Annotated in this window: 52 protein-coding genes and 6 pseudogenes (1 of these 58 running past the window's edge); 18 read left to right on the forward strand and 40 right to left on the reverse strand. The window is 52.7% G+C overall.

What is annotated here, in order from left to right:
* Window positions 1-334: transposase (locus DSM25558_RS20675; RefSeq protein WP_077106629.1), on the reverse strand; the 334-nt coding region annotated here is incomplete at its 3' end.
* 38 nt (window positions 335-372) lie between these two features.
* Between DSM25558_RS20675 and DSM25558_RS20680 the strand changes: the two genes are divergently transcribed.
* Window positions 373-651, forward strand: a complete 279-nt coding sequence (locus DSM25558_RS20680) for a hypothetical protein (protein ID WP_077106579.1) — start codon at window positions 373-375, stop codon at window positions 649-651.
* Window positions 652-832: 181 nt separating this feature from the next.
* On the opposite strand, the pseudogene DSM25558_RS20690 reads toward DSM25558_RS20680, so the two are convergent.
* A pseudogene (locus DSM25558_RS20690) lies at window positions 833-1,048 on the reverse strand (transposase domain-containing protein); the annotation flags it as partial.
* 76 nt (window positions 1,049-1,124) lie between these two features.
* Here DSM25558_RS20690 and DSM25558_RS20695 point away from each other — a divergent pair.
* Complete coding sequence (locus DSM25558_RS20695) at window positions 1,125-2,246, forward strand: IS110 family RNA-guided transposase (protein WP_077106580.1); 1,122 nt, start codon at window positions 1,125-1,127, stop codon at window positions 2,244-2,246.
* 285 nt (window positions 2,247-2,531) lie between these two features.
* On the opposite strand, the pseudogene DSM25558_RS20700 reads toward DSM25558_RS20695, so the two are convergent.
* From DSM25558_RS20700 to DSM25558_RS20710, 3 genes and pseudogenes are all read right to left on the reverse strand, one after another.
* Window positions 2,532-3,893: pseudogene (locus DSM25558_RS20700) on the reverse strand (IS66 family transposase); the annotation flags it as partial.
* Between the two features lie 73 nt (window positions 3,894-3,966).
* Window positions 3,967-4,314: an IS66 family insertion sequence element accessory protein TnpB gene (gene tnpB / locus DSM25558_RS20705; protein ID WP_077106581.1), complete on the reverse strand. Its 348-nt coding sequence runs from the start codon at window positions 4,312-4,314 to the stop codon at window positions 3,967-3,969.
* A complete protein-coding gene (locus tag DSM25558_RS20710; RefSeq protein WP_065699204.1) occupies window positions 4,311-4,673 on the reverse strand; it encodes an IS66-like element accessory protein TnpA in 363 nt (120 codons plus the stop codon). Before DSM25558_RS20710 ends, tnpB begins: the two co-directional genes overlap by 4 nt.
* A gap of 167 nt (window positions 4,674-4,840) precedes the next feature.
* On the opposite strand from DSM25558_RS20710, the pseudogene DSM25558_RS20715 reads away from it, so the two are divergent.
* Window positions 4,841-5,128: pseudogene (locus tag DSM25558_RS20715) on the forward strand (integrase core domain-containing protein); the annotation flags it as partial.
* Between the two features lie 137 nt (window positions 5,129-5,265).
* Here DSM25558_RS20715 and DSM25558_RS20720 read toward each other — a convergent pair.
* The 4 genes from DSM25558_RS20720 to DSM25558_RS20735 are packed head-to-tail and all read right to left on the reverse strand — an operon-like array spanning window position 5,266 to window position 12,145.
* A complete protein-coding gene (locus DSM25558_RS20720) occupies window positions 5,266-7,242 on the reverse strand; it encodes a hypothetical protein (RefSeq protein WP_143240189.1) in 1,977 nt (658 codons plus the stop codon).
* 35 nt (window positions 7,243-7,277) lie between these two features.
* Complete coding sequence (locus DSM25558_RS20725; protein WP_077106583.1) at window positions 7,278-10,625, reverse strand: hypothetical protein; 3,348 nt, start codon at window positions 10,623-10,625, stop codon at window positions 7,278-7,280.
* Window positions 10,626-10,639: 14 nt separating this feature from the next.
* Window positions 10,640-11,386, reverse strand: coding sequence for a cytidylyltransferase domain-containing protein (locus tag DSM25558_RS20730; RefSeq protein ID WP_077106584.1), 747 nt, complete (start codon window positions 11,384-11,386; stop codon window positions 10,640-10,642).
* A gap of 27 nt (window positions 11,387-11,413) precedes the next feature.
* Window positions 11,414-12,145, reverse strand: a complete 732-nt coding sequence (locus DSM25558_RS20735; RefSeq protein WP_083716592.1) for a CatB-related O-acetyltransferase — start codon at window positions 12,143-12,145, stop codon at window positions 11,414-11,416.
* A 164-nt stretch (window positions 12,146-12,309) separates the two neighbouring features.
* On the opposite strand from DSM25558_RS20735, the gene DSM25558_RS20740 reads away from it, so the two are divergent.
* Window positions 12,310-13,521 carry a glycosyltransferase family protein gene (locus DSM25558_RS20740; RefSeq protein ID WP_077106585.1) on the forward strand — a complete coding sequence of 404 codons (1,212 nt, stop codon included), beginning with the start codon at window positions 12,310-12,312 and terminating at the stop codon, window positions 13,519-13,521.
* A 22-nt stretch (window positions 13,522-13,543) separates the two neighbouring features.
* On the opposite strand, the gene DSM25558_RS20745 is transcribed toward DSM25558_RS20740, so the two are convergent.
* The 15 genes from DSM25558_RS20745 to DSM25558_RS20815 form a co-directional block, all read right to left on the reverse strand.
* Window positions 13,544-14,767 carry a capsular polysaccharide export protein, LipB/KpsS family gene (locus tag DSM25558_RS20745; RefSeq protein WP_077106631.1) on the reverse strand — a complete coding sequence of 408 codons (1,224 nt, stop codon included), beginning with the start codon at window positions 14,765-14,767 and terminating at the stop codon, window positions 13,544-13,546.
* Between the two features lie 90 nt (window positions 14,768-14,857).
* Window positions 14,858-16,138 carry a KpsE/RkpR family capsule polysaccharide export protein gene (locus DSM25558_RS20750; RefSeq protein ID WP_077106586.1) on the reverse strand — a complete coding sequence of 427 codons (1,281 nt, stop codon included), beginning with the start codon at window positions 16,136-16,138 and terminating at the stop codon, window positions 14,858-14,860.
* A complete protein-coding gene (locus DSM25558_RS20755; RefSeq protein ID WP_077106587.1) occupies window positions 16,135-16,800 on the reverse strand; it encodes an ABC transporter ATP-binding protein in 666 nt (221 codons plus the stop codon). Before DSM25558_RS20755 ends, DSM25558_RS20750 begins: the two co-directional genes overlap by 4 nt.
* Window positions 16,797-17,567, reverse strand: coding sequence for an ABC transporter permease (locus DSM25558_RS20760; protein WP_077106632.1), 771 nt, complete (start codon window positions 17,565-17,567; stop codon window positions 16,797-16,799). Before DSM25558_RS20760 ends, DSM25558_RS20755 begins: the two co-directional genes overlap by 4 nt.
* 109 nt (window positions 17,568-17,676) lie before the next feature.
* On the reverse strand, window positions 17,677-18,714 hold the full coding sequence (locus tag DSM25558_RS20765) for a polysaccharide biosynthesis/export family protein (RefSeq protein ID WP_371480317.1): 1,038 nt from the start codon (window positions 18,712-18,714) through the stop codon (window positions 17,677-17,679).
* 323 nt (window positions 18,715-19,037) lie between these two features.
* A complete protein-coding gene (locus DSM25558_RS20770; RefSeq protein ID WP_077106588.1) occupies window positions 19,038-20,345 on the reverse strand; it encodes a capsule biosynthesis protein in 1,308 nt (435 codons plus the stop codon).
* Window positions 20,342-21,937, reverse strand: coding sequence for an LTA synthase family protein (locus tag DSM25558_RS20775; protein WP_077106589.1), 1,596 nt, complete (start codon window positions 21,935-21,937; stop codon window positions 20,342-20,344). The genes DSM25558_RS20770 and DSM25558_RS20775 overlap by 4 nt, the downstream gene beginning before the upstream one ends.
* Window positions 21,938-22,045: 108 nt before the next feature.
* On the reverse strand, window positions 22,046-22,801 hold the full coding sequence (locus DSM25558_RS20780) for an SDR family NAD(P)-dependent oxidoreductase (RefSeq protein WP_077106590.1): 756 nt from the start codon (window positions 22,799-22,801) through the stop codon (window positions 22,046-22,048).
* An 8-nt stretch (window positions 22,802-22,809) separates the two neighbouring features.
* Window positions 22,810-24,213: an aminotransferase class I/II-fold pyridoxal phosphate-dependent enzyme gene (locus tag DSM25558_RS20785; RefSeq protein WP_077106591.1), complete on the reverse strand. Its 1,404-nt coding sequence runs from the start codon at window positions 24,211-24,213 to the stop codon at window positions 22,810-22,812.
* Window positions 24,210-31,640 carry a type I polyketide synthase gene (locus DSM25558_RS20790; RefSeq protein WP_077106592.1) on the reverse strand — a complete coding sequence of 2,477 codons (7,431 nt, stop codon included), beginning with the start codon at window positions 31,638-31,640 and terminating at the stop codon, window positions 24,210-24,212. The genes DSM25558_RS20785 and DSM25558_RS20790 overlap by 4 nt, the downstream gene beginning before the upstream one ends.
* 231 nt (window positions 31,641-31,871) lie before the next feature.
* Window positions 31,872-32,414: a YcxB family protein gene (locus DSM25558_RS20795; RefSeq protein WP_077106593.1), complete on the reverse strand. Its 543-nt coding sequence runs from the start codon at window positions 32,412-32,414 to the stop codon at window positions 31,872-31,874.
* 151 nt (window positions 32,415-32,565) lie between these two features.
* Window positions 32,566-33,141, reverse strand: coding sequence for a GNAT family N-acetyltransferase (locus DSM25558_RS20800; protein WP_077106594.1), 576 nt, complete (start codon window positions 33,139-33,141; stop codon window positions 32,566-32,568).
* Between the two features lie 140 nt (window positions 33,142-33,281).
* Entirely contained in the window at window positions 33,282-33,533 is a 252-nt protein-coding gene (locus DSM25558_RS20805) for a hypothetical protein (RefSeq protein ID WP_077106595.1), read from the reverse strand.
* Between the two features lie 57 nt (window positions 33,534-33,590).
* Entirely contained in the window at window positions 33,591-34,175 is a 585-nt protein-coding gene (locus tag DSM25558_RS20810) for a class I SAM-dependent methyltransferase (RefSeq protein ID WP_077106596.1), read from the reverse strand.
* A gap of 98 nt (window positions 34,176-34,273) precedes the next feature.
* Window positions 34,274-34,750, reverse strand: a complete 477-nt coding sequence (locus tag DSM25558_RS20815) for an ankyrin repeat domain-containing protein (protein ID WP_244554268.1) — start codon at window positions 34,748-34,750, stop codon at window positions 34,274-34,276.
* Between the two features lie 158 nt (window positions 34,751-34,908).
* On the opposite strand from DSM25558_RS20815, the gene DSM25558_RS20820 reads away from it, so the two are divergent.
* Entirely contained in the window at window positions 34,909-35,619 is a 711-nt protein-coding gene (locus DSM25558_RS20820) for a suppressor of fused domain protein (protein WP_083716595.1), read from the forward strand.
* 249 nt (window positions 35,620-35,868) lie between these two features.
* On the opposite strand, the gene DSM25558_RS20825 is transcribed toward DSM25558_RS20820, so the two are convergent.
* Window positions 35,869-36,276: a DUF2000 family protein gene (locus DSM25558_RS20825; protein WP_062588850.1), complete on the reverse strand. Its 408-nt coding sequence runs from the start codon at window positions 36,274-36,276 to the stop codon at window positions 35,869-35,871.
* Here DSM25558_RS20825 and DSM25558_RS20830 point away from each other — a divergent pair.
* Window positions 36,275-37,171 carry an AraC family transcriptional regulator gene (locus DSM25558_RS20830; protein ID WP_077106599.1) on the forward strand — a complete coding sequence of 299 codons (897 nt, stop codon included), beginning with the start codon at window positions 36,275-36,277 and terminating at the stop codon, window positions 37,169-37,171. The genes DSM25558_RS20825 and DSM25558_RS20830 overlap by 2 nt on opposite strands.
* An 85-nt stretch (window positions 37,172-37,256) precedes the next feature.
* Here DSM25558_RS20830 and DSM25558_RS20835 read toward each other — a convergent pair whose 3' ends face one another.
* Window positions 37,257-38,324, reverse strand: coding sequence for an alkene reductase (locus DSM25558_RS20835; RefSeq protein ID WP_077106600.1), 1,068 nt, complete (start codon window positions 38,322-38,324; stop codon window positions 37,257-37,259).
* A gap of 90 nt (window positions 38,325-38,414) precedes the next feature.
* The gene (locus DSM25558_RS20840) at window positions 38,415-39,284 is read right to left on the reverse strand and encodes an SDR family oxidoreductase (RefSeq protein ID WP_077106601.1); all 870 of its coding nucleotides are present in this window, start codon (window positions 39,282-39,284) and stop codon (window positions 38,415-38,417) included.
* A 114-nt stretch (window positions 39,285-39,398) separates the two neighbouring features.
* Here DSM25558_RS20840 and DSM25558_RS20845 point away from each other — a divergent pair, with 114 nt between their 5' ends.
* The gene (locus DSM25558_RS20845; protein WP_077106602.1) at window positions 39,399-40,289 is read left to right on the forward strand and encodes a LysR family transcriptional regulator; all 891 of its coding nucleotides are present in this window, start codon (window positions 39,399-39,401) and stop codon (window positions 40,287-40,289) included.
* 45 nt (window positions 40,290-40,334) lie between these two features.
* Here DSM25558_RS20845 and DSM25558_RS20850 read toward each other — a convergent pair whose 3' ends face one another.
* Together DSM25558_RS20850 and DSM25558_RS20855 are read right to left on the reverse strand one after the other, a co-directional pair.
* Window positions 40,335-40,691 (reverse strand): cupin domain-containing protein, encoded by a 357-nt coding sequence (locus tag DSM25558_RS20850; RefSeq protein ID WP_077106603.1) that lies wholly within the window; start codon window positions 40,689-40,691, stop codon window positions 40,335-40,337.
* A gap of 158 nt (window positions 40,692-40,849) precedes the next feature.
* Window positions 40,850-41,866: an NADP-dependent oxidoreductase gene (locus tag DSM25558_RS20855; protein WP_077106604.1), complete on the reverse strand. Its 1,017-nt coding sequence runs from the start codon at window positions 41,864-41,866 to the stop codon at window positions 40,850-40,852.
* Between the two features lie 91 nt (window positions 41,867-41,957).
* Between DSM25558_RS20855 and DSM25558_RS20860 the strand changes: the two genes are divergently transcribed.
* The 3 genes from DSM25558_RS20860 (at window position 41,958) to DSM25558_RS20875 (ending at window position 44,942) form a co-directional block, all read left to right on the forward strand.
* The gene (locus DSM25558_RS20860; protein ID WP_077106605.1) at window positions 41,958-42,875 is read left to right on the forward strand and encodes a LysR family transcriptional regulator; all 918 of its coding nucleotides are present in this window, start codon (window positions 41,958-41,960) and stop codon (window positions 42,873-42,875) included.
* A 373-nt stretch (window positions 42,876-43,248) separates the two neighbouring features.
* Window positions 43,249-43,779, forward strand: a complete 531-nt coding sequence (locus DSM25558_RS29850) for a hypothetical protein (protein ID WP_371480324.1) — start codon at window positions 43,249-43,251, stop codon at window positions 43,777-43,779.
* A gap of 266 nt (window positions 43,780-44,045) precedes the next feature.
* Window positions 44,046-44,942 (forward strand): hypothetical protein, encoded by an 897-nt coding sequence (locus tag DSM25558_RS20875; RefSeq protein ID WP_077106606.1) that lies wholly within the window; start codon window positions 44,046-44,048, stop codon window positions 44,940-44,942.
* Window positions 44,943-45,041: 99 nt separating this feature from the next.
* Here the strand turns inward: DSM25558_RS20875 and DSM25558_RS28520 are convergent.
* From DSM25558_RS28520 to DSM25558_RS20895, 4 genes and pseudogenes are all read right to left on the reverse strand, one after another.
* A pseudogene (locus DSM25558_RS28520) lies at window positions 45,042-45,209 on the reverse strand (DUF1349 domain-containing protein); the annotation flags it as partial.
* A gap of 76 nt (window positions 45,210-45,285) precedes the next feature.
* A complete protein-coding gene (locus tag DSM25558_RS20885) occupies window positions 45,286-46,032 on the reverse strand; it encodes an SDR family oxidoreductase (protein ID WP_103660388.1) in 747 nt (248 codons plus the stop codon).
* Window positions 46,033-46,086: 54 nt separating this feature from the next.
* Window positions 46,087-46,521, reverse strand: a complete 435-nt coding sequence (locus DSM25558_RS20890; RefSeq protein WP_077106608.1) for a MarR family winged helix-turn-helix transcriptional regulator — start codon at window positions 46,519-46,521, stop codon at window positions 46,087-46,089.
* Window positions 46,522-46,646: 125 nt separating this feature from the next.
* Window positions 46,647-47,216 carry a peroxiredoxin gene (locus DSM25558_RS20895; RefSeq protein WP_065700780.1) on the reverse strand — a complete coding sequence of 190 codons (570 nt, stop codon included), beginning with the start codon at window positions 47,214-47,216 and terminating at the stop codon, window positions 46,647-46,649.
* Between the two features lie 100 nt (window positions 47,217-47,316).
* On the opposite strand from DSM25558_RS20895, the gene DSM25558_RS28865 reads away from it, so the two are divergent.
* Both DSM25558_RS28865 and DSM25558_RS20905 read left to right on the forward strand, forming a co-directional pair.
* Window positions 47,317-47,580, forward strand: coding sequence for a hypothetical protein (locus DSM25558_RS28865; protein ID WP_159442512.1), 264 nt, complete (start codon window positions 47,317-47,319; stop codon window positions 47,578-47,580).
* A gap of 162 nt (window positions 47,581-47,742) precedes the next feature.
* Window positions 47,743-48,390, forward strand: coding sequence for an HAD family hydrolase (locus DSM25558_RS20905; protein WP_065700781.1), 648 nt, complete (start codon window positions 47,743-47,745; stop codon window positions 48,388-48,390).
* Between the two features lie 100 nt (window positions 48,391-48,490).
* On the opposite strand, the gene DSM25558_RS20910 is transcribed toward DSM25558_RS20905, so the two are convergent.
* Both DSM25558_RS20910 and DSM25558_RS20915 read right to left on the reverse strand, forming a co-directional pair.
* On the reverse strand, window positions 48,491-48,916 hold the full coding sequence (locus DSM25558_RS20910; protein ID WP_244554269.1) for a GNAT family N-acetyltransferase: 426 nt from the start codon (window positions 48,914-48,916) through the stop codon (window positions 48,491-48,493).
* Between the two features lie 138 nt (window positions 48,917-49,054).
* On the reverse strand, window positions 49,055-49,720 hold the full coding sequence (locus tag DSM25558_RS20915) for a GAD-like domain-containing protein (RefSeq protein ID WP_077106610.1): 666 nt from the start codon (window positions 49,718-49,720) through the stop codon (window positions 49,055-49,057).
* A 248-nt stretch (window positions 49,721-49,968) separates the two neighbouring features.
* On the opposite strand from DSM25558_RS20915, the gene DSM25558_RS20920 reads away from it, so the two are divergent.
* From DSM25558_RS20920 to DSM25558_RS20950, 6 genes are all read left to right on the forward strand, one after another.
* Window positions 49,969-50,217 (forward strand): sunset domain-containing protein, encoded by a 249-nt coding sequence (locus tag DSM25558_RS20920; protein ID WP_371480328.1) that lies wholly within the window; start codon window positions 49,969-49,971, stop codon window positions 50,215-50,217.
* A gap of 600 nt (window positions 50,218-50,817) precedes the next feature.
* Window positions 50,818-51,699, forward strand: a complete 882-nt coding sequence (locus DSM25558_RS20930; protein ID WP_371480330.1) for an alpha/beta fold hydrolase — start codon at window positions 50,818-50,820, stop codon at window positions 51,697-51,699.
* A 115-nt stretch (window positions 51,700-51,814) separates the two neighbouring features.
* Window positions 51,815-52,342 carry a GNAT family N-acetyltransferase gene (locus DSM25558_RS20935; protein ID WP_077106613.1) on the forward strand — a complete coding sequence of 176 codons (528 nt, stop codon included), beginning with the start codon at window positions 51,815-51,817 and terminating at the stop codon, window positions 52,340-52,342.
* Between the two features lie 418 nt (window positions 52,343-52,760).
* On the forward strand, window positions 52,761-53,165 hold the full coding sequence (locus tag DSM25558_RS28525; protein ID WP_143240190.1) for a hypothetical protein: 405 nt from the start codon (window positions 52,761-52,763) through the stop codon (window positions 53,163-53,165).
* A 175-nt stretch (window positions 53,166-53,340) separates the two neighbouring features.
* Window positions 53,341-53,688, forward strand: coding sequence for a hypothetical protein (locus tag DSM25558_RS20945; RefSeq protein WP_077106615.1), 348 nt, complete (start codon window positions 53,341-53,343; stop codon window positions 53,686-53,688).
* 169 nt (window positions 53,689-53,857) lie between these two features.
* On the forward strand, window positions 53,858-54,340 hold the full coding sequence (locus DSM25558_RS20950; RefSeq protein ID WP_083716598.1) for a DUF695 domain-containing protein: 483 nt from the start codon (window positions 53,858-53,860) through the stop codon (window positions 54,338-54,340).
* Between the two features lie 144 nt (window positions 54,341-54,484).
* Here DSM25558_RS20950 and DSM25558_RS29450 read toward each other — a convergent pair.
* The 5 genes and pseudogenes from DSM25558_RS29450 to DSM25558_RS20975 all read right to left on the reverse strand — a co-directional run.
* A pseudogene (locus DSM25558_RS29450) lies at window positions 54,485-54,631 on the reverse strand (IS5/IS1182 family transposase); the annotation flags it as partial.
* 150 nt (window positions 54,632-54,781) lie between these two features.
* Window positions 54,782-55,084 (reverse strand): annotated as a pseudogene (locus DSM25558_RS20960) (VOC family protein); the annotation flags it as partial.
* On the reverse strand, window positions 55,062-55,280 hold the full coding sequence (locus DSM25558_RS20965; protein WP_077106616.1) for a hypothetical protein: 219 nt from the start codon (window positions 55,278-55,280) through the stop codon (window positions 55,062-55,064). The pseudogene DSM25558_RS20960 and the gene DSM25558_RS20965, both read right to left, overlap by 23 nt.
* 192 nt (window positions 55,281-55,472) lie before the next feature.
* Window positions 55,473-57,038, reverse strand: a complete 1,566-nt coding sequence (locus DSM25558_RS20970) for a DUF1963 domain-containing protein (RefSeq protein WP_077106617.1) — start codon at window positions 57,036-57,038, stop codon at window positions 55,473-55,475.
* 149 nt (window positions 57,039-57,187) lie between these two features.
* Window positions 57,188-57,344: the 3' end of a DUF1963 domain-containing protein gene (locus tag DSM25558_RS20975; RefSeq protein ID WP_083716600.1), read on the reverse strand. Its footprint extends 1,406 nt past the window's final position; only the last 157 of its 1,563 coding nucleotides appear in the window; the start codon falls outside the window, past its right edge; its stop codon occupies window positions 57,188-57,190.

Below are 57,344 nucleotides of genomic sequence, written 5' to 3' on the forward strand. Positions count from 1 at the left end.
CCGCTTTGGAAAGGGCGTCGCGGAGGATTTCGACCTCCATTGTCTTACGGCCGAGCATGCGCTCCAGCTCGCGGACGCGATCTTCCAGTTTCTTCACTTCCGAATTGCCGACCACCGGCTCGTCAGAATCCACGGCTGCAGCACCTCCCTCGCTCAAAAGCCTGCGCCACCGATAAAGCAAATTGGGCGCAACGCCATGGCGGCGAGCGGTGGACGATACCGTCTCGCCTGGTTCAAAACTCTGCTCAATCATTGTCAGCTTCTGCTCGGTTGTCCACCGCCTGCGGCGCACATCTCCCATCAGCAGTTCAACGTGTCGATACTCGTTAGACATAAGCCTATACCCAAGCCTGTGCTTGAGCCTTTCTGCTTATGCCGACTGTCCGGTCGAAATGGGGGGCAGTTCAACCGCTTACGGAGCTTCTTCAGGCAATCGTCTCCAACGATGACAATCTAAGCTACGGCAGCATCATCTCCGTGTACACAGGAGACGATGAATCCGTCACCGCACTGACAGACGACGGCATGAAAGAATTAGACCAGATGCTCAAAGACGCCCGCCGCTCACCCCAGGAATGGAAAGACTTCCTCGACAGCTTTGTCGATGAAGAAGAACTCGTCGCCCGCATCAAAGCGAAATCTACGCGGTAGCAATCGGGTGGTTACCCTCGAACGGCGGCGAGCGCCACTTTCGCTTTGAAAGCCGGGCTATGGTTCCGGCGCGGTCGTCTCGTAATGGTATCTCCTGTTCACGGCATTAAGCCGAAGTCACGTTAGCGTCCGGTGAGCGGGCTTTCTGTCAGCATCACTCAATCCTGTCTTACGCGGCCCATCAGGCCGCCTCGTTCAATTTTTTTAGCGGTGACCACCGCCAAGGCAAAAGCTCGTCGAGGCGATCCGCGGGGTGATCCTGAATGCGTGATAGGACATCGGTCAAATACGCCTCCGGATTGTGGCCGTGGAGCTTTGCTGTTTCGATGATGCTCAGGATATTTGCGATGCGCTCACCACCCTTGTCTGAGCCTGCAAACAACCAGATGCTATGACCATTTCTCCTTGCGACGTCGTCTTTTGAGCGCACGATAGCTTGGTGCCATTTCGGCCGATAGGAGGATATATTCGTCATGACTGACTACGATGCATATATTGGGTTGGACGTCCACAAAGACTCGATTTCCGTTGCTATTGCTGACGCGGGACGTTCTGGTGAGGTCCGTTTATTCGGGACAATTCCCAACGAGCCAGATGCGATCTCCAAACTTGTAAAGAAACTTTCGAGCAGGCACCCACGGATAGAGTTCGTTTACGAGGCAGGGCCGTGCGGATACAATGTCTTTCGGCAAATTGAGGCACTGGGATTTGTATGCCGGGTCGTCGCACCAAGTCACACCCCTGTCCGACCGGGCAATCGGCAAAAGAACGACACTCGCGACGCGTTGATGCTTGCACGTCTGTTACGTGCTGGAGAGTTGACCTTCGTTTGGGTTCCTGACGTGGTCCACGAGGCCATGCGTGACTTGGTGCGCGCCCGATCTGTTGCGTCTCATGATGCTCGGAAAGCACGAACATTAATCCAACTATTTTTGTTAAAACACGATCTGCGGTATTCTTCCAAGTCTTGGACTTCAAGGCATCGAACATGGCTACGCAACCGACATTTCCAACATCATGCGCAGCAAATCGCATTCCAGAGCTATTTAAATCGGTTGGAACAAGCCGAGGCTCGCAAGAAGGAGTTGGAGGAGCAGATCGCCGTCATTTCGCAAACATGGTCTCTGGCACAAACAGTTATCAACCTTCAGGCCTTTAAAGGCGTGGGCTTGGTGATTGCCGCAACGCTGGTCGCCGAGGTCGGTATATTCTCGCGCTTCGACAGTCCGCGGAAGCTTATGGCATATCTCGGATTGGTCCCTGGAGAGCACTCGAGCGGCGGTTCTGTTCGACCACGGGGGATAACGAAGACAGGCAACTCAGCCCTTCGCGCCTTGATCTTCGAAGCCGCTTGGTCTTACCGCGTTCAGGCAAAGGTTGGCAACTGGATGCATAAGCGTCGCCCGGACATCCCACAGGCCATCGTTGACATCGCCTGGAAAGCCCAGGTACGGCTGAGCTCTCGATACCGCAAATTGGTTGGAGCAGGTAAAAAAAGCAACGTCGCCATTACTGCAGTCGCGCGCGAGCTCGTTGGGTTCTTATGGGATGTTGCGCGCATATCTGAACGCGAAACGACGTCACCTGCTGCTTGAAAGCTGACCTATAATCAACGATCGGGAATGGTCAGAGCGTCGGGAGCGGAGAAGGAATCCTCGGGCAAAAATTTGGACGGGTTCATCCTATGTCCGCAGCCAGATCGAGGCAGCCTTCCGACGCATCGTCACCATTGGGTAGCCAATCCCAGGACAAGAGTTTGAGCAACCGTCGAGTATCCCCGGCGCTCTGACCCATCCCGACTCGTGATGCAATGCCATACGCTGCCTACTCGGTAGGCGGCGTTTTAAAGTGTGCCTCAAAACTTGATAATGGTCATAAGAGTTTTTGCGGCCAATTCCCAGTGGCCTCATGGCACGCTCAGCTATGTTGTTGTCGATTTCGACCCGGCCATCATCGAGATAGACGCTCAATGCTGACCATCGTGACAGGGCATACCGCATCGCTTCTGCAAGCTTCTGTTTCTGTGGCAGGGTCTTCTGGGCATCCTCGATCCACTTTTTCAGCTCGGCCAGTATGGGCTTGGCATGCTGCTGGCGCAAATCCCGCCTCTCGTCAGGCAACATGCCACGGATACGATCCTCGATATCGTAGAGAGCACCAATGCGCGACAGCGCTTCCTGCGCGATCGGTGATGGCTTGAGTTTGATCACGTCATGGAATTTGCGGCGTACATGCGCCATGCAGGCAGCCTCTATGATCTGATTGCCGTACAGCTTGTTGTAGCCAGCATAGCCGTCCGCGTGCATCACGCCACTGAAGTTGGAAAGATGTTCAGCCGGGTGCACCCCCTTGCGGTCAGGGCTGTAACAATAAGCGATCGCTCCGGGCCGGGGATCTTGATAGCCACGCCCATCGAAGACGTAGACCCAGACCCTCCCGGTCTTGGTCTTTCCTCGTCCAGGGTCGAGAACATCGACCGGAGTGTCGTCGGTATGGATCCGATCGACGGCCGCGATATGCGCTCTGATCAGCAAAATCAGGGGGCCGAGCAAAGCCGATGCACGCCCCATCCAGTCGGCCATCACGGAACGGGAGATATCTATCCCAAGCCGATCGTACATCTCCGACAGTCGGTAAAGTGGGATGTGATCGTCGAATTTGGCGACCATGATATGGGCAAGCAATCCGGGACCGGGTTTGCCGCGCTCGATCGGTAGGGTCGGCATCTTGCCAGACACCGATGTGTCGCAGTCCTTGCAAACGAAGCGCTTTTCGACATGGCGAACAATCTTCACGGATGCCGGCACATGCTCCATGACCTGGACCACCTTATCAGGTGCTTTCAGGAACGATGTCCCGCCGCAGGTCGGGCAATTGCACCGCGCTGGATAGATCCGCTCTTCTGTCGGCAGCCCATCCGGCAAAGGTCTGCGTTTTGGCTTTTCGCAGGCATCTTCCAGCTCCGGCAGAGGTGTCCTTCCAGAGCGAACCTCAGCCTCGGCGCGGGACGCTTCAATCTCCTCGAGCATCAGTTCGAATTGTTCGATCTTGCGGTCTATTTTCTCGGACGAGGCCCCATGCTGTCGATGTCGCAGCAACTCCAACTGCGCGCGCAAAATGTCGATTATGGTATCGCGCTTGGTAACTTCCGCGTCTTGTCGCTCGAGTTTCGCCGCCTGTTCAGCAACCAATGCACGCAGTGCAGATAGCTCGTCCTGACCCTGTGGCGGCGTTGTTTCCATACCCAAAAATGTAACTGATTTGGCCCTCTAGCGCCAGTATTTTACCCCTGACACCCCCTGCAAAATAACACCTTCAGCCCGTGCGAAGAGGCGCTGACGTCCATGTCGGTCGTCGCCAGTCGATCCCCTCGACGAGCATCGACAACTGAGCCTGCGTCAGATGCACAACGCCATCTTTGGCCCCCGGCCATGGGAAGTATCCGCGTTCCAGAACCTTGTAAAACAGGCAAAACCCCTGGCCGTCCCACCACAAAAGCTTGATGCGGTCAGCGCGCCTGCCGCGGAATCCGAAGATCGCGCCAGAACCAGGCGCTTGCCTGATAACCCCCTCGACCAGTGCAGACAAACCGTCGATACCGCGACGCATGTCAGTCACTCCGCAAGCCAGGTAAACCTGTACATTCCCTGACGGCCCGATCATGCCGCTTCAACACAAGCGATCAACGATGCCAAAGTCTCTCGCTCGATGTTTGCCGGCACCTTCAGGCTGCGACCGTTGCGCAGCGAGATTCGTACAAACGTTTCCGGGGACACAGTGGATGGCACCTGCTGGGAAGGATCGTTGTCAACAAGACGGACCGGCAAGAACGACGGCGAGTCATCTCGACCGCAGAGAGTTCTGCGCCAGACGCGAATTTGCGATGGATGAACGTCATGCCGACGTGCCACATCGCAGACGCGCGCGCCTGGCTGAAACGCTTCCGCCAGAATGGTCAGCTTCACCTCTACCGGCCAGCGCCGCCTGCGTTCAATGCCTGAAATAATCTCCATGCGAGCCATGCCAACCTCTAAGATCCCGATCTAATCCCAGCATTAATGCTGGTACTAACGCCAGATCATCACCTGGATGGCTCAGTTCGCGAAATGACTTGGCCGGACGCACACCACGAAGTCAGGCAGAAATTCAACTTATCCCCGCTGAGCAATTTTCCCGAACCAGCTCTCACCTCCCGGAGAATGGTTCGGCATACACAGCGCGGGACACGAGGATATTTGCCCAAGCACTCAATCTGATACCTTGCTTCACGCCGGTCGCCAGCCCGCAGTCGAACGGCATGTCGGAAGCTTTCGTCAAAACATTGAAGCGCGACTATATCCGCCTATCCCAAGTTCCGGACGCCCAAACAGCGCTCCGGCTCATCGACCGATGGATCGAGGACTACAACGAAATCCATCCCCATTCCGCGCTCAAGATGGCTTCACCTCGGCAGTTCATCAGAGCTAAATCAACCTAGCCGAACTGTCCGGTGAAATGGCGTTCACTCCACTTACAGTCTTTGCTGCCCGATCACCGTCAATGCTTTGCCTGAACCGCCTCTAAAATTTTTCACGATGGTCTGTAGAACCACGCTGGGACTTGGGATTCTTGATTTCAGGAAATGAGCCTGAGTTTACACAGATTGTAAAGTGCACCTAACAAGTCACGTTTTTTATTTATAGCTAAGTAACCTGACTTCCAATGGGAACTTTTAAGGTCAGTTCCGATAATTCTGAAGGTATTTCCCACGGCAGAATTTCCGAACTGAATATCAGAGAAGATTTTCGCGTCCTTCTTTGACGGATTTCTCATGAAACAGTCAAGATTGTAGAAATATGATTGCGGCGTTGCAACCATGTATTCAATATCCTTGCCAAATACATCAACAGCGGACTTTACGAAGTCCAGTGCCCCTTTTTGAATCTGCTTCACAATTTGTGTCGAATTAGTGGAACTCTGGTTATCTTCGAAAAGTGGTTCGGCACTATCCGGTCCATGCCTAATATCCCGCATAGAGCCTACACCGATTTCGCTAAGCATTAATTCCATTAGCGCGGTGGGAAATACGCTATCGCTCAATCGATTGTTAACAGGCGCACCTAAAAAATTAAGATGAGCTAGCCCTTCTTCCTCGAGGTATACAGTCTCATGGAATGACGAAATGTAATAACCGAATATATCTGCGGGTAGAAACGATCGTAATATCCGCTGTGCCCGGAGATTATACCCGACATCAAAAAGCCCAATGCTGCTGAAATCACCGAGTTCCGATAAGTAAAAACTAGAGAACTGCTGCCGTTTCCGTTGTAGAGAAAAATTAACTATCGCAGAAGAAGAAAGTATTTCGAATAACTGTGTTCCAAGACCTATTTTATCATGAATGTCGATGCCATTTATTTCTAGTGTCGGATTGAGCTCAGCAATCTCCTCCAACGTTAGGAAAAAACGTCGACTGAGAAAGTCCTTGACAGAAATCTCAGACGAGATAGCTAGCAGAGAGCGGTTGAAAGTTATCGTTGCAGCAGATTTTAGTTCAAAAGCGAGACAGACGTTACGAGATATTCGTAAATACTTAGACTGCGGCGCGTCAGGATATATTGATCTGAGGATTTCATAAGTCAAATGAAGCAAATGGCCGTCACGCGCGCAAAACGCAACTACGTCATGCCTACGTTGCACAACGTTTTTGATTACCCACCTCGCAAGGCCTAAAATAAATGGCCCTAATGCAAGATGCCCTAAAACATACGGGTCTCCCAAAAATGTTGACTCTTCATCTTCTAAATTTTTTTGATCAAAAACGTCCATTGAGGCAACATTGCTATAAAGCCTGATCGGAAACTCAATTTTTTTGAATGCATTTTTTCTACGCCATGGCGTAAAAGGCCCTTTAGAACCACGAAAATTGGCTGGACCTGAAGGAAAATAAAACTTATTTTTGATGATCTTACACTGCTTCAACAGCTCCGATTGCTCTCCTACAACATGCATAATTTCGTCTAAGGAGCTGGCAAAATCCGTTGCTATACTACGAAAAATTTCTGTAGACCCTGAGCTAAAATCTGCCGAAGTGTAAGAGCGCATTATAGCATCTGATTCACTACCTAACTCGCGATTCAACGCTGCCCTGAGCTCGCAACCAGTCAATGCACACTGATCAAACGTAATAATCGGTTTACCAACGACAGATAACCTTTGCAAAATGTCTGTTTTTCTTGCGCGGAGTACGTTTATAGTGAGCTCCCCCTCCACGCGGCAAGCCCACCGAGCTTCTCCCAGAGAGAGCAGGTTCCTTGCATGCAATGTATCATAGATCTCCCGCAGGCTTCTAGCCGTGCCTTCTCTGACAACGCTCGGATCGTCTAACGACAGCCGCATCGCCAGGAAAGGAAAAACGGGATCACGAAACTTCCTCCGGAACTTCCTTTCCAGCAGAGCATATAGGTCCTCTAGGCGAGAGTATGGAGAGTTAAGTAACACTCCAACAGCACTCAGGCTAATTATTTTAACTTCGGGTTTACGAGCAAAGGCTTCAATCTGACACAGTCTTGACTGGTCAAGTCTCTTCGTCGAAACATTAATTGGATACAATCTCATAGTTCCGATCTAACATATTCGCGATCAAATCAAGTTCGAAAAAAAAGCTTGAGCTGGCGAATAACTGGGTTCTTAACGTCCGAAAAGAACCTCTTAGGCGACCTTTTAAACTTTTGATACTTCGACGCACTACCAAATATAAAGTATAAAAGATATTCTGACTTTTTTGGTTCTAATTGTTTTTTAATCGAGACGGCCTGCGCTCTGCCAGTAGCCTTTACAATCCCACTCGGCGCACTTAGTGGGAACTCTCCAGGAAGCCATAAGGGATTAGAGAACTTAAGCTTTTCAAGCACTTCGCGCTCGCTAGAAAAGCTCGAAAGAGCCTCGAGCGGCGCGGTGTATACGTCTCGACCGGCATCATTTATATTGAGAGCGTGTTTTCCAAATAGCTCAACGTGCTGGCTGCAAAAATACTTAGCACCTCTTTGAGCCTCGATTTGAACAAACTGAGTGTGCGAGAACTCTTGTCTCCGAACTTCCGGCACAATGACGTCTCCCCTTCGTCCGTACCGATCAACCGAACGCTCGTAAGGATTACCTAAGAACACCTCACAAAGACCAGCATTAACTGACGCAATTTTCGGATTCGAACCCATCGCACGATCGCGCATGTATGAAAACACGCGCGTAGAGTCCATCATCTTGTACTTAACCTGCCGTATCAAGAAGGTATCAAAACGCTTACCAAACGCGTGAGACAACAATTTCTGTGTTGTGGCTCTTGTGCCGACATCAAAAAATGCAATCCGATTTGGCTGACCAACACCAATACACTGCTTCGCATAGCTAACGATGTCGGGCCCAGTAAACCGAGAGGCGAGCCATTCTGCGTTATCCACTAGGAATAACAGAAAGTCCGATTTTCTTTTATGAACACTATCTGAAATCGTCAGCTTATTGTCTGCAAGCCGCTCTATGACAATAGGGTCCGATGCTTCCAACTGGAAAAAGTTTTCAAGGTAATAGCCAACGGTAGCGGTTGGGTGCGCGCGATAAACCTCGAATAAGGACGGCATCATCGCAGGCGTTAAATATAAGGGTACAGAAGCTTTTCGGGATGCGTAAAAGTACACGCTTTCTGGCAACTTCATATTATATAGAGCGACATTGAGTAGATCGAAAATTTCTTTAATCAAATAACCGTCTCTTGAAAAGAAAAACACCTTATCGTACCCGCCTTTGCCAACGTGTTCCGCTAGCCAAATCGAAGTACTCAAGCCCAGCGGACCAAAAATTGCGTAGCCCAGAAGGAATGGTGCCCGGTTAAAAAGCGTGTTGACGTCCACCTGAATAAATGGATCATCAAATATTGCATTGGCTATTTGACCGAGATGAAATCCGTAGTGCGCTCCTTTTATGTAATAAGGTAGAACATTCTCAGCCAATTTAGTCTTTGCGAATATCTCCACTGCTTTCGGATAATGGAAGGCATTAATGCCAATGTTGCGCGCAGGGTTGACATCAACGTCCAGCGTATCTCCGATAAAAACCATTTCCTCAGCGTTCACTTTTTCGCTGGACAAAACGACTTTGAATAATTCTCCTGAACGTTTAAAACAGTTGTGTTCATTCGATACATATAGTTTGGGAGTGTCAGTGTATCCGTTATCTGCCAACAATTGCTTGAGAACGCCAGAACTGAGATACATATCGGAGATCACGATAGTTTCTTTTTTGTAAGCTTTCGCGAGATCATATAGCGCGATGATGGAAAGTCTCGGCCGAAGGATCTTCCGCTCTGTCTGAAGCTCCATTTCCATAATCGAGAGCAGCTTTGCATCGTCGATCTTAGTGATACTCTGAAACGCGGAGTAAATTTCAGTTAGATTAACATCAAGCATTCCTAGAGAGCGATTTCGCTCTCGAGCCATCGCCTCCGCGGCAATTCGTGTGGCCTTGAAGTCGAAAAGATCATGTCCCATGAGATTAGAAACTTCTACCGACATGAGTTCAAATACGTCGGTGGGCTTCAAGAGTGGTCTACACAGCATAGTGTCAAATATATCAAAACCGACAACTTTAACTGACGGATCCATTATCGCAGACCGTATATAGAACTGCTGCAATCCAAATGGCGATGCTGGAGAATTTAGATGGCCAACGTGTTTGAGTTGGCTCTGCTCAAGTTCAAATTCCGCCCCTCGCACCGAATTGAAAATGGGCAACCAGTGATCAATTTCAGCTTTGCTTTTCACGGCATCGGAAATCAATCGGAAATACTTTGATGCGACACCAGGTGTTTGAAAGAATTTTACTGGCACCTTCCTCGTCAGCAGAAAGTGAACAATTTTCGTTCTTAAGGCGTCGCCACTACAGGAGTATTGATCGGGGGCCATCACCCATTGCTTTAGGTTCTCGATCGTCCGACCGGAGCAATATTCCGCGATCCAAGTTCCACCAAGGTCAAAAACTGGTTTTTCAAGAACGAAAGCTGGAAAAGCTATATTGGATGAGATGTTTATCACTGCATCGACATGGTCCAAGACGTTAATGGTAACATTCGGATAATGAGGCTGTAGTGTCCCCAGATCGATAACCCGATCGTCTATTATTAGCCCATCTCGAGCATTCATGGAAAGAGGGTGTGGCGAGTAAACAATTGCAACTTCTGTGGGTAGTTCTCGGAGCAGCAGTTCTATCAAACTTCTTTCAGACGGTACATGAGAGTACATTGATCGTCTAAACGTCTCAAGGTGGCCCGGTAGAAGTATGAGCTTTTTAAATCTACCATCCGGATCGAGAAATTTGCGATCTAAATGATTTTCATATGAAAATATCCGCTTAAATGTCTTTTTGTAAGATTCTAGTTGCTGCAAGACTTCCTCTGAAAGTACCGTCTGCTCCAATCCCGATCTCAATCCAGTGTAAAAATTTTCTCCATTGTGGGACGGTCTGAACAGAACGTCCCGCTGGTTCGTTATTCGGTGAAACCCGCTGTGATGTGCTTCAAGAACAATTGCTTGGGGAAATAGCTCTGAAAGGAGTTTAGGGGCATGCTCCCAGCAAATAACGAAGTCGGGTGCCCAATCTCCTAGTTTGCGCGCGAGAGCTACCTTGAAAATCTGCGCGAAATATGACGAACGTGGTGATCCCGAGACCACTTGCTCGGCGGTAACACTTGCAGCTGCAAGCATCGCCTGGATTTCTCTTTTTTCAAACAGTACCGTCTCTACAGAAGCGTTCCGCAGATCTTTCTTAAATTTCTCGTCAATCACGAGATTTTCTGGGGTGACAAATCTAACATCGATATCTACCCCCAAAGCTCGTTCAGAAGCGAGATATGTTGGGTTGAGATTGAACTGGGCGTTAAATGCGGCCGATCTGACGTTGCCATCCCCATACACGCAGGGGTCCATAAAAAATAGAAAATTCACAGTCGTCCTCGCGATTAATTCGCAAAATTTGCGCCGGCTTGCATCAACGCATCAATTGACTTGTCATACTCGATCGATCGCTTATTGCGCTCAATTAGCGCTTCAGCTATTTGGAAATCAATCTCATCATCGATGTCGTGGCATTCAATGCCGTCCATTGGCATAAAGTTCAGCGGTGCCTCATACAGGCAGAATCCTTTTTCTTCATAGTTTTTAATCAGTCTCTGCGAGTCAATCACAAAGATTATAAAATTTATGTACTCAAAGGGTTTCAGCTCTTGCGTCCGCGGACTTAGCGTATTTATTGGAAAATTAACCGGTTGGCCACCGTAAATGAGATGCTTTCGCTGGAGCGTCGTTGTGAATATTGTTTCCCTATTTCGTTCAAGATGTAAATTCACGGCACGCTCTATCGTCGTTTCAGACAAAAAAGGAGCGGTCGGATTGACAACTGCGACAGATCGGCTCGGTACATTCTTTGCAAAATCATATAGTATTTCATCTGTCTTCGTGGAGGATGTGGCTAATTCAGCCGGTCGGATATAAATGTCGCACAGTCCCTGGGCGGAAGAAGCAATCTCGCTACTCTCTGTATTAACATATGCTCTGTCTAGGTTTTTCACGTTTTTTAGTGTATTGAGGACATAATGAAGCAAAGGCCTGTCGCCCAATACTCTTAGATTTTTTACCGCAACCCTCACGCTCCCCCTCCTCGCAGGAACATATGCAACGACGTCGAGCTTTGGGCCCTCGAAATTCATGTCTCACTCCATTGTAAGATTTTCAACTTAGATTATTTCCTCGACGCAGAAGCGTCGAGGTACGAATGCCTCAAGCTGTTGCGCCCTTGCGAATTCAATAAATTGCTGCGGGTTTGTGAGCGGCGCCGTGCTGAAGTCCGTGAACTTATATTGCCACCATTTAATCTCGATCATGTCTTCGATTATTTCGTCACTGAATCTATACTTGATAATATTCGCAGGCGATCCACCTACTATTGCATACGGTGGCACGTCCCTTGTTACAACCGAACCAGCAGCTATGATGCTTCCATCTGAAATTTGAACCCCTGGTAAAATTTTAGCATGAGCGCCAATCCATACATCATTTCCGATCGTCGACGCCTTCTTCTGCTCAGCAGGTTCGAAATTATCGTAGATCCGGCCCTCGTCTAATAACATTTGCTGGATAATGCTTTGGCCGTTACTGTACATAAATGTCGACGTGCTCACCCTGTCGTAGGGATGGTGTGTGAAATCAAAGTCGACACTTCTTGCTATCGAGCAGTAACGTCCTATCTCGATATCAACATGTAATGGCGACCAGGAATAAGAAAACGCACCCATCATCTTTGGAATCGTCAACCCTGAGTAGATGCCTGTATAAGGCTCCAGCGCAGACGTTCTCAGTGCATTGAGCTTGTTGGCCGGCGTTAACCGGAGCTCTTCGCGCCGTGTTTCGAAAAACACTCTCCGCTCACGGAGATATGCAATTTTCTGACTCGTTAGATCAATTAACATAAAGCCTACCCTAAAGCGCAAGGATTATCGAATAGCACCTTTCGCTTGAGATTCAATGAATAATTCGATACGTGGGGTTTTGATCACAGCCATACCCGCTTGCATTTCTCGCGGCGCGCGCAATAGGGCAGTTCATAACTAACTAGAAATTTGGGCGGAAGCACATGTTAAAATTTTTCGGATCTCGATCGCGTAAAGCTGTGTTAGCCGATGAGATTCCGATCCCGGATTGGTTTATACCTCGTCCGCCGCTTCGTAAGCCCAATATCTCCCTACCATACTTCTTATACCAGTCTTGGATACCGGAACATACTGATAAACTTATTTCTTTGTTACAGAATGAAGGCGTTAGTTTCCAAAACTTGTCGATGTTTTCTGAGACCGTCAGAAAATCCAATCGTGTTGATATACTTAGATTTGCCGAGCAGAACGACGAGCTCTACCGGCGAATGTGCCTCCATAGTCTCGCTCCTCACCGAGAGAGTGCTATTGGCTTGGTGGTGACACTCGACTGGATCCCAGCAATGCGCACTCTGGTAGAGTGCGCATCTCTCTTGGGACTAAAAACGTTTCTGGTACCTCACGAATCGGTATTCGCAAAGAGCAGCATGTACTACACTCATCCAAAACTTGGAATAAACTGCCCTGCCACGGACGTGATATTTGCGTGGGGGAATTTGCAAAGGGACATCTTCGTCGAACGTGGATATCCACGGGCAGACATAGAAATAACGGGAACGCCAAAGTTTGACTATCTGTTCGCCCCAAAACGGCATCAGCAAAAGAAACTAATCAGTGGACTCGGATTAGATCCGAATAAATTTTTGGTCGTTGCAATCGCGCAGCCGCTCGATAGTCAATTTAATCAAACAGAAGCGCAGCGAGCACAGGAGCTAGCTTTTTCTGCGGTTTCTGATTGGGTCTCCGCTTCTCAAGATCGGCAACTTTTGATCCGAATGCCACCAGCTAGGGGGCAGATTTTTTCCTCCGCCTTCGTTAATAAGATAAAGAGCCAAACTAACGCGTCAATCGACGACTCTTCTCTTTTTCTTCTTACACCTGAGCAAACCGTTCTAGCATCGGATGTTATCGTATCTGTCAATAGCACGATGCTTCTAGAAGCAGCGCTAAACGGGAAGGCAGCAATCTCAGCGAAGTTTTTAGAATTTGAACAAATCTGGGACAACGTCCATATCGCGGTCGCGAAAAGTCAAGAAAAGCTAGTGGAATTGTTAAACACGGCTATGGCTGATCCCGGTCAAATAACCAAGAACTATAATTTTAGTTGGGCAGAGAAGGCTTTGTCGAATGGAAAGTTCGATGGGCGGGCCGCAATGCGTGTTGCGGCCCGTCTTAAATCTTATGCACGTATCTGAGGGGATTGTTAATCCCCTCGTTTTACGATTGAATGTTCCAAGGATAAAGCAATCGACCCAGCCGTCGATACAAAGGGCGACTTTGCTCGCGCAGGAAGCCTGCCGGGTTGATTCGAAATTGAGCAGCATCACGTTCATTTCCCACGATCGCAACTATTTTCGCGATTAAGGGCGTAAGCAAATGACGCCACCCTAGCACTCCATACGTACCATAAAGCTTCCACTGCAAAGGTTCGCTTGAGAGGATGCGCGGCCCAGGGTGTGGAGATTCGAGGTAGCTGACTGTCTTTCCAAAAGTAGATGGTTCCCCCGTGCGCGGCTCGAAATAAAGTGGATAGACCACGTAGGCACCGGCAAACAGGGCTTCAAGGCTGAGCCCACGGCCACGCCTTCCTGTCGACTGCCTGTCATCCGTGAGCCCCCAGCCAGCATAGAAGGGAGCGCCTATGACAGTTACCTTTTTTCCACGCATGAGTGCTTCGAAGCCTGCGAGAGAAGTTATAGTATAGACATGGTCTGCCGCATCCAGCGCGTCTGGCAGGGAGACCTTTCCCCGCAGGACTGTGCAGAGATTAGCGACATCATCCGGGTTTGAGATTTCCCGCCGCATCCGGCTGAGGACATCCGGGTGAGGCTTATAGACGATTTCGGCTTCCGGATTTTCTACTGCTGCGAGCCGAATGAGGTCATTGTTGGTGAAAGGTTGATTACAGCCATAGAGGATGGACGCATCTTCTTCCACCTGGCCGATGACAAGCACTTTCTTTTTGCTCGAAGAGCTTTTCGCGGCGGGAGTTTGCGGACTGCTCAGGTGGCCGTTATATTTCGTGAGCCTTTGCCGGAGGACGGCATTCATGCCTTCGCGAGCGCGCTGCATCAGCGCCGGATCATTTTCGAAATCATAACTGGCAAGCAGTTCCTCAAGATCGCTCTGACCGCGGGCATCAAAATAGGGTCGTTTGCTATCCAGCGAGAGGGAAAGCGGCACGGAGTAACCGGCATGCGCGTCCAGCGAGCGGATGAAGCCATCTTCCATAAAGAAGACGTCCAAGCCGAGGCGGGCAATATCCTTCGCGGCGAAATCCGGAAGGTTATTGCTCCAGACGAAGACGACAGGCTTTTGCGGTGCCTGGAGCAGCGGCAGCACCTTGCGCTGGAACAAGCGCTCTGTGAGCTGGAACGGGACGAAGTGAAAGTGTTTCTGCGGGAAGAACTGTTGCAGAAAGGGGTGCTTCCACGCCTTCATGTGAAAGGCGACGACCGGCCCCTTGCTGCCGAGTGTTTCTGCGCGGTGGGCAAGCACGGTCTCGCCTATCGTTTCAAGGGTCGCCATCAATCAGTTGCGGTCGCGGATATTGTAATATGCCATGGTGGCAATGCCCCATGCGAAGAGGCAAGCGAGGAACACCAGAGCCACATTCATCGCGCGAGTGGGATATTGCGCCAGTTGCGACAGGGTGGGCTGGATGAAGGTTGCGAGGTATCGCTGCTGGTTGTTGGCATCGATGCGGGCCTTTTCCAGGCCGCCCAATGCATTTGTGTAGGCTTTTTCCGCGAACTCACGCTCGGTTTCCAGGGACTCGTAAGTGAGGATGCGGGTGGCGACATCATTGGACTGATTGTTGCCCGAGGTGCCGCTGCCGAAGCGCTGCTTTTCCTGCTCCAGTTGCTTCTCGAGGCTATTAATCTGCGTGGTGATGACCCGGATACGTGGGGAGTTGGTCGCCATGCGGGTTTGTGCGGAGATCAGCTCTGTTTTTAACTGGGTGAGCTGTTGCTCCAGCGAGCCCACGAGCTGGGCGGCAAGCTTTGCCGCTTCGACCGGATCTGCCTCCTGCGTGACATCGCGGAAATTTCTGACCGACACACGGGCGGCGGAGAGGCGTGCTTCGGCAAGCGCCACTTCCTCCTGCGATGCTTTCAGTACGCCGTTACGGGATTCCAGGGACAGGTCGTTGATGAGGCGTTCGCTCTCGACAATGATGGCATCGGCGATGGCCTGTGCCGTCTGCGGCTCGAACGCCTTGACCGAGAGGTTGAGAATGGAGGAGGTATGGTCGAAGTTAACTTTGACCACGTTCTTCCAGTATTCGAGCCGATCTTCGATGGGTTGGCCGGGGGCCATGGCGTAAAAAAAATCAGCGCCACGACGGGCAAAGGCCTGCTCCAGATCGACGGTTTTGGAGACGGCCTCGATCATGCGTTCGCTGAGGATATAATCCAGCAGCATGTAGGAATCAGAACCGGTGGAACTACCGCCCGCCCCCTGGGTGAACATGCCAAGGATATCGCCGCTGACCTTGCCATCGATGCTGCGTACCGAGAAGGCAGCCGAGCTATGATACTGATCCGCAGCGACGAATGCCATGTAAGCGCCGGTGAGCGCCGTGGGCACCGCGACACACAGCGCAAAGCCGGCAGCGATAACAACGTGGCGTAGCTTGATCCCCCTAAGCCACTTGCGCCTCAACGGCTGCGCCGTGGTATGGCGCGAGCCATCCCGCTCGGGCTTGATATCAAGCTTCAGGAGATTATCGAAAACCGTTAGGTTGGCGCGCTTTGCCGGAAGCTGTATGTCATCCGCCTTCTTGCCCGGACCTTGGCTGTCGACGCTCATCTCTCGCTCCCCTTCATATTGCGGTCATGGACGCGGATCGCATCCTCGACGTCTTCGAAATATGTCAGCTTTCCATTTTCCAGAACCACACCGGTTTCGCAATAATCTCGAATCGTACCCGTGCTGTGGGATACCATTATCACGTCTGAATCCTGCAAGCGATGCTTGAAAACTTCATGGCACTTCTTCTTGAAATTGGCGTCGCCGACCGCAGTTATCTCATCCACCAGGTAATAGTCGAACTTCACACCCATGCTGACACCAAAGGCGAGCCGGGCCTTCATGCCCGACGAATAGGTCCCGACCGGGGCTTGGTAGAACGCCCCGAGTTCAGCGAAGTCGTCGACATAGGCAATCAACTCGTCCGTATCGACGCCATAGATGCGGGCGACAAAGCGGACATTTTGCTCGCCCGACATACTCGGCTGGAAACTGCCTTGAAAACCGAGCGGCCACGAAATCTTGCCGCCGCGCACAATACGCCCGCGATCCAGTTGCAGCGAGCCCGCAATCAACTGCAGCAACGTCGACTTTCCAGCTCCGTTCCGCCCTAGAAGCCCAACACTGCGGCCGCGGTTGATGACCAGTGATGCGTTCTCGATTATTGGCTTCTTGATGCCCTTCGTGCGGACATATTTGGTCGCCTGCTCCAGCCTGATCATCGGCTCCTCAACACGGACACGGAGCTGGTGAACAGCGCAAGACCGATGAACATAACGGTGAACGTGAAGGAATAGAGATAAAACAAGTCCATCTCATCGGCACGGTATTCCGGATAAAAACCTTTTCGAAACAGCATCACGACGTGGACCAGTGGGTTCAGGAGGACGATGTCGCGGATCGGGCCGGGAAGTGCATCCGGCAGAAAGAACACGCCTGAGATCAGAAACAATGGACGGTTGACGATGTTGAATATCTGCTCATAGAGCGGAAACCGTAGCGATGCCACGTTGTTGAAGATACCCACACCAAGACCCAGCAACGTAGCCGCAAAAATCGCTTCAAGAATTGAGGGCCAGTTGAGATACACCGGCTGGTCGACCGTCATGAGAATGAGGGTGAGAACGCAGAAAGAAACGAGACATGTGGTTCCGGCCTGCAGGATGTAACGGGAAACGATCGTATCGATTGGCGCAACGTTGGGATAGCTTAGTAGGGTCCGATTAGCCTTGACTGCTCCGTTGATATATCCCGCCATCGCAGCATAAAACTGAAATGCTAGATATCCCGTAGCGAAAAACAGCGGGAAACTCTTGCCCAATGCCGGCGTGTGGGTAATCGCCATAAAAATCAGCGAGAGAAATGCGATGTGTCCCGCCGGATCGATGATTGCCCACAGGTAACCACCAGGCTTGCTGCCAAAACGGGTCGACATTTCTCTGACAAGCAGAGCGGCAACGACGCGAATATGGGTGATGAAATAGTACAATCCCCGGCTCCGAATGATCATCAAGCGAATGCGAACCGGCCTATAGGACCGAACATCTCCTAGTCATACCAGCAATGCACCAATCCGCCAACGAACGAATTTCGTAAAATCAATCCGCTAAATTTTTGACCTGATAAGCCGTACCGATAGGACGGCCGATCAACTGCAGGAAGCGATCAATATCGACTGCAGGATGGCGCGAAACATAGACGACATCGCGGCTCTTGATTGGGAAGGTTTGACCAACGATCAAACTATCCGGCCGTGTCATGTCAAGCCGATAAACGATTGGAAAACGACCGTCCCTGTCAGGCGTCATACCCTTGTCGCGCAATTGTCTAAAGCGCTCTCCGCCGAGCAGATCAGCAACAATCTCAGGCTCTTCATATCTGAACACAAAATAACCGGCGGCATTGGAGCGATCGGATGCGCCTCCACCAGCCATCGCGACCGCTTCCAGAATATTCAGATCGTTAGCCCCGAACTCTATGCGGCTGTTCTTCAAGACCTCACCAAGAACCGTAAATGTTCGGGGATCCTTGGTAACAAAAATCTGGTCACCCGGCTCGATGTGAATGTTTTCGGATGGGTTTTCAATAATGGTCTTGAGAAGTGCCGTGCCGGTCTGTTTACCGCGAACAAGGGTAACATAGGATTCGTAAGGCTGAGCACTTGGCCCGCCCGCTTTAGCCACAACCTCAGCAATCGTTTCGCCTACGAGGCTCAATGGGACCATGGAAGGGCGACCGACCGCGCCGGAAACGGTCACATTTCGGGACGCGGTACTTGTGCTGGTGACAAGAACATCTGGCTCGACGGCTTTACCCTTGAGACCGCCGAGAATCTGCTGCCGCGCCTGCTCCAAAGTTCTGCCTGCGAATTTGACAGTGCCGACATAAGGAATTGCCGCCGTGCCATCAGGTTGTACGACGACGTCAAGCGTCGTTTGCTTGCTTTCCGACGTCGAAAACAAACCGTCGGCACCCGCTTCGAAAACCGTAACTTTGAGCTGATCACCTACACCAATAACAACCCGCTTGGCTGCACCACCGATACCAAACCGGCGATGAAGCGTCGTGGTTGAAAAATTTGCGACCATCTGAGCAGAGCGGTGACTCACATCGACCACATCAAATACCGTGGACACGGAATCGCCGGCCACAACCGCGGGTTTCCCGGCCTGTGCGTTGATTTGCATCGCGCTCGGACCTGCGCTTGGCAGCGCTTCACAACCGGCAACACCCGCGCAGGCGAAAACCACAACACCGCGGAAAGTTTTTGGACTCAACAACCGACGCAAATTCTATTCCCCAAAAACCCTAAATTCAGCTGCCTGCGCGTAAACAATGGAGCTATATTCCCCGTATTAGAGGAATGCACGTTTTACTCTCAACACCCTATTAATGAAGACCAAAAAATATGCCCAGCCGTGCACAAGATATTTCTTTGTGACTAACTGTGCTAAACTTATCACGCAGTGGTTTCATTGATGCAACTTCTTTTCTTAGGCCTGGTACGGGGTGGAAATCCACAATCCGCATCAGGCATATTTATGTCATTCGCTACCAACTTCTGAGCGATATCCTTCGCCGCCGCATTTGTTCCTGCTCTGGAGTAAAAGTTGCCTCTCACATGAACAGCGTGCGCTAAGAGTTTAATAAAACTGGCAGTCAGAGCGGAATCGGGCTTTTGAGGTGTTGACCAGAAGTTTTGGAGATCTGACTGATGGGTCATGCCCGGCAGATCGTAGATCGCGCAACCAAGTACCTTCACGGGCACACCCAACCGCAAGCCGTTGAGAACCGCAGTAGAATTAACAGTTACCATGCCAGAGCACTGGTGCGACAGCATGTTCAGATCACCACCGTCAATGAAATGAACGCGTTCTTTGACACCCATGGAGCCTGCAAGAATTTCGATTTTGTCCCGCCAATCAATCAACCCGTTATCCAGCGGATGAAGCTTGATGACCAATTCGACCTCTGGAGACGAGTGGCGTGCAAATGAGTTTAGAACCTCCTCAATCGCTTCAGCCTGACGATGATAGGGCGAATGGGCACGAAGTTGGTAATCTGTTTCAAGTTGAAGTGGATACACAAAAAATGGCTGACCCGACCTTTGAATCGCCCCGATAGCCGCATCCGCCTTCTTCCGGCAGCGGTTTGCTTTCGACAAGCGAATTATCCATCCTGCGTACTCAGCGAGAGGATGGAAAAGAGCGTGCCGCCGGTAGTGCGGAAACAACAGCCCAAGAAAGACATTGGGAAGGTTGTAGGAAAGATCGAGCAATGCCTCCATGAGGAAGCTTTGCTTATACATCGGCTCCATAGAAGGCATTACCAAGGACGCAGCAGCAACGCGTATCCGTTCAGGATCGTTCGGAAATCGAGAATTGGACGACATGCCGTCCCTCTCAACGGTTATCCAGTCGGGGCGCAAATATCCCATTTCAATGACGGTGACCGCGATATCTTTCGACTTTGCCAAGTCTACGGCAATGCGATGGTAGGGGCGCTCCTCACCCAAGAGAACGAGGTCGGTAACATAGCGCGACGCCAATAACTTCTCGATGTAGGCTGGCCAATCCGAAAAACGACCACGATAATTCAAGCCGCCACGGCGACGCCAGAAAAGCCAGTCGCCAACATTCAGATTGACCCGCAAACAGGTGTGGCCAGCATCTTCCAGTTGGTCTGCGATCTTGTAAAACAGTGACGAAGAGGGACCTTGCAGAAAAAGAAAAACCCTATGCGCCTCCGCTGCGGCAACGGGGTTCATGCAAAGCGCTCCTTATAGAGTTTGGCATGCAGCAGGATCGTCTCGAAGAGGTTCCAGGGGGCTTCTTCCCTAGCATGAACATGCGGCCGCGCGGCCGGCTTAGCGGTGCCAAGCGGGACGACGAAGTAGTCGGTACGGGGGTCTGGAAACGGATCCGCATAAGTCTTCAACAAGGGTGCGTGGTCACCATAAAATGCCAACCATACAGGCCGCCCTGACTTGTCGAGTGCGTCGACCAAAGTTGCGAGCGCCGCATCAGCTTTTTGCAATAGCTCTCGGTAAATCTCGACCGGCTCTGTCAAGCCTTCACAACGACCGGCTTCCCAAGGCCCGTGATTTGCCATGGAGGCGACGAACACGAATGACGGCTTGTTTCCCCCCACTCCTTCGATGATGCCAAGGACCTTTTCAGTTAAATCGGCGTCGGAAACATATGGATTGGCTACCGTCGGCTGATGTTCGAATTCGTCAAGCATCGTCATATGTTCGAAACCGAGCAATGGAAGAGCCTTATGGCGCATGAAAAAAGTGCGGTCGTAGGGATGAATGAAGTGCGTGTGCCATCCATTCCGTAGCAATTTGTTAGGCCAGACAATCTCCGAGTAGTTTCCGGCGCGCAGATACGGATAGGAAGCATCGATATGAACTTCATCCGGTTGTAGACCGCTAAGCACCGCAAACTCAGTGCGCAGAGTATATCCGCCTTCGAACACATTTGTGAGCCGTCCCCATTGAACGGCGTCCTGCTTCAGCCGGTCAATGGTCGGCAAGTGCAGAGCGTTGTCGCCCATGTGACGGAGGTCGTAAAAGGATTCCGACTGCCAGACGATGATCAACGGCGCATCGTTGTCCTCTCCATCAATCAGATCCTGTATCGCACGGTGCAGACCATGGGTAATTTCACTCACAACATGGTCACGGTTTTTACCAAGCCACACCAAAAAATGGAGCGTGACGGAGGTGAAAGTTCCGAACCTGATGGTGTTCGGCCTGACTTTTAACGTCTTCAGCAGACGCTCGGACAATCGTGCGACAAACTGGTTTATGGGTTTCACGAAAATGAGTGCAATAGGCGATAGGAAAAGCAAGAGACCGAGCAAAATCCACAGCGGCGGCGCGTTTTTTGGGAGGATGTGTGGTTCGACAACCATGTAAAGCGCCGATACTCCAAAAACGTATGACAACGATACGATCCAGAACAGAATGTTAAATTTAGACGCGTAGAAAATCGTCTTATATTTGAACACATCAACCACGAGGGCTATGTCGGAAAACAGCAACGGTTCGCGGATGAATATGAATTTTACCCGCGATATCGCAGTAAATATGATGAAAAAGCTAGCCGTTGCCTGAGCCGCATATATAGGCCGCCACGAAATCACGAAAAAAAAGAGAAAGACGAACGCTATCACGGGAATGCGCGCACTGTATTCCACCAGCGCTCGCGCCATAGATCGCGGTTGAACGTATTTTTTTTGGGCCTCTTTTGGCAGGGCGAACATATCGGTCGCATACACAAATACTGTCGCTGACAAGAAACACAGAAGTGTCAACTCGATAGGATAGTCGTGAAAAGCAATAGGATTTGGCATCCCGTTTTATTAACCAGCGCTCCAATCTGTGCAACTACGGAAAGTAATCAGCACTTTCTTTTGGGGCTCGGCTGAGACAACCGAAGACAATAATTCTGTTTTAGAACCTTACCCTATCCGATTGTAAATAAAAGGCTTTATGAAAGGACCCAACCAAGAGAGAGCGTTCAACTGCCAGCCAAAGTGCACTTCTTTTTTTCGACGACGTATTCCCGAGAACACACCTTTAGCAACTTTTTCCACAGGCCAGGCTGTGTGGGAACCCAAAAGGGCATGTGCTGCAACCGGTCGTTTTAGGATTTCGCTAGCATATTGAGGCGTCAGTGTATCGGGAGGAAAACTGATACCGATGTGAATGCGTCGCCCGACTTCACTGCGAAGACTTTCCGCAAAAGAGGCCAGAGCGGCCTTTGAAGCGCAGTATGCGGTATAACCCGGAATACCAATTAACGCGGCACCGGATGCGATCATCATGATGCTGCCATGACCTCGGCGTTCCATATCAGGGTAGACAGCCCGGATTGCATTGACGGTGCCGAAGAAGTTCGTCTCAAGTTGCTCGTTAAATTGCGTTGTTGTAAGTTCGCTAAAAAAAGCTGGCTCCACGGTGCCGGCGGACGTAATCAGAACATCGCAATCTCCAAATCTTTCTGAGCACGTTTTGATTGCCTGCGCGATCGCATCCGCATCTTTTACATCTGCTACGAGGGCTTGGACGTTTTCTCCGTACTGAAGTGTGTCAAGAGCGTCTTTGAGGCGATCAGGATTTCGAGCAATGATTGAGACCCTATGGCCCTCGGCCAGCGCCAATTGGGCCACCACTAGACCAATTCCGCTCGACCCTCCCGTAATGATAAAGTGCATGGCAGCCATCAACTGGAAGCGATGGCGCGTTGTAGCGCGTCGAGATCTAGCGACGCTGCTCCAACTTTTTCGTCAACCAAATCGTCAAGTATGGCCGCTGTTGTATCCACAGCGGCATCGATTTGTCCATCCGTATGACCATACGTCAGGAAGAAGCGAATGCGTGCAAGCCGTTCAGGTACCGCCGGATGAATGATCGGCAAGGCATTGATACCTTTGGCAAAAAGCCGATTGCTGAGTTCGACCGCACGAAGGGAATCTCCGACGATCACTGGCACCACGGAATGGCCTTCGCTCGTGCCCGTATCAAGCCCCTTAGCCCGCGCTTTTTCAAGGAAGAGACGTCCGTTATAGTTTAGCTTCGCAACACGATCAGCACTTCGACGCAGAACGGAAAGGCTTGCCAACGCAGCGGCCGCAAGCGGGGGAGCAAGGCCAACGCTGTAGACGAAGCCACCTGCGTTTGCTTTGAGGATTTCAACCAACGCCGCGGAACCCGCGATGTAACCACCACAACTTGACGAGGTCTTCGAGAGTGTTCCCATCCAGATATCAATATCACGCGGATCGATATCGAAATGTTCGAATGTTCCCCTGCCCTTCTCGCCGAGAACGCCAAGCGCGTGAGCTTCATCCACCATCAACCAAAAGGCGTGGTTTTTCCGTAGGTCTAGAATGGCACGCAGATCGGCCACATCACCGTCCATGGAATAGATTCCTTCGACGACGATGAGGATATTTCGAAAGGCACCTTTGGCATTTGTAAGCACACGCTCAAGGTCACGCGCGTCATTGTGTCTGAAACTCAGTCGTTTCGCACCCGACAGCTGCGCGCCCGCAAGCGCACTATTGTGAACGAACTCATCGTGGATGACGAGGTCCTGAGGCCCCATGAGGCAGCTGATAACCGTGAGATTGGTCAGATAACCGCTGACGAAACAGACCGCTGCATCAACACCATAGTTTTCGGCAATGGCGTTTTCCAAATCCAGATGTAACGGCCTCTCGCCGGCAACCAACCTGCTGGCAGATGCGGAAATACCGTAACGGTCTATGGCCGCCTTCGCCGCGGCTTGGACGTCTGGATCGGTGTTTGTACCCAGATAGTCGTAGGACGCAAAATTGCTGAGTTTGCGCCCATCTATCACTGTCTCGGCACCTGCTGCCGATTCATGGGCACGGAAGAACGGGTTTTCGACACCGGCGAAGCCTGCGATGGTTTTTTGGAGTTGCAGCGTTTTGTAGGATGGCAAATCTTCAAATCGGGAGGGTTCGACCCTATGAACAGGATCAACGGCACTTTCGCTTCTTTTTGTCATGAGCTGACCGCGCTGCTGCTTCAGTTTATCCATCATGCCCGATGAGAGAAGCTGTCCTGCTAACTTGTCACCCGGTCGATCTCCTTCGCTCATGCGACATCCGCCAGTGTGGTTGAACCGATATGTTTCATCGTTAGGCCAGACAACAATTCGTCGACGTTACCCTGCGCACCATCCAGAGATTGCCGATTGTGGAGCTTTTCTCTCAATTTGACAACGACATCTCCGACCGTCGTGCCATCGGAAATCGCATTAAGCGGCAGCTCGATACCCGTCTTCTGCTCGAAACTCGTACCAAGCTCCATTGCCATCAGACTATCGAGACCGATATCCCTTAGGACTTTCTCGCGCGAGATATTGGTCTCAGCCATCTGCAGGATCGATGACAGTTCTGCAGCGATCAGGCTGTGTAGAATCTCATCCGTCTCCTCGACCGACTTGCCATCAATCATCGCATAAAGGTCCATCTGTTCACCGGACGCTCCCTGCTGAACCAGCGGATTTGAGCCGATTTTTGAAAAGAGCGGTTTTTTGACAATCGGCAGTCCGGCGGCAGCAGACCAGTCGATATCCGCAATCACCACTGCCCCGCCGTTTATCACGGAAGAGACGCTCGAAAGATATTCTTCGACAAAACGAAGAGCATCCCGTGCCTTCATCGCGGTTTTGCCGATGCGCCTAGAGAGCAGTTCGTTGACATCGGCATTGCGGGCCAGAAAACCGGTGTCGGCGATGGCACCGAAAGCAACCGCAAGAGCAGGCTTTCCGCGTTGACGACGTGCGCAAGCCAGACCTTCAAGATACCCGTTCGCCGCAACGTAATTGGATTGGCCGGGATTGCCGATCATCGTGGTGGCGGACGAGAAGAGAAGGAAGAGATCGAGATCGTCACCATCCGTAAGTTTATCGAGAAGTGCTGCCCCCTCGACCTTGGTGTGTATCACAGGACGATTGCGCTCGGGTGTTAGATTGGTAATCAAGGCGTCGTCCAGCACCATTGCGGCATGAAGGATGCCTTTCATCGGTCCGATCTGGCGCAAATCCTCAAGTAGGCTCGCCAGTTGATGCTCGTTGGTCACATCGCATGCATGGACGGAGGTGCTGACACCGATGCGCTGCCATTGTTCAATCGCATTTTGGGTTTCGACGTCCATCACGCCGCTGCGGGTTGCGAGCGCAATGTGAGACGCACCGTTTTCCGCAAGCCAGTTGGCCGCCTCCAACCCGAAGCCACCGATGCCGCCGACGACGAGATAAACACCTGAGGAGAACTTCAATGCGCTTCTGCTCAACGTCAGGACCCCATCCTTCCCCTTTTTAGGGGGAGTAACGATGATCTTACCGATATGCCCAGAGCTTTGCATCAAACGGAATGCACTGGAAATCTCATCATATGCAAATGTGCGATATGGTAGCGGTTTCAGTTGGTTATCGGCAAAAATTCGAGCAATCTCATCGAATATCCGTTTCGTAGTGTCGGGTGCTGCGACCAGAAGCTGGTCAGCATCGACGCCAAAATATGAAATATTCTTGCGGAACGGACGAAGGCCTATCTTGCTGTCAGCGTAGTAGTCTCGTTTTCCCAACTCCAGAAACCGGCCGAACGGTTTCACCAGTTCGATGCTACGTTCCATCGCTTCCTGAAACAGTGAATTGATGACGACATCGACGCCCGCACCATCGGTCACATTCACGACGTCGTTGAAGAACTCAAGCGAGCGGGAATCGAAGACGTGATCGGCACCGAGTGTGGTTAAAAGATTACGTTTCTCATCCGTGCCGGCAGTCGCGATGACGGTCGCGCCTGTCAGCTTGGCAATTTGCAGCGCTGCCAGGCCGACCCCGCCGGCTCCTCCGTGAATGAGAACCGTCTCCCCGGCGCGCAACCTCCCCAAATCCACAAGAGCGTAATATGCTGTCAGGAAAGTAACGGGCAGCGTGGCTGCCTCGACCAAACCCATATTTTCCGGGATCCGCGTCACCCCTCCGGCAGAGACGACGACATGAGTGGAAAAGGCGTCAGGTCCAATCCCCATGACGCGATCACCTGGTTGCAGATGCCGGACGTTATCGCCTACCGACCGGACAGTGCCGGAAAACTCCATGCCAATTGTCGCACCAGCAAAGCCATCTTCCAACGCCTCTTCAGGAAGCATACCCATGGCCCACATCACGTCCCGGAAATTCAGACCGGTGGCGGCGATCTCAACGAGGACCTCATTGGCAGCAGGGGACTTCACCGCATTCTGCTGCCAGATGATCGTTTCGATCCGCCCTGGCGACTTCTGCGTAATCGACGCGGCGTCGTAATCGGACGTGAGGTTATCTGCGCGCCTGAATGGCCCGGGAACGGCCCTCAAAAACTGGAAGGTGCCATTTTCGCAATCGAACCGAAGTTCGTTTTCGCCTTCGACCTGAAGACCGGTAATTTGTCGCAACGTCCCTTCGGACAAGAGAGTATTGTCGATGTCGACCGAAACGACAGAAATTTCGTCGTACTCATTCTGCAGGACCCGGGCGAAGGCCCAAACACCGTGCGACACCGCGTCTACTTCGGCACTAGTGCTGCTAGTGCCGCCCGGAGCAATGATGAAAAGACGAGGTTTCGACCCAGCGTCGTTGCCAAAGCATTGGCGCAGAGCCTCAGCGAGGAGACCGAGAATATTGACATGGTTTTGTAGGGATTGGGAGTGGTCTGACGGCGATACCTTGTCCACCGTATAGATTATGTCCACTGTCCCCACAGGCGAATTGCGAACAGCTTCTTCGATTTTCGTGCTGTCGCTCAATGATGCTATGTTGACATGAACGTGGTCATCTACACCTGTGTTCAACAAACCAGCGTCGTTCCAGCCAATCGTCACGAGGGATCGAAGCGGATGTTCGACCTCCTGCTTTGACCCTTCGTGCCCTTTCGCAATCAAAACCGACAAGGAGCCTTGCGCAAAGTCCGCCGGTACAACGGAAGCATCCGAAAAACCCAATTGCGTTACCAGCTTCAGCATGCCATCCGCTGAAAGCATTTTTCCGATCGGAAAATCAGAACTTGCAGCCTGCTCAAACCAACCCGGCTGCAAACCGAACAGGAAATCCGCCAGTACACCGTATTGATGATCCACAACCAGCAGTTCAGCGCCAGTTGCAGCAATTTTCTTGAAAGCCTCTCTCAAATCGTCACTGTCTTGAAGACGCGAGAAAATATGGCCGCTAGCGCTGACAGCGAGATCAATGTTTGAAGGCAACTCGATCTCTTCAGTATCAATCACGCTGACATGCGGGTTGCGCGCAAAAGCTGTCTTTAAAGTACTTCTAAGATTTTCGTCATCTTCAAAGATGAGAAGTTGAGCATGATACAACTCAGCCAGCGCTGCAAGTTTCGTGGTCACGGCAACAGACGTCGCGCCGATCTCCACTACGATCGCACCGGGCTGTGAAGCCGTCGCAAGATAGGCTTCAGTGAGATGGCAGGTTTCATCTACACGCTTGCGCGCAATCTCAAGGCCGTTGCGGAAATGATCAAGCGTTGCCTCAGACGATTGATGCGTGGGGAGACGGGCCGCCTCACCTTCAAAAGCCAGCGATTCAAGCGCCGTCAGGGCAAAATGATAATTGTCATTCACGAGTATTGCAGTTGCGCTGCTCGCGGGAAACTGAGCCACTACTTCCCGAATGATTTCGCCGAATGACGGCAGACCTGAATCTGGTGCAATCTGCCAACGTCCAGCTTCAAACCGTGCCAAGCCATAATCTTCGAGGACGATGAAGCAGTTGGCAAAATATGATCTCAGGTCATGACGAGACGCCAAGAGAGGATGTTCGAGGCCACCAAAGCTCTCCAACACTTTCGCTGCAATGTCATAAGATGCGCGATAGACAGATGCGTCTTGAAGGAGCGTTTCTTCGCCGAGCTCGGCGCTCTCATAGGGGGAGAGAACGTCGGGCAAGATTGTGGTACCGCTACCTGAAGGGCGGCTACTCACGTTTTCAAAATGATAGGAAATCGTTTCGAGACTATGGTGAAGTTTGAGAAATGTGCGTTTAAAGCGACAATCATCCAGGATGGCAATGAGTTCGCCGCTAGCATCAAAGAGCTCCACACGGATTTTAAGAGAATGCGGCGAGAACTTCTGGATGTCGATTTGCGCTGAGCGAATATCGCCAGCCGCTGCTCGATACCGCACGCTTCCAAATCTTACCGGAATATAAGGCGCCCCTGCTGCATCGCCCGTCAATTTGGAGAAGAGTGCGACTAGTCCGTGAAATGCGGCATCGACCGAAATCGGATTGAGATTGTATGACAGATAAGGATGTGCGGGTTTGGCTGGCGGAGACAATTGTACCGACAAGGTCTGTTGCGAAGACGATATCCGGACGCCGTTCAACAGCCTGAACGTTGGACCGTAATCGAGACCGAACTGTCTCGCTGTTTCATAAGCCTCACCCGTGTCAATCTCGGCTGCGGTCGCGTCGGTGTCGCTGACAAACGCAACTCTTCCCGTCATGGACTTAACGATCTTGCGAATTCTCGCGACGGCATGCACGCTCCAGTCATCTTCGCTTAAATATTCGCGCGAACGTATTTCTATCTGGCCTGTTTCCGGCGAAACAATTGTTGAAAGCTCCGACAATCTAGACGTTTGCAGCTCTAACGGACGGATGATTTCCAGATTCATCAACTCTATATCGGGCACCCCATATAGCTGACGTGCTGCGGTTACGGCGATTTCGATAAAGGCACTGCCTGGAAGGATCGATTTTCCATCCACGACGTGTTCGGCGATGTCCGGGAATAGGTTGGCATCGATGTGGTTTTTCCACGAAAATGATTTCGGATCGGTGCGCCATCCGAGCAATGTATATTTTTCCGCATTCTGCCCACGCCCAAAAAGATTAACGCCGTCAGATGTCTCCGGAACTCGCAACGTCTCATTTTCGAAAGGAAGGGGTGGCAAGACAACGCTAGCGTTGCGAGCCGACCCCGCGTCAGTAAGCCAAGGCGACACGCCGTTCGCAACTACAGCAGCAACGATATGCGGCAACGGATTGTCATCGCGCGCAGGCCGGGTCAGCGTTGGAACGACGGCGATTACCGATCCGTTTTGGCGGGAATTTTCCGCCAGATAGGCAGAAAGGATCGACCTTGGCGATATTTCGACAAATAGGTTGCAACCTTCACTGATTGCGGTTGCCGTCGCTTCGTTAAAACGAACGATGTCCCGTACATTGTTCCACCAATAGAGCGCGTCGAGGTCATTCCCACCCAAGACCTTTCCCGTGACACTGGAAATGAAAGCGATATTGCCGCTCTGTGTTTCATAAGGCGGCAACTCAACGAAAAAGGCTTCTCGTTCCCTATCAATCAATGAATGGTGAAATGGATAGTTGATGTCTAGAATGTGGACCGGTATCTGAAGTTTACGAGCAGACTCCTTGTAAGCTCTAATCTCCTCGACCGGTCCGGATATTGTGACAGACGACGCCGTATTGACGGCGGCAAGTTCGATGCCCAGTAAGCTGTTGTCTTCTGCAACTTCCATAGCTTTGCCGGCAGAAACTGCCACGGCTGCCATTTGGCCTTCACCCGCCAACGCGTGCTGGTGGCGTGAACGAACAGCCACGATGGCGATAGCATGCTCCAACGACAATATTCCGGCGCAATAAGCGGCGGCGATTTCGCCGACAGAATGACCGAAGACATGGCTTGGCTTAATGTTTCTTTTAAGCAAGATATCCGAAAGGCTGGCCTGTATCGCAAACAGTAAAGCCTGCCCGACCCGGGTATCTGCAATCTCGTCCTTAAGGGTGTCCCCGGTGAGCAGGGTCAGAAGGTCGACATCCAGCCAAGGCTTAAACGCCGAGCATATTTCGGTGATGCGCTGAGCAAACAGCGTATCATGACGATAGGCGTCCATAGCCATTCCGGCCCATTGGCTGCCATTTCCAGCGAATACGAAAGCCGTCTTGGTGTCACCTGCGGGCGCTTCTCCGGTATGCCCCAAACCTGACTTCGAGCCGCCGAGATGCTCTTCAATGCATTTCCGTATGCTCTCGGGAGCGGCACTATCAACCGAAAACCGGTATTTGTGGTGGGTCCGGTTAACGGCGGATGCTGCGACCAACTGATCGAGATCGGTTCTGCTGCTCTGTAATTCCTCGACGTAGCTCTTTAGCAACGTTCGCAACGCGGACTCTGTATGTGCGCTGACCATGAAAGGACCGTTCGTGGATAGTCCTTCGTTTACTGATTTAGCAGGGTCCGAGATTACGATATGTGCATTCGTACCACCAAAGCCAAACGAGTTAATTCCAGCGAGCCGACGCTTGTCATCACGCGGAATCTCGTGCCCCGCGCGATTGACGTCGACGTGCAAGTCTTCGAAATCGATATCGGAGTTCAACTGTTCTGCATGAAGCGACGCGGGGAGGAAGTTATGCTGCAAGGAAAGCATGGCTTTAATCAAACCAAACATTCCTGAGGCGGGTTCGGAGTGACCCACATTTGACTTGACCGACCCAACCAGCAACCTATCACGGCGCTTACGTCCCAATTCTCTTCCGATGGCCCAAAGTTCCGCCGGGTCGCCAACTTTGGTCCCGGTACCGTGACCCTCGATAAACGCGAGATCATTGGGATCAAGCTGATGTTGGCTGTAGATATTGCTTAACAACTCCGCCTGCATCTCGCGTGACGGTAGAGAAATTCCGTTGGTCCGCCCCGCCGAATTCAGGCCAGTCGCGACAATCGTGGCATAGCTGCGATCATTGTTGAGGGTGGAGTTTTCAGTTGCCCTGAGTACGACAACGCCTCCACCTTCGGACCTCACATATCCTTGCCCGTCCTCGCCATAGGCGCGACACACTCCTTCTGGAGACAGCATGCGGGCTTGCGAAAAACCTATAAATGAGAATGGATGGGCAAGAATGTTGACCCCGCCGACAATAGCCGTGTCGATTTCGCCGCTTTGAAGGGAGCGTACTGCCTGATCGAGCGCCACCAGAGACGAGGAACATGCAGTATCGATCGTTAGGCTTGGTCCGTTAAGGCCAAAAACATGGGAAATACGATTTGATATGATCGAGAGCGTGTTACCAGTCATGAAATACGGACCGCCTGCAGCGGGGTCCTCTACAAATGTATTACCGGTATCGAGGCTGGACGCGCCGACATAAACGCCAACACGCTCCTTCTGTAGCATCGGCAAGCTTATTGACGCATCTTCCAAGGCGCGCCACACGAGCTGCAACAACATACGTTGCTGAGGATCCATAAACATGGCCTCGCGCACAGTAAGACCGAAGACTGCGGGGTCAAAGTCGTTGATATTGTCTACAATTCCAGAAGCGAACGTATAGGCTTTCCCAGGAATTCCTGGAACAGGGTGCCAAAAACGTGCGTGGCCCCATCTTTCTTCCGGCACCGTCGTAACGACAAAGCGCTCTTCTCTCAAGAGCTTGAAAAATTCGTCAACATTAGACACGGAAGGTGCCCGAATTGAACGCCCGATAATCTCAACAGCCATAGTCAACTTCTATATTCGCAATCACAGATAGTTTGAATGCATGAAAGATACCCGACGATCAACCCTTAATCACGAGGTCTTGCATCCATTTGTGGGATTTTGAAATGTGACCTAGGCCCCATCGTCCCTCCAGTTTTCAGGAGAGTCTGGGGTTTCAATCTGGCCTTATGCGGGTGCAATCCATCACTAAATTGGCAAACATGACGCGTTTTGCGACGGTTGCGCTTACCGTCAAGAAGACACTCGTCCTAATGCATAAACCACGGCCGCGTTGAAATCCTCTTCTGACTTAAAACTACGCCTTGGCAAAATGAGCGCTTCTCGTTCTGAAATCGCAGAAATCATATGGTCTTTCTCCCGCAACACTCGTTTTACCGTGTTCCATGGAATTACAGAACTGGCCACAGAAGACCGGCTTTGAATGCCTGTTTCGTCCATCGTGATAGTGATGGTCGAACCGGCAGAGGCCAACTTCCTATAGTGAAGATACGAAACTCCCCAGACGATCCATTGATTGGCAATCGTGACCGCACACACAAAGATCAAAAGCGCTGTAAAAGCGGATGCCGAAATACTATCGGCGGCGACCCTGCGCATCATTTCTAGTGGGTCGTAAATTTTCATGAAGAAGACCATCAAACACCAAACGGAGGCCACTAGGAGCGCGAATGTGAAGAGATTTCTGCCGAACGACCGTCTCGTAATAGCCGATGTCATCGCGGCATAATCGCGTGGGGTTAGGGTGTACGTGATTTCAAATCTCTCATCGTTCATTGTGATGACCCCAATTCTTCGTAATCGTTCCTCAAGGTACAGTTTTCGCCTCTTTCGATCAGCCCGAATTTTCACAACAAGCGAACGTGGCACATCGGCGTCGCGGCAGGAAATGGCGCGAAGCAGTTTGGGCATTGATAGCGGAGACCACTCATATATCGCGGTTAGTTCGAGATTTCCATTCGGTAGCAAGGACGGCGTAGATGTACTCATCTCCCCAAACATCTTTGAAGCGGTCGTTCTGGATCAAATGCGCTTCGCGGCGTAGTCTCAGGCGCTCCACCACACCGACCGAACCCACGTTTGCAGCATCCAGTCGCGCGAAAATTCTGTGAAATCCAAACGAAGAGAAGCTTATGTTGATCATCGCGGCAACCGCTTCCGTCGCATATCCATTTCCGGCAAAGGCTGGATTGAAAATGTATCCAACCTCTCCCTGTAGCGCATCCACGCTTGCCAGCTTTAACAGGACTTCACCGATCAGCGCCCTGTCATCCTTTCGCTCGACTGCCAATCGGTACGTGTCGCTATCATGGTCGAATGGTGCGTCCATTATCTTCGAGAACTGCTCTTGCAGAGCGTCTCCCATCGGAGGTGCCGCATATAGATAACGGTAAACCTCTTGCAGAGAATGGTAAGCTGCATAGTCGGAGAAATCACCTCTTGTGAATTCGCGCAGGAAAAGCCGGTTTGTCGAGAGCGGTAAGTCTGGTCTTCGGAATTGCATGAAGTGCCCAATCTGCTTGCCTACGCCATCGCCGTAAGCTCGATGAAGGCGGTCATTTTGTGTGGGCTATAAAATAGGGCGTCTTCCGCTGCTAACAATGACCGCAATCGGCGCTACGCGAACAGCTGAGCAAAATTATTTTACGAGATATGACTGAACAGGCTGACCAGCCAGAAGTCGATTTGACCAAACGGGATGATATTCGCAATCAAGCCCACGACCGCTGACGTTACGATAATTAAAGCGACACCGACAAGCACTCCGAGCAATATACCCGCTGATGCTTTTCGAGGGTGGCGAGCGATTGAACAGGCTAAAGCGAGAGAAAGAACGGTGAAGCACAACAGTAGAGCATTTTCTGAGATGGACCATGTCAATTCGAAATTCTCCATTTCAATCGTTGTCCTTCATCGGTGCCATGCGCCATATAGGCGTGCTTTCAGCAAACTTCATTTCACGGCCGCGATGGCAACCCATTCGGTCGGCTTGCGGTCGTATGCCCCACCTGTCCAAGCCTCGGCCTCAATCTCCCGCCAGGGTGCTGACGCTTCCCAAAGCGATATCAACATATCCTGCGGAAAATAGTTGTAATAGCGACCGAGGGCATCCGTCCCCTCCTCAACACCTGATTTGAAACTCGCCCAAACGACAGCATTCTCAGCCATCGCGCGGTAGACTTTCTTGATGATACCACCAAGTTCATTTCGTGGCACATGGGTTAGAGAAGCGCAGGCATAAACTCCATCATATAGACTGATGGCATCCAACTCGTTGAACAACATCGTTTTGACGGGCTGCCCGATGCGAAGTGAAGCTATTGCCGCGAGTTCAGGTGACCCGTCAGTGGCATCCAGATTGAAGTCCTTTTCAAGGATGGCGGCAGCATCAGTGCCACCACCCGTACCCAGTTCCAATACTCTACCATTTGGCTTGCATTTGCTGAGGAAGTCGAACAGTCTAGGATTGGGCGCACTTTCATCGGCGACATATTCCTTCGAATTTGTGTCGTAAAATTTCAGTGTAATATCTGCCATGGGAACCCGCTCTTCTCGTTTTCGCAAGCATGAAAATCGCGTCAACGTCACAAGCAACATGAAGCCGAACGGTGATCTTGCAAACGGTGACGCGTAAGTCACTTCTTCGCACCGCTGGCTGTGAGGATGTGTCTAAAGGATTCACTGCCCGTTTCCCTTGCAAACGACAGAGCCGTTTCACCATCGTTCCCGACTGCTTTCGGATCGGCTCCATACCCAATAAGGGCTGCAACCACATCAGGCCCATTCTCCTGATTGTTCGTCTGCATCATCAAAGGCGTCCATCCTCGTTTGTCGCGGGCCTCGACATTTGCGCCTCTCTCAACCAGCAAAGACACTGCGTCAGGATCGGTCACAATGTGAAGAATGGTAACGCCCTCATCGTTCACCGCGTTGATGTCCGCTCCATTTGCAAGCAAGAGATTGAGCACGTCTTCATCGGGATACATATCGAGCAGATGTATCGGCTGAAATCCGTATTTGTCCGCCGAGATTGCCAGCTGCGGATCAGCTGCGAGCATCGTCCGAACCGTTTCGGTCTCGCCAGCGTGTACGGCGTCGTGAAAAGCCTTCATCGCGTTGCCGTCCGACGCGGTCGCTGATGCCGCGGATAGTGCTAAAATAGGCAAAAAGCGATAAAACCATCGCAACATAGCTATCTCCTCAGGTTTTCTCGCTATCTGTCAGGACGTAGGCCGTTCACTCAAATGGTATTTCCACTTTACGAGCGCAAATGACAGGGGTAGCCGAAACGGTTTACCCAGGGAATAGGCCCCGCACTATCGGAAGTGGCAAGATTTTTCGATTTCCATTAGATAAGGAAGCGAAATGCAACCAACAGGAAAATGGAACGATGGATGTCAGTTCTTGCGAAAAAGCCATCGCAAAGCATCTCGAAGACGTGTTCGGACAACGCCCGAAAATTTTCATCCATCGAGAGACCAAGGACGACCCGTTCTTTATCGGAATTACCAGAGTAGCGGACTATCCAGCGTCGGGTATGGTAACGATGAGTACAATCGGTACATCAAGCTACCCCCTTTTCCAAGACGATGGCGCAGAATATCCAGACACAAGGGTTGAATTCATTGCCTCTGCACAAGCAGGTCAAGACGCCGATATGGAGCAAGCGCTGTTTCGAGCTGCTGTCTTTGTAGGCAAGATTAAAGGATTTGCGCGTCCCGGCATCTTCTTGCACAACTTGATCGGGCAGTTTCGAAACTCAACCCATGTACCGCACGCATTTCTTACAACTCCTTTTGCTTATGATGGTCTGGAAGACATGAAGGTCTTTTCTGGTCAGCGTGTGTCATGGCTACAGGTGCTTCCGGTATCCGAAGAGGAGATTTCGTACGCGCAAGAAAATTCTACCGATGTGTTGGAGGACCTGTTTGAAAGAGAAGACATCGAATGGGAAAATATTGATCGTCTATCCGCCGTTTAGCTATCAGGAGTTCAGTCTGATTTTTTGAAGCAATAGCAACTATCGATGCATCGGCTCTCCGATCCTTCGCACCGGCTGAGCCGGATACGGACCGTAATCCCTCAACTGCATCTCATGTGCTTGGGCTAGAATGGCCATATGCGGTTTGGTATTGATCGCGAGGCTGAATAGAGCCTTATCGGGTGCGTAAAAGTGCTGTCGCACAGCTTTTCCGACGGTGTGCGGTGCCCAAACCTGAATTCCGATACGTCAAGGATGCATTTTTGCTCCCTTTACGATCTTATCGACCACCTTCTTTTCGGCTCTAAGTGCCAGTCCTACCAGTTTCGAATTGTCTGGGCCGAACTGGGCGAACACCTCCCTGTTGGCGGCGTCGTGCCCTGTTGAAAACATCTCCTCGATATAAGCCGAGGCTGTAACGTCGCGGTCGAGAACCCGCCTATGAATCGTGCGCAGCGTATCCTGATCCGCGGCGAGGACCACGATTGGCTGGATCGTCATGGGATTGTAGACATGACCAACCGCATCCCGATATGGTTCGCCGATGATGGCTGGTGTCTGGGCAACGATGCCGCTGGTCAGGAAGGCGGTGACGTTCAACTTCTGCCAGGTTGCGAGGTCATTGCGGATAACGATTGCGATCTTGGTGTCGAACATGCGGTTGAACTCCATTCAGGGTATCGAGGGAAAAGAAGACCTAGCTCCGAGCAAGGCGGGCGGTCTTGAACGTTCGTGCAAAGTCGGATTTGCCGACGGCATGCGTATCGCTGCGCCCTCTCATGGTGTTGAGCGGATTGAAGCCCGGTTTCATGGCAACGCATTTTCGCCGCATCGTCACGACACCTACGCGTTAGGGCTGACGCTCCACGGCGTACAGACATTCCGCTATCGCGGGACCGAGCGATTCAGCAGCCCCGGAAACGTGATCGTGCTGCATCCCGATGAGCTGCATGATGGCGCTGCAGGTACCGAGGATGGGTTGATCTATCGGATGATCTATCTGCCTCCCGACCTGATTGGCGCAGTCAATGATTACCGTCACGCCCTTCCATTCGTTCCCGATCCGGTCGTTGCCGACATCGGCCTCTGGCAGGCACTGGCAGAGATTCTTTTCGATCTGAGCGAAGAGCCAAGCGACCTGATCATGGACGACGTTGTGATGCGGCTGGCATCGGGGCTCTCTCGTCAGGCAGGTGCTTCGCCGAGACCGATCGCAAGGTCGGCAAAGTCTGCGGTCCTCCGGGCCCGCGACTTCATCGAGAGCCACCACACAGAAGTCGTTCACTCAGAAGCACTGGAAGCTGCGTCTGGGTTGGACCGTTACGAACTGGCCAGACAGTTTCGCAGAATGCTTGGTACCAGTCCGCATCGATACCTCATCATGCGCAGACTGGAATTGGCGAAACGGTCTATCGCGGCTGGCAAAGGTCTGGCGCAGTCGGCAGCAGATGCGGGCTTTGCCGACCAGGCACATTTTACCCGCCATTTCCGCAAAGCCTTCGGCATGACGCCAGGGCACTGGCTGGCAATGCGTTCTGCAAGCTCTGGCTGAGTTTTGATTGTATTTGAATTGTCATCGGACGCGACCAAGCTTGGTAAAGGCGATCGCGGGCGAATACGATCCGCCCGCTTGTGCATCATGCTGCGTCGATTACGGGATAGTCCGTGTAACCTTCAGCGCCGCCGCCTGCGTAAAACAAAGCAGGTTTTGGGTCATTAAGCGTAGCACCCGTCTTGAGACGCCGCACAAGATCGGGATTGGCGAGTGCCATGACGCCTAACGCCTCTATATCGGCAAGTCCTGCTGCGACATCGGCACCTATCTGTTCACGCGAACGACCAGGCCGATTGAGGATCAGTGGGCCACCGAAAGAGCGGCGCATATCTTCCAGCAACAGATCGGTGCGAGTGTAGAGAACATGTATATAAGCCAAACCCATCTTGCCAAGTTCGACTGCGAGATACCGATACAGTTCATCGTTGTCCTGACCTTCGGCAATGCCGCCTGTCGCAACACCCGGTGAGAGGCGAATGGCAGTTTTCTGCGGACCGATGGCATCGACGACCGCACGGACGACATCGATAGCAAATCGCGCACGTCTTTCCATGGTTCCTCCGTAATCATCGGTCCGGTGGTTAGAATCCGATGCCAGAAATTGATGCACCAGATATCCATTCGCGCCGTGGATTTCGACACCATCGGCACCAGCGTCGATCGCGCGCTTTGCGGCGCTGGCGAAATCCGCAATTGTCTGTTGGATTTCCTCTTTCTGCAGCGCGCGCGGTGGGGGGACGGGCTGCATCCCGCTCATCGTGAACATCGCCTCTCCGGATGCGATTGCCGATGGCGCAACGGGCTGATTATGATGCGGAGTGTTACCAGGGTGAGACCGTCTGCCGACATGCATGAGCTGTATGAATAGGCACCCATCTGCCGCATGGACGGCGTCAGTGACCTTGCGCCAGCCAGCGACGTGCTCGTCAGTGTAAATACCAGGGGTCGCCAGGTATCCTTGGCCATCGTCAGACGGCTGGGTTCCTTCGCTAATCAGTAGCCCGAGCGATGCTCGCTGTGCGTAATATTCCGGCGCGAGGTCTCCGGGTGTTCCGTCAAGCTTGGCGCGGCTGCGGGTCATCGGTGCCATGGCCAGACGATGCGGCAGGGTAATCCCGCCAAGTGTGAATGGGCTCCAGATATCGGTCATCAGATTCTCCGGTGAAAGGTGTAGGGGTAGCTGGCGAGCCTCCTCGCCAGTTGCGGTTCAGTAATTTGGCTTGGCTGTCCGTCGGTCTTGTTAGCTGGCCGAAGCAAGACTCTCCGCAAACTCACGGTAGCTGTGCAGCGGGCGCTTCAGCATCGCCACAAGCCGTTCGACATCGCCTTCATTCGGGATCATGCCGTCGGTGACGTAGCGTTCTGCCATCAAACGCATTTCATAAGCGGTCCACTTCGGCATAAAGCTCGCCATGTTCTGTTCGAAACCCCTCGGATCATCACCGCCATAGACGATATCGCGACCCAGGACCTCGGACCAGATTGCAGCAACCTTGGGTCCCGTAAGCGTGTCGGGACCGACAAGATTGATCGTTTCGACTGGCAAGAGTTCGGAGGCCTGATCTCGGCGGATCAGTTCGATTGCAGCGACCTCGGCAATATCGCGCGCATCAACCATTGCAACGCCCTTGGAGCCGATCGGCATCGGATATACGCCGTGATTGAGAACGACATCCTTGATCATTATCTCGTTGTCGATGAAGTAGGTCGGGCGCAGGATCGTGGCGCTGAATCCCATCTCGCTCAGCATACGTTCGCCACCCGCCTTCACGGCAAAATGCGGGACGTTGACGGAGTTTTCGGCGTTGAACACCGAGAGATAAACGACGCGTTCGACACCCGCCTCTTTGGCAATGTTGAGGGTGATGAGAGCCTGAGTGAACTCGTCGCCCGTGACAGCATTGAGAAGGAACAAGGTGCGGACACCTTTGAATGCATCGCGAAGAGCATCGAGGTCGAGCAATTCGCTCTGGGCAATCTCGACGCCCTCCGGAAAGTTTGCCTTCGCGGCGTCGCGCGTCAGAACACGAATCTTGGCGTTGCGTTCAATGAGTTGGTTTACGACGTGGCGGCCAACACGGCCGCTGGCACCGATTACGAGAATGGTCATGAATGTAGCTCCTTGTGAGGCCGCTAGGGCGCTGTTGACATCTCCAAAGTTAGATGATCCAAATTTCCTCAAATAGACATTATTTCTGGACGCATCGTCTCACAGGTGGAACACATGGATTTGCTCGCACTGGCGGATTTCAACCTTGTTGCTAGGCATGGCGGGTTCGGCAAAGCAGCGCGCCACGCCGGGCGGCCGAAAGCCACACTATCCCGACGCGTGGCCGATCTTGAGGCGAGCCTGGGTCTTCGGCTCTTCGAGCGCGGCGCACGAGACCTCAAATTGACGGAAGAAGGTCGAGCCCTCTTCGAGCGGACCACGCAACTGCTGACGGAGCTGGAAGAAACGGCAACTGCTATCGCATCAGGGGGTCAATCGCCACGTGGACGTTTGCGCATCAGCGCCCCGCTCATGTTTGCACAGGCAGCCTTGGGAAAGCTGGCTGCTGGATTTGTGCTGAGATATCCCGAGATGCGGGTCGAGATCGTCGTGGAAGATCGCGCCGTGGATATGATTGAGGAGGCTTACGATCTTGTCATCCGCGTCAATCCTCAACCCGATGTCAACCTCGTTGGTCGGGCTTTTCTTCGTGACCGACAGGTCGTTGTTGCTGCTCCAGGCCTCGCCTGGCCGGAGCCGGATAAGGGAGTGCCATCAGTGGTTCGCAGCTTGGTCGGCAGGCCAGACACTTGGAATGTGGTGACGGGTTCAGGGCCTGCCAAGCTTGCGACCAAGCCGGTGCTTGGTATGTCGTCGAACACGATGCTGCGGGATGCGGTCTTGATGGGTGCGGGCGTCGCACGGCTGCCGCTTTCTTTGGTCAGCAAAGACATCGCCTCCGGTCGTCTCCATCACTGGGGCGATGTCGAGGGTGCCGAAACGGCACTTTGGGCGCTTTACCCTTCGCGGCGTCTGCTCAGCGCGCGTGTATCAGCCTTTCTCGATTATCTTAAAGAAGCCTTTCCGCAAGGAACGCCGGAAGAACTCGCCGCCTATTTGAGCTGACGTAGAGCGTCTACACTGTACGGCCTCCAAGCGGCCTCAAGCCTATCAGAGACGAGGTTTAAGCGCTGGTGCGCGCCCAGAATCGCCTGAGTTCGGTTCGCCCCTCGGTTCTATCAAGAGAACCTTCACCTCGTCTCTAGCCCGTGGTCGATGCACCACGCCCTTGGGAACGACAATCATCTCGCCGGCTTTCACGGTTCGAGACGGCTCGCCTTCGATGTCGAGCTCCATCTCTCCCTCCAACACAAGGAAGAAATCATCAGTCGTGTCATGCTTGTGGAACGGATATTCGCCCTTGAACTTCACGACCATCACATCGTTCTCGTTGTAATCGGCGATCACATGCGGATCCCAGTGACCTGAAAACAGGCTAAGCTTCTCGTCGAGATTGATGGATTCCATTTGCTATCCTTTGTTGGCTTGAAAGCAACCGCTCAGCCCAACAGTTACACTGGACATCGAACTGGGTATTGAACGATCGTGCAAGCACGACAGGTTCCTGCAGAAGGGTTGCGGAAAAGGCTTCAGATCGCGGAAACCTTTTCCAGAGCGGAACGTCGTCATTCGTTGATGAGGACGACCTTCCCCTGCATGCTTCCTCGCCCTGCCCGATCATGGGCAGCGCAGGCCGCAGCCATTGGAAACGTACTGTCGATCACCACCCGGATCGTGCCGTCATCGAGCAGACGACCCGCCTGTGCCAATTGTGCACCATTGGAGCGCACCTGAGCCGTTGATACGACAATGCCGCGTCGTTGGGCCTCTTCATGGCCGGAGAAGCCGAGCGGATTGACCAGATAGAGCGCGCCACCTTTCTTGATGACATTCAGGAAGCGCTCCATGTTCGAGCCACCAACCGCGTCGATCACCAAATCGACATCCCGCATGACCCTCTCGGCTGACTGCTTCGTATAGTCGATGAACTCGTCTGCTCCGAGATCGGCAAGAAGCGTCTCGTGCCTTCCGGAAGCAACAGCAATGACTTGGGCGCCCTTCCATTTCGCCAACTGAACCATCAGGTGTCCTACCCCACCGGCAGCGCCATTCACGATTACGGTCTTGCCATCGAGCCCTACTGGTGAATGGTTGAAGCTCTGGAACGGGTTCGGCTCATCGTGGCCAAGCTCTACGAGAAACTGCCATGCCGTCAGCAGCGACATTGGAGCGGCGGCGGCATGCACATGATCGACACTTTTAGGTTTCAGTGCGAGATCCGAGGCCGGGACTTTTACATAGTCGGCATAGGCATTGCTGCCGGTCATGAGGTCGTGGGGGAAACGCATCATGCCATAGACCTCGTCACCGACGCCGAATGCGTGGACATCCTCCCCGACTGCGCTGACGACACCGGAGATGTCTGTTCCCAAGATCAATGGAAAGACAGGGTTGGGTCGCCACTCCGGCGGAAGCGCACGGTAGCCGTCCCGCAAATAAAGATCAGGGGGATTGAGACTTGCCGCATGCACCCGGACAAGGACCTCGCCCTGTTTGGCAACAGGCCGCGGAGCCTCTTCGTAACGCAGGACCTCTGGGCCACCAAATTCGTGCAGGCGCACTGCTTTCATCATCTCGGTCATATCAAACTCTTTCAAATTGAGATTTCGCTGACCAGATGTACGTGCATCCTTCGAGATTGATAATGTCGCTCAATTTCGCTTTACTAGTGCCATGAAGGAACAAATTGGAATCGAAAGGCTGACCGGCTTGATCGCCTTTGCGCGCGCCGGATCGCTGGGCAGCTATACGGCGGCAGCGCGGTCGCTTGCCATCTCGCCATCAGCGGTCAGTAAAAGCGTCCAGAGACTGGAAAGCCACCTGGGCGTTTCGCTGTTCACCCGAACGACGCGATCTCTCACTCTCACCACTGAAGGCCGTGACCTGCATGAACGCGCACTGCGGCTGCTACGGGATGCCGAGGACATCGAGCAGGCCGCAAAGTCCGTGCGTTCCGAACCGGCGGGAACCTTGCGCATTGCGGCTTCACTTCCGATTGGCCTGCATGTCATTTCACCTTTGCTGCCTAGGTTTCGCGCACGTCATCCAAAGGTTTCGATCGATCTCAGACTGAATGATCAGAGGGTGGACCTTATCGAAGAGGGTATAGATCTGGCTGTTCGCATCGGCGACCTTCCCGACTCCCGGCTTCTATCACGGAAACTTTCTCCGCATCTGCTTTGCTGCTACGCCTCCCCGGAGTATCTGGCAGCCTATGGCACGCCAACCCACCCCGATCATCTGCAGCAGCACCAGACGGTCAACCTGCGCTACCAGAGCAGTGGTCGATTGTTCCGTTGGCCATTTAAGTTCGGCGAGCGAGACATCGAGATCGTGCCGTCGTCGGCAATCATCGTCGATGCGAGCGAGGCTGTCATAACAACGATCGCAGCGGGAGCGGGAATAGGAATGGCGACGAGCTTCATGGCCGCGCCATGGGTGGACCGTGGTCAACTGGTCCCTGTCCTATCCGATTTCTCTGTCGAACGTCACAACATCACAGCCGTCTGGCCGGAAAGCCGCCGGACTAACCCCGCTGTGAGAGCCTTCCTGAGCATCTTGATGGAGAGTTTTGGTAAAAGGGAGGGATAAGCAAGATCAGTTTCAGTTCCTCGTCTGCCGTCAACAGGCTCGTTGACTTGGAAGAGATGAGCCACCATTTGTGTGACATGCCGAGTGTGAAAAAGATGAGATCGAACTGGTCAGGACATGGACCCTGACAGCCACCGTAACAATGGGATCGGCCGTTCGGGCGAAAGGCGTTCCTGAGGAAATACAAGCAAGGCTGCCTGCGATCTCTAAAAAGTCGATCTCGCTGGTGGGCGTCGATCTCACACTGGCGATGACAGCCAACGAAAAGACCTAATTCAACGCGGCAGCGGCTATCCGGACTGTGTTCGGTCCACCCCTCTTTCATGAGACGGCTGGTCCCTGCATTCAGGGCAGCGATCGGATTCCGCAAATCATGTCCGAGAACGGCGATGAACTGTTCGCGCAGTTCGGCAATCTCACGCTCGCTCTCCAGCAATGCCGCTGTCGCTCTCAACCGTTCCTCAGTGTCGAGATGATAGGCAATGAGTTCTGCAAACAGCTTGAAAGTTCCGAGAACCTGTGGATTTTTCACCTTCGCGGGGTTTGGGTCGATTACACAAAGGGTTCACTGTTTCCTCCCTCAGCACCGAAGACGGTGCCTCAGCTCCGCAGCTTGATCTTGGATTGTGATAGTGACGGTCTGGAGTTGGACTGCATTAATCTTGAACGGAACCAAACGCCCTGTGTTGAATTTTTTAAGACACCCCACAGGAGGCCGTATATGAACAAGGACACGAAAGCTCAGAGAGCAATTGAAGAGACTGACAAAAAGCCAGTTGATGGCCAGGACCACCCCGCCGCCGGCCCTCATGCGAAGAAACATTTGACTGACGAGAGCAAGACACCGGGCACCGGAGCGCTGGCTGATCGCGAAGATGAAAGTGTTTCTCCAGGCGGTGGCTGAACCGTCGTAGGAGCTTTCGCAAGCCAATCGCGCACCACCGCACTCAAATTTGATTGGCATCGAGGGCGGTCCGCCTCCGAAACCCAATCGGCATATTCCTCGGCTTTGCAGAAGGAACTAATACACGCACATACAGTTAGACAGTCTCTACAACTAAAAATTTTATGAGGAGACTTTCCAATGGGCCGTGGCATATTACTCTGGATGCTGGGTATTCCCCTTCCAATCATCATCCTCCTCGCCATTTTTCTAAGATAGGAATGGCGATGTCATTATCTAGCGCCACGGGTGCAATGCCCGTCGAATCATCCCAGACTGCGATGTCGTGGGGTCCCATCATTGGTGGAGCCGTCGCTGCGACAGGTGTCACACTGATACTCCTGCTCCTTGGCTCGGGATTTGGTCTCACCATGGTCTCTCCATGGTCGGGAGAGAGCAGTTCGGCTGCTACCTTGGGTGTGACAGCGGCGATCTGGCTGATCGTCGTCCAATGGCTATCTTCGGCACTTGGCGGATATCTGACTGGGCGACTGCGGACGAAGTGGGCGGCCGTCCACACGGACGAGGTGTTCTTTCGCGACACCGCGCATGGGTTCCTGAGCTGGGCTCTCGCCACCGTTCTGGTCATGGGCTTTCTCGCGTCTTCGCTGACGTCTCTCGCCGGAGCCGGTGCTTCTGCCGTAGGTTCTGCCGCATCGACTGCCACCATGGCGGGAGCCGCATCGGCCGCGTCGTCGACCGACGGTGCTGATCTATCGACTTCGTATTTCACCGACGCACTTCTGCGGCCGGAACGGGTAACGGCAGAAGCGATGACAGACAACGCTGCAGCAGTGTCCGAGGTGTCGCGTATTCTCCTCCACGGCGCCGCAAATGGTGAAGTAGCTGAACCCGATCGTGCATACGTCGCCAGCATCGTTTCGGCAAGAACAGGTCTGAATGAGGCGGACGCTCGTGCGCGTGTCGATACAGTGCTCGGCCAGATCGAAGCGGCCAAGGTGAAGGCGCAGGAAGCAGCCGATACCGCACGCAAGGCAGCGGCAACCACCGCTCTCGTCGGTGCAATCTCATTGCTGGTTGGAGCGTTTATTGCTTCGGCCGCGGCAGCACTTGGCGGCAAGCAGCGTGACGACGAAGAAGACCTATTGATCTCACGCGGTTAATCAATGTCCGACAACCTATGGGGTGCCACTGGCACCCCATTGCTTTTTCGAACGTCTATGAACCGTTCGATCCGTTCCGCGAAGCGGTCAGTGGTTTTGTTAAGCCGTCAGGTCGTGAAGATCGGTCGTTATCGCCGGAACGACTGAAAACTCTGAAAACCGGACATCCAGCCCACCGCGCTCCGGTGTGCATGCTGTCAGCCCGACGAGGTAACGAGACACCTCTGGAAACGGGGCAAGACGCAGCAATGGCCACATTCTACCGTCGACCGCTCTTGGCAGCGGAAGGAGACATTGAGATGCGAAACCAGTCGGCCCGCATCCCATAATCGCTGAATGCGCATCACCAACTCTTTTGCAAAAGTTCGCCTGATGGAGCGCAGGCGTAGAAACCTGCTGTGGGTCCATATGCGTGGCTCGTTGCTAGAGCGAATGCAGGACGCGCGCCATCTTCGGGTGAGTGCCCCGCTCCGTTGCCCGTCATATCAGTCGATGTGAGGCCGGGGTCCACCGCATTGACTTTGATCCCCTCCCGATCCAGCTCCTTCGCGAGCTTTACGGTCAACATGTTCAGCGCAGTCTTGGAGGCGCAGTATCCGCCAAAACCGACCGTCCATGTTTCGCTGCGCATGTCCAGGGCGTCTGTCAGCGAACTCAGTCCGCTGCTCATCATGACAATCCGGGCCGCTGTCGATTTGCGCAACAACGGCAAGAAGGCTTGAGTGACGCGCATTACCCCGAATACGTTGGTGTTGAACATCTGCTGCATCTCATCGATTGACTCCTCGGCAAGAGAGGGAGGCGGACCGAACATGAGCCCGGCATTGTTGACCAAAACGTCGAGACGCCCCACCTCCCTCTCGACGGTTTTGGCGGCGTTGGAAACGCTCGCATCGTCTGTGACATCGAGTTGCAATGTACGGGCGTCGATCCCGTCTCCTCGCAGTTCGCCAGCTGCTAACTCCCCCCGTGAGATATCTCGGCAACCCAGCCAGACCGTGTGTCCGGCTGCGCCAAGCTGCCGCGCGATGGCGAACCCAATTCCCTTGTTTGCTCCCGTGACGAGCGCATTGGGCGATGTGTGAGTCATAATAAAGTCCCTGACCATTTCGATGCCAGAGACATACTACGAATTTCGTATTATTCAACCTTCGTATTTTGCGATTTGTTGGGTAAGCCTCAGAAATTCGGTTTGGTCAACGGGACCGAGGGCTTGAAGCATTGCTTTGCAGGAGGCTCGGTATCCGTCGACATAGCCTGCAACGGCTTCCTTTCCCTTGTTTGTGATCGTGAGAGCCACTGACCTGCGGTTTGCCTCTGGCCGCTGCCGTTCAATCATCTCCCGACGGACCAGCCGGTCAACCGAAGACGACATTGTCGTCAGAGCGACCTGAAGATGCCGGGCAACATCCCCCAGGTTACAGTCGGGATGCTCCTCGATAAAAAGAAGCGCCTGAATGTCGAGGGGGTTGAGCGAGTTTTGCATGACTGCCGCTGCCTCCGCCACCTTGAAACGACGGGTAAAGCGCTCAAAGGCGGTAGCAAGTTTTTCGATTTGTTCGGGCGTAGGTTCTGTCATTCCAGGTATTAAGCATTTCTGCTCGGAGGACGTAAGCCATATACCCTAGAATATGCATTCCTTGAATTTGTGCGATGACCGCTAATGGCGCAAAACTGACGTCTCCAGTTGGCCCAAATCGGTCATCAACCCGTTCCGGAAATGCGGTTGGCCTTCATCCAGCCGATCACTGCATCTGCATTCTTTTCCGGAGGATGTACGGGATAAATGACATGTTTGATAACACCTGCTTCTATGATCATCGTAAGCCTTTTTAACAAAGTCATGCCCCCGGCTTGGAACATTGGTAAGCTGAGGGCCGACGCGAGGAGGAGCGAGTGATCGGAGAGAAGCGGGAACGGAAGGTGAAGCCGTTCCGCAGCCTCACGTTGGTATTCCGTTGTCTGGGTCGAGAGGCCAAATAAATGCCTCGCGCCTAGCTCCTTTAATTCTGCGAAATGATCCCGGAATGCGCAGGACTGCGGTGTGCATCCTCTCGCGCCGGGAATTGCATCCCAGCCGTCGATAGCTTTGCCTCCGGGCGGGCTTGTCCGAGGATACGCGTAGACTACAGATAAGCCGGGACTGCACAGGTCCACGATGGTCCCATCGGTGGCCTGCAAAGCAATGTTTGGCACTTCCATTCCAAGCAGATGCGTAGCAACTCCATCGTCTTGCGGGACCAATTCAGCCCCGTCGTTCCCGAATTCACTCATTGGTGTCTCGTTTTTCGTTTACACACGCCGTCATCAGCCGCTGACGATAGACAATTGTCATGCCACTACAATGTCTCCATTTGGCGCTTCTGCGCCATGAATGTCGACCAAAGTCGGTCATTACGTCACCGCCGATTGCCTAAAGCAAACTCCAAATCATAAAGCCGAGCATCCAGCCGACAGAAAGTATGAAGATGGGGCGAAATATGTAAAGCCGCTGCCAATTCGTGAGATTGAGTTTTCTGACGTGTATCTTTTGATCGACCTTGAGACGATCAATCCCGCTGTCGACAGTGAAATCTCCGCCATTGTCCCTATAGAACCTGTACTCCAGAACCTGAACCATTACCTGATTGCAAAATAGCAGAGCTATAGCTGCGAGCGTTGCGGATATAACGATGATTTCCAAAACTATCACTGCTTCATACCTTTTTTTGAAAGGCCCGTAATGGCCGAGACCGGTCATGGGAGTGGACTGACACGGGCCTGTCAGGTAGATGGGGCTTGTAAATGGTAAGGAATAACGATGGCTTTGCATTTCTCCGGCGTTGTCCTCGATCTTGATGGGCTCCTTCTTGACACGGAAAGACTCCAGTTCGAAGTCGGACCAGCAGTCTTGAGGGACCTCGGTTATCACCTCGCTCCCGCCTTCTTTCGGACTCTCGTTGGAATTGACCGTACTGAGAGCGCAAGGCTGATCAATCTCGAACTTGGCGCGAGCATTGACGGAGCAGAACTCGACCGTGTTTGGAACGGAGCCATGGATGACAGAATGCGGGACGGCATCCCTTTGCGTCCAGGCGTTCATGACTTCCTAGACGCGCTTGACCAGAACCAATTGCCTCGGGCCATCGCCACGAATAGCGTAACCGCGCGGGCGGAATGGAAGCTTGAGCACGCGGGCCTTCTGAAGCGGATCGACGCGGTCGTGGGTGTTGACAAGGTTGCGCGTGGAAAACCCGCTCCAGACGTTTATGTTGCTGCGGCGAAGACCCTCAGCTTGGAGCCATCTCAATGTATAGCATTGGATGACAGCGATCTCGGCGTGCGGGCTGCGCTGGCGGCAGGCATCGGCAAAGTCATCCAAATCCCTGATCTCGTTATGAGCAAGGATTTAAGCGCTCACCATCAGGTCGATTCGCTATATGACGCCCGCACCGTAATGGGCATGTAGGATCGGGGGGCTGGCGTTGGCCTTCTCGCTGAGAGTGGTATGACCGCTTATGGCGCAACACAGACTCAATAGGTTTCGGCACAACATGGTCCTCGGTCAATCACGACACGGGATTTCGCCATTCTAATAACGCGTCTGGAATTCGTTCTTCGTTCTCAGAGCCATCCGTTTCTCTGAGTTTTACAAAGCCCTCGCGTTTATAAAAGCTGATGGCACGAGCATTTTTTTGAAACGTCCATAATTGCAAGTGCGGATAGGTCTCCTTCGCTATGTTCAATAGCCTTGCACCAAGCCTTTTTCCTACATGCGACGGCAAAACGTAAAGATGATCCAGCCATCCGTTCCTGAAGGCGCAAAATCCGACGACTTCATCCTCATCCTCGGCAAGCCAAACATCATTTTCTTGGAAAACAACGGTTCGAAAGAACACCTTGTCCTCTTCCAAAGTATGGAGTTCAGGCAGATAAGGCAGAAAGTGCTTTCGTGAATACCGCGCAACTTCCGCGACGGCGTCAGCGTCGGCCAAGCCTGCCCTCCGCACCACGAAACTCTCACTGCCCATATTCAGTGTTCCTTTATTGTTTGCGGTCTCTCGTTGATTTGGCTCTCGAACTGATATCCAAGATTGCGATGTTTGCGATTGGCGCACACGGCCTTGGGTTTGCTACCCGCCTATGACTCGCACCGGCTGAGCCGGATACGGATCATAATCCATCAACTGCATCTCATGTGCTTGGGCTAGAACGGCCATATGCGGTTTGGCATTATAAATCGCGAGGCTCGACAGAGCCCTGTTGCCACCAAACGCCAAGATGGGCTTAAATCCGTATACTTGGCCTACGGCGAGTGTTCCAAGCGTCGAGCGGGCTGTCTCGAACAGCTTTTCAGCATTGGCGTCATACTCATCAAATGTTGGATCATCGAGCATCACCAATGCGCTAGTAACGGCAATATTCGGGTCATATGTTTTTCCGCTGACCAGGGCCTGGCATGAGACATGACCTCTTACGAGATCGACGCCCACGTTCTGGTACACCTCATTCCAAAGGACCATTGATCCGAACGCACCAAATCCCAGCATATATGTCTGCTCGGGTTTGAGTTGGCTGTCTCCGTCGAAAATTTGCTTTACGATTGATGCATAGTCGCACGGGTCGCAGAACTGGAAATAACCATTCAATATCGTACCGGTCCCATGTAGCTGCCAGAACTCGATCATCGCATCTGGCACCTTGCTGCGAAAGCGTTCCACATCCGCGATGTCTTTGCCGCCCTTTGGGGCCCCAAACTCCTTGATCATCGAAGCAAGTCGCACCTGATAATTTTGCATCGTGTCTCCAGCGATGAACTTTTTTTGCAAATTCGACCTGTGGACGGTCGGCGTCTACCGCGTTGATTCAGTTCTACATAAAGCAACATTCACGCTGTGGATCGAAAGTAGACACCGCCTTTCCCTCTAAATATCACGATTGACGCGGGAGGCGCGGCAAACCAGACCGCATAAGGCGGATTTTAATGTTCCAAGCAACGCTATTTGAAGAATGCTTCCTTATACCGCGAGGTATGAGCAACTTCGGCTTGATCGTAATAGCTTCATCTGGCGTCGTATTTCTTGCCACGGGCGGATATACGTTGGCACCGCGCGAACTGTGGGACGCTGCGTGCAACATTAAAGGCAATGTCAGCATCAATTCCCGGGAGCGAATTTTCCACGTTCCCGGCCAGCTCGATTACGCCTCCACCACGATCAGGACGGAATATGGCGAGCGTTGGTTCTGTTCGGAAACCGATGCCCGTGCCGCTGGCTGGCGCAAGGCAGGCAGGTAAGCGACAGTATGTGGGGATGCGAGTGAGCTTTCTAAGAGGACGTTTTTCTAGCAGTGCCATCGTTATCGCGTTGGTTGTCGGGCTTCCTTGTGCGTACCTTTACCATCTAATCGCCACTGACGACCGTAAGGACCCGGCAAGGGTCGCCTTCATCATGAACATCAAGGAATTGCCACGGTCGGTTCGAGATATCGAATGTTCAGCAACTGCCGTCACCGACCTAATCGTAACTTGCGCGTTTAGAATTGACCCTGATGACTTTCAAAGCCTTGTGAGCGGATGGCAGTTCACGAGTAACAGGGTCTCCGGTGACGGAAGAGATTACGGTACGGACGCGAAGGTAGGTCCATCTTTCGACGCGGCGCTACGGTACTCTGTCTATCCAGAAAGCTTTAAAAGCGGTGGCCGTGTCGACCTCGTGACCAATAGAGACCAGACTTTGGTCGTGGCGAACCGATACGAGGAGTGAAATCTCCAACGACCGATTGTTTCGCGAAGCAAACATCGAGTGAGAAATCTTAATCCGGAGGGCATGTTTTTAGTCCTGATCCGTCCTCGGAACCGAGGGCTCCCTAGATGCGTATTCAAGGGAAGATCGAAATGATTGAAGGACAGACAATGGCGGATTTCTTTGAGGATTTCACGGAAAACTTCATCACGACATCGCGGGGCGAGATTCGTGTAAGGTGGGGCGGGACCGGCTTTCCCATTTTGCTCCTACATGGACATCCGAGGACGCACACCACCTGGTTCAAGGTCGCCCCTCAACTTGCACGTAACTTCACGGTGGTTTGTGCGGATATGCCTGGCTTCGGGCGTAGCTATCAGCCCGAAACCATCGCGGCTAGCTCGGGAAAGGCAAAGGCTGCGGCACTACATGAATGTTTGGTAGAGCTTGGGCACGACAGGTTCGGTGTCGCTGGCCATGATCGCGGATCATACCGTGCGTTCCGTCTCGCAATGGATTTCCCGGAAAGTGTCGCGGGCCTCGTCGTAATGGATGGTATTCCGATTTACGAGGTTTTGAACCGAGCAGATTGGCGCTTTGCGAAGGAGTGGTGGCATTGGTTCTTTTTTGCCCAGAGCGAAAAAGCGGAAGCAGCGATCCAAGCCAACCCTGACCTCTGGTATCCTCCCGACGCAGCTCTTGGTCTCCGAAATAATCTGGATTACCTCGCCGCTACTCGGAATTTTGAGGTGGTGCGCGGCATGCTCGCGGATTATCGAGCAGGGCTTGAATTCGATTATGACGACGACAGGAGTGACAAGGAGGCGGGTCGACGACTGCAATGTCCTTTGGCAGTTTTATGGTCTGTGCACGACGATATGGAACGCCTATACGGCGACCCAGCAAATCCTTGGGGCAATTGGAGCGACCAAATCGTCCTGAAGCAGGGCATCATGAGCGGCCACCACATGGCTGAAGAGGCTCCCGATGACGTTGCAAACCACATCGACAGTTTCTTCGCAGGTCGACGATAAGCGCCTGCGTATCATGCATTGCTGTTAAGGCGGCAGATGACCCGGAGGAGACGTTGCAAACCGTTGTTTCAGCATTTAGCTTCGAGATTTAATCGCCGACCACGCGAGGAGTCAGATGGGTGCAATCGAGTCAGATCAACTGGATCAGATTGAGGTTGTTAATATAACCCCGGATCACATTGAGGGATTTCATAGAGCCCTCGATACCGTTGCAAAAGAGCGAAGATATTTGACCATGCTTGAGGCGTTTCCTCTTCCTGAGACGCGGGACTTCGTTCTCAATATGATCGAAAAACGCAATCCGCATGTTGTTTGTACCGTGCAAAATCAGGTTGTGGGCTGGTGCGATATCACACGTCACTTCTTTCCTTCGCACGCGCATCGTGGAAACTTGGGGATGGGTATTATTCCCAATTACAGAGGTCGAGGTTTGGGCTACCGCCTAATGGAGGCAGCGTTGTTCGAAGCAAAACAAGCCGGACTTGTCCGAATTGAGCTGTCGGTGCGCTCTGACAACCCTCAGGCAATTGGTCTTTACGAAAAAGTCGGCTTTTTGAAAGAAGGCGTCCAAAACCGTAGTGTTTTCATTGATGGCAGTTTCTTCGATACTGTGAGTATGGCGCTCATGCTTGATAGTCAGTAAGGGCTTTTGGCGCAACGCTGCCAAGGCAGCAGTCGGCTCGAAGCAGACAATTGAGTTGTTTCGAGCAAACGTTAAGCTAAGCTCTTCCAAGTCAAATGGCGTTTAGATTTGGAGATCAAATGACAAAACATTTGCCAAGTGTTTTAGGCGGCATCGGCGCTGGCCTATCAGCGTCGCTTGCGGGTGCTCTCGACGCCACATTTTGGGTGTCATGCATTGCTGCGGGATGCGGAGGTTTCATAGGAACTTACCTCGGGCAGAAGCTCGCTGGCTAGGGGAATAAGTCAAAAGCGAAATGACGGCCGTTGGCGCAACGCTGCCAAGGCGGAAGTTGGCCTGTCGCGGACTTCCATTTCTGCCGCTAGATGCCTAGTCTTCGCCAAAAGAATGAATGCAACCGCGACCATCAGGACGCTCAATGTTAAAAAGCTCAGGCATCCACGTATTTACAGCTCTCTTCGCGACCAATGAGGAGGCCTCCGCCTTTGGGCATCCTCGCTGGGAACCAGAGCCAAGTCAGGATTCTTCGGAAGAGGAATACACGGCCTGGGAGGATCGAAACCCAATCTGGCCAATGAAGTCCGAGCTAGGCTGCTCCATCGACAACGATTTTGTTGAGATCATCTGGAAGAGCGGCAAAGAACCAGATTGGGATTATCTAGTTTCGAGGCTGGACCTCACGCAGGTGACCAAGATCAGACGCCAGACCCAGATGGCAAATACCCTTGTCTTGATTGATCATATGGCTATCGGAGGCGAACCGCCAGAGTTCATGTCCACCGGTAAGCTGACTTATCACGGGCGTCACAAAGCATCTTCATAGTAATCGTCGCAAGCGTCTCCAGGGTTGTAGCTATCCCCTTATGGTGCAAAGCTGCCAAGGCAGCATTTGGCCCGAAGCGGACAGAGCTTGGGTGCGGGGCACGTTTTTTAACACCTGTCGTTTCAATAACTCTGCTCTGTGGGATATAGAACGAAAGCAAACTTCGGAGCAGGCAATGAATGCCGACACGACGAAAGACCAACTTGACCAGAACCTCGTCGCCATTTGGAAGACCTTACAAGCGGCACAAGATGGTTCATCCCGCTTCATTGAGGGATTGATTGCCGAGATACGTGACGAAGAATTTGCCCCTGAGCAGCGTATCGCATCTGTCGGTCACGCTTGGTGGCCGTTTGTAAGAGAGGGACGCGGTATTTTCGATTTCTATATATGGAGTGGAAATCCGAAAAGAGACAGAGAGGCCAACGCGACCTTCCGGGAGCATGTCGAACAAGTTTGCCAACTGTTGAAGCCATATGATCGCAGGCAGGAACACCCGCTCTCAAAAGAGCGGCAGCTCTGAATCATAGCTCGGAAGAGCGCGGCTTGATCGTCATCAAGCCGTGCGGGCTTGTCCGCTTCTGGCGCAACTCAGCCAAGGCTGCTGTTGGCCCATTGCAATCATATGTTCTTGCCATGTTTTTCTCCCAAATATAACAATCGGCTTACCTTGTTGGCCTCGGGAGCTGCACATGAATCTCCTCATGGCGTTTTTTGCCGCAATCACGGCGTGGGTTGTGCCTATGAATTCAAGCGCGAAAGACATCTACTTCACGGCTACAGGTCAGGAAGATGGGAACGCGCTCATTTTTCGGAGCCTGAAAACTGTGCCCGCCGGGGTGCATGAGGCCGATTTACCGCACCGGGTAGTTATTCTCTGGCGCTATGAAACTGACTTGAACGGGATGCCAGATGCGGATGCTAACAGTGCGCAAATCGCATTGGAAGACGCTCTTCTGCCTTTGGATATGAACGAGATCGGCCGCCAAATGCTCGTGGTTACCGGAAACAACCGCAAGGAGTGGCTTTGGTACGTTAAGGATTTCGATAGCTGGATAGCTCAGCTTAATAAAAGGCTGTCAACGAGCCCTGCCTACCCCATCGATATTTCGCACTCCTACGAGCCACAATGGTCCTCATATAAAGATTTCATAGCCGGGGTGAGCGGCTTATAACCTGAAGTGAGAAAATGGTTCATCAGGCCTGATGTCAGCAATTGCCCGATCTCGTTGAAAAACTCAATGCAACGGGCGCGTCCGCTGTTTTCGGACTTCCGGGCAGAGTATCGATGCGTTTGCGTCCCGCGCCTGAGCTCAGGCAATCAGCGTCCGCATCATCAGTTCGGGATCGACCGAGGGACGGCCAGTGCTGCTATAGAAAGGCTTCAAATGCTCTCGAACGCTATCGATTTCGAGATGACGGTCTATTCCGCGCCACAGGTGCTCGGCGGGGACGTGATCATCAATGCAGAAGTCATAAAAGAGCTGCGCCGGAGCTGCCTAACATCCCACAGACCGGACAGATCTTAGTGGGCAGGTCCGACTTCTCACGACGCTTCGGTATCCGTACTCCAGACATTTTCCATCGATGACAAAACCTTGCCCTGCATGGCCAACTCAAGCCGACGGTAGCGTGCGCGCGGTCAGCTTGTTTCCGTCCGGATCGCGGAGATAAGCTACAAATGAGCCATTCGCGCGCTCTGACGGCGGTGTCTCGATCGACTTCCCTCCGTGGCTTGTTCCCGCGTCGTGCCATGCTTTCACATGGGCACGGCTCGGAGCGACAAGACCGATCGTTCCACCGTTGGCGACCGTCGCGGGTTTTCCATTAATCGGCGTGGTCACCATTAGTCTGCTTCCGCCATGTACGTAGACAATCCTCCCTCTGGCATCGATTTCACCGGGTCCGCCGCCAAGGGCATGCAGTCACCTGACCCGATTGCATCTGATCCTCCGTGCCAAGCAGGCCGAGCAGATCGCCGGGGTAGGCTTCGCTGCGCATGAGGAAGCTATTCGTCTCCATCCAGTCGAACAGTGCCAGGAATTCATTCGGCGACGTCATTGTGGTCGGCATCCGGTCGGCCATTGCCTGAACATATTCCAAATAAGCCTCCATAGAGTTTTCACAATCCTCTGAAACCTTCAGCGCCCTGTCTGTGCGATGAATTTCCGTTAAGCCGTTATCCCGAACCTGTTCCTAAGTTTCGCTCACCGCCGAACGCTTGATCGGAAGGGAAGACGTTGGACCTATCGCTTCTATGTCGCGATTGGATGTTAAGCCATGGCGTTCGGTTCTGATCCGTCTTACTTAACCGGAGTCGACAAATGCGAAGACTCGCGAGAAATCTGCTTGAGCGGCGTCCTCTCGATGGACCATGAAAATGTAGTCGCCGTGGTCACCGAAGCTGAAATCTGCTTCGCCCCCGGATGCGAGCTTGACCAGGATAAACCAGCCATCTGGCGCGGATATATCAGACCAGCCGTTTTTTGCTGCATGTTTCGCAGCCATCTGCTGGATCGCAGGGAGGTCGCGAACGCCACTTGTGCCGAACATCTGGTGCTGTGGTCCGTCTCCGATTTTGAAGCGATCGCTGACCGCGATGGAAAAATCCGAAGGGTCTTCGATGCCGATATCAGCATAGGCCCGCGGGTTGTTGTTGGGACCGCGCTGGCCAAAGGGAGCGCTTAATGAGCGTTCGAAGCGCAGCGTCTGCGCCGAGCGGCTGAATTCGTATTCGGAAGCGAAAGCCCTGACAATTACGCCGTCTCGGCTGAATGTCATGCGACCGGCCTCGTCAACACGAACCGATAGTCCGTCGACAGCCTGCCCGTTCGGTACAAACCGCTTGAGGTCGCTATCCCAGACGATCATCTGCGATGCCGAGATTGCCGTGCCCATCGCGTCTTCCGAAACTGTATGGGACGTGAGAGTTGCGTCCGCTGACGTGAAAAGGACGCGCCAATCCGTGTAGTCCGTTCCCGTGAACAGGGAGATCAACCCGAATGCCGGTAGCTCTTCCGGTCGATCCGGCACGTCAGCGAGATTGATCTGGGCAAGATAATTGAGGTGCAAGCCGTTGTCGTCGCGTGGCCAATCTACGTCGGTAGGAAGGTCAGGACCGCCGCCGATGCGGCTCAGTCCAGCGATGTTGGCGTCGGCGGTATCACACTCAACCATGGCAACCGTCGGCATTACGATTTGACGCAGGGCGTCACGCTTCTCCTGCAAACCAGCGTCAGTAACCGCCTCGTTAAAGCGCTCCTCGATACTGGACACAGGTGCCTTCGCTGCGGCTGCATTTTCAAAGCGTCGTTCTTCATGGTTTTGCTGGATACGGATGGCTGACACCCGCTCCATGTTGTCCTTCAGTCTTTCAAGGACGGCTGCCCGCCCGGATTCCGCCACAGCTCTTGCTCCATTCACCGCATTGCCTTCGAGCTTGAGGCGGATGGATCCTAGCAGACGCTCAAAATCGTTCTCGATCTCGACGAGCTCGGGTGCACTGACCATAGCGGTCGCGTGGTACCAAGTGGAGCCATCGGCTGACACCAGAAGTGCACGCAGACGGTACCAGTCGCGCTTTTCCTTCGTGTCCCAATCCTCGAGCCGATCCTTTATCTTGCTCATCTCGCCCGCCATGCCCGCGAAGGTGACTGTCTTTCGCTCGACGATCTTGCCGCCGTCGTCTTTAAGGCGTTCGCCGAGCCATTTTTCGGGCGACTTTCTCTCACGCTTGGAAGACCACACGCTTATCTGTGGCGAGAACGCCGTCTCCGGCTGACGACGCAATCCAATTGATCCTGCAAAGACGCGGATACTTTCAAACATCGGATTTGCTTCGATCGAGAATTCCGGCGTTTCGACCAGCTTCATATGAGACTCCCAGCGTGGACGAAGCCACTTCGATACTCGACCAGATCAGAAACTTGCGCAGTGGACACAAATGCCGTGATTCTGTCGCGGCAGGTTCTGACAATGAACGGACATGACGTCATCACTCGGCGACACCAAGGCGAAAGAGCCTAACCAGATAGGAGCACACAGCGGTCGAATCGATTGGTTGCCAAATCCGCGACAGGCACCATGATGACGAGATCGTCGGCGTCCCAAAATATCCGTCCGGTGGCTGAGCCCGCTGGTAAACGCACGAGGATAACCCAAGCCATCGGCTCACCCAGA

Source organism: Agrobacterium sp. DSM 25558, from assembly GCF_900100825.1.
Taxonomy (GTDB): domain Bacteria; phylum Pseudomonadota; class Alphaproteobacteria; order Rhizobiales; family Rhizobiaceae; genus Agrobacterium.

What these genes read in the sequence shown, in the direction of transcription:
- DSM25558_RS20710 (WP_065699204.1), bottom strand. Translation starts at nt 4,673, where the DNA reads ATGGCTCGCATGGAGATTATTTCAGGCATTGAACGCAGGCGGCGCTGG.
- DSM25558_RS20935 (WP_077106613.1), top strand. Translation starts at nt 51,815, where the DNA reads ATGGGTGCAATCGAGTCAGATCAACTGGATCAGATTGAGGTTGTTAAT.
- DSM25558_RS20750 (WP_077106586.1), bottom strand. Translation starts at nt 16,138, where the DNA reads ATGAGCGTCGACAGCCAAGGTCCGGGCAAGAAGGCGGATGACATACAG.
- DSM25558_RS20680 (WP_077106579.1), top strand. Translation starts at nt 373, where the DNA reads ATGCCGACTGTCCGGTCGAAATGGGGGGCAGTTCAACCGCTTACGGAG.
- DSM25558_RS20950 (WP_083716598.1), top strand. Translation starts at nt 53,858, where the DNA reads ATGAATCTCCTCATGGCGTTTTTTGCCGCAATCACGGCGTGGGTTGTG.
- DSM25558_RS20965 (WP_077106616.1), bottom strand. Translation starts at nt 55,280, where the DNA reads ATGGAGGCTTATTTGGAATATGTTCAGGCAATGGCCGACCGGATGCCG.
- DSM25558_RS20695 (WP_077106580.1), top strand. Translation starts at nt 1,125, where the DNA reads ATGACTGACTACGATGCATATATTGGGTTGGACGTCCACAAAGACTCG.
- DSM25558_RS20755 (WP_077106587.1), bottom strand. Translation starts at nt 16,800, where the DNA reads ATGATCAGGCTGGAGCAGGCGACCAAATATGTCCGCACGAAGGGCATC.
- DSM25558_RS20840 (WP_077106601.1), bottom strand. Translation starts at nt 39,284, where the DNA reads ATGACCATTCTCGTAATCGGTGCCAGCGGCCGTGTTGGCCGCCACGTC.
- DSM25558_RS20805 (WP_077106595.1), bottom strand. Translation starts at nt 33,533, where the DNA reads ATGGAGAATTTCGAATTGACATGGTCCATCTCAGAAAATGCTCTACTG.
- DSM25558_RS20770 (WP_077106588.1), bottom strand. Translation starts at nt 20,345, where the DNA reads ATGAACCCCGTTGCCGCAGCGGAGGCGCATAGGGTTTTTCTTTTTCTG.
- DSM25558_RS20815 (WP_244554268.1), bottom strand. Translation starts at nt 34,750, where the DNA reads ATGAAGGCTTTTCACGACGCCGTACACGCTGGCGAGACCGAAACGGTT.
- DSM25558_RS20775 (WP_077106589.1), bottom strand. Translation starts at nt 21,937, where the DNA reads ATGCCAAATCCTATTGCTTTTCACGACTATCCTATCGAGTTGACACTT.
- DSM25558_RS29850 (WP_371480324.1), top strand. Translation starts at nt 43,249, where the DNA reads ATGTCCGAGAACGGCGATGAACTGTTCGCGCAGTTCGGCAATCTCACG.
- DSM25558_RS20915 (WP_077106610.1), bottom strand. Translation starts at nt 49,720, where the DNA reads ATGCAAAATTATCAGGTGCGACTTGCTTCGATGATCAAGGAGTTTGGG.
- DSM25558_RS20845 (WP_077106602.1), top strand. Translation starts at nt 39,399, where the DNA reads ATGGATTTGCTCGCACTGGCGGATTTCAACCTTGTTGCTAGGCATGGC.
- DSM25558_RS20885 (WP_103660388.1), bottom strand. Translation starts at nt 46,032, where the DNA reads ATGACTCACACATCGCCCAATGCGCTCGTCACGGGAGCAAACAAGGGA.
- DSM25558_RS20850 (WP_077106603.1), bottom strand. Translation starts at nt 40,691, where the DNA reads ATGGAATCCATCAATCTCGACGAGAAGCTTAGCCTGTTTTCAGGTCAC.
- DSM25558_RS20875 (WP_077106606.1), top strand. Translation starts at nt 44,046, where the DNA reads ATGTCATTATCTAGCGCCACGGGTGCAATGCCCGTCGAATCATCCCAG.
- DSM25558_RS20895 (WP_065700780.1), bottom strand. Translation starts at nt 47,216, where the DNA reads ATGAGTGAATTCGGGAACGACGGGGCTGAATTGGTCCCGCAAGACGAT.
- DSM25558_RS20780 (WP_077106590.1), bottom strand. Translation starts at nt 22,801, where the DNA reads ATGCACTTTATCATTACGGGAGGGTCGAGCGGAATTGGTCTAGTGGTG.
- DSM25558_RS20740 (WP_077106585.1), top strand. Translation starts at nt 12,310, where the DNA reads ATGTTAAAATTTTTCGGATCTCGATCGCGTAAAGCTGTGTTAGCCGAT.
- DSM25558_RS20785 (WP_077106591.1), bottom strand. Translation starts at nt 24,213, where the DNA reads ATGAGCGAAGGAGATCGACCGGGTGACAAGTTAGCAGGACAGCTTCTC.
- DSM25558_RS20790 (WP_077106592.1), bottom strand. Translation starts at nt 31,640, where the DNA reads ATGGCTGTTGAGATTATCGGGCGTTCAATTCGGGCACCTTCCGTGTCT.
- DSM25558_RS20855 (WP_077106604.1), bottom strand. Translation starts at nt 41,866, where the DNA reads ATGACCGAGATGATGAAAGCAGTGCGCCTGCACGAATTTGGTGGCCCA.
- DSM25558_RS20930 (WP_371480330.1), top strand. Translation starts at nt 50,818, where the DNA reads ATGATTGAAGGACAGACAATGGCGGATTTCTTTGAGGATTTCACGGAA.
- DSM25558_RS20860 (WP_077106605.1), top strand. Translation starts at nt 41,958, where the DNA reads ATGAAGGAACAAATTGGAATCGAAAGGCTGACCGGCTTGATCGCCTTT.
- DSM25558_RS20730 (WP_077106584.1), bottom strand. Translation starts at nt 11,386, where the DNA reads ATGAATTTCGAGGGCCCAAAGCTCGACGTCGTTGCATATGTTCCTGCG.
- DSM25558_RS20905 (WP_065700781.1), top strand. Translation starts at nt 47,743, where the DNA reads ATGGCTTTGCATTTCTCCGGCGTTGTCCTCGATCTTGATGGGCTCCTT.
- DSM25558_RS20970 (WP_077106617.1), bottom strand. Translation starts at nt 57,038, where the DNA reads ATGAAGCTGGTCGAAACGCCGGAATTCTCGATCGAAGCAAATCCGATG.
- DSM25558_RS20810 (WP_077106596.1), bottom strand. Translation starts at nt 34,175, where the DNA reads ATGGCAGATATTACACTGAAATTTTACGACACAAATTCGAAGGAATAT.
- DSM25558_RS20745 (WP_077106631.1), bottom strand. Translation starts at nt 14,767, where the DNA reads ATGAAGGCGTGGAAGCACCCCTTTCTGCAACAGTTCTTCCCGCAGAAA.
- DSM25558_RS20835 (WP_077106600.1), bottom strand. Translation starts at nt 38,324, where the DNA reads ATGACCGATATCTGGAGCCCATTCACACTTGGCGGGATTACCCTGCCG.
- DSM25558_RS20800 (WP_077106594.1), bottom strand. Translation starts at nt 33,141, where the DNA reads ATGCAATTCCGAAGACCAGACTTACCGCTCTCGACAAACCGGCTTTTC.
- DSM25558_RS20795 (WP_077106593.1), bottom strand. Translation starts at nt 32,414, where the DNA reads ATGAACGATGAGAGATTTGAAATCACGTACACCCTAACCCCACGCGAT.
- tnpB (WP_077106581.1), bottom strand. Translation starts at nt 4,314, where the DNA reads ATGATCGGGCCGTCAGGGAATGTACAGGTTTACCTGGCTTGCGGAGTG.
- DSM25558_RS20820 (WP_083716595.1), top strand. Translation starts at nt 34,909, where the DNA reads ATGACAGGGGTAGCCGAAACGGTTTACCCAGGGAATAGGCCCCGCACT.
- DSM25558_RS20945 (WP_077106615.1), top strand. Translation starts at nt 53,341, where the DNA reads ATGAATGCCGACACGACGAAAGACCAACTTGACCAGAACCTCGTCGCC.
- DSM25558_RS20825 (WP_062588850.1), bottom strand. Translation starts at nt 36,276, where the DNA reads ATGTTCGACACCAAGATCGCAATCGTTATCCGCAATGACCTCGCAACC.
- DSM25558_RS28865 (WP_159442512.1), top strand. Translation starts at nt 47,317, where the DNA reads ATGTCGACCAAAGTCGGTCATTACGTCACCGCCGATTGCCTAAAGCAA.
- DSM25558_RS20735 (WP_083716592.1), bottom strand. Translation starts at nt 12,145, where the DNA reads ATGTTAATTGATCTAACGAGTCAGAAAATTGCATATCTCCGTGAGCGG.
- DSM25558_RS20890 (WP_077106608.1), bottom strand. Translation starts at nt 46,521, where the DNA reads ATGACAGAACCTACGCCCGAACAAATCGAAAAACTTGCTACCGCCTTT.
- DSM25558_RS28525 (WP_143240190.1), top strand. Translation starts at nt 52,761, where the DNA reads ATGTTAAAAAGCTCAGGCATCCACGTATTTACAGCTCTCTTCGCGACC.
- DSM25558_RS20830 (WP_077106599.1), top strand. Translation starts at nt 36,275, where the DNA reads ATGCGGTTGAACTCCATTCAGGGTATCGAGGGAAAAGAAGACCTAGCT.